The following is a 57,523-nucleotide window of genomic DNA, read 5'->3' on the forward strand; positions in this document are numbered from 1 at the left end:
CTTCGACTCGAAGAGCGCGATCGCCTGCTTCATCAGCTCGGCCCGGTCGGCATTGCCCCACCAGGAGTACCGGAGGGTGGCTGTCCCGGACTCGGAGTCGCCGCCGCCGCAGCCGGCGAGCAGTGCGCCGAGGCAGACGAGCGCGGCTCCAGCCGCTACGACGCTTCTGAAACGTTTCATCATCGGCGTGAAACCTCCCGGGACCAGCGCGCCGGAGACGGCATCGGACGGGGCGAGGGTGCGAGTGCGAGAGCTTGTCAGGAAGGTTAGGAGATTGATCTACGCCCGTCAATGCAGACGTAAAACGTTCCAAATATCGGTCCGCCGTGCAGGGTGAACGCCTCTGGTGGGCTCGCCTCCCGGACGCCGACGCCGACGAGCCGGAGCAAGACGCATTTTTCCGGTTTACCGGGTGTTACGGTCAAAACCGGCAGTATTTTCGGGGCCACGCCGAAACCTGGGAGAGGCCGGACATGCCCAGCCAAGAGGTCGCCGGGGAGATCGGATCACCGATCCGGCCGAGCGGGCGGCAGCAGTCGCGTCTGACCGCCGGCCGTACCCTGCGCCAGGCCAGCGAGGCGTCCCTCTCCGAACTGGTCGGATACCGGGCCGCGGTGGCGGAGCTGCTCGCCGAGGTGGCCGGGCACACCAGCCGCGACGACCTGCCCAGACTGGAGCGGACCCTGACGGACCGGATCACCGGTCCCGACTTCACCGCCGTCCTCGGGACACTGCCCGGGGGCACCGCCGAGGCCGCGAACCGGCTGGTCCGGGAGATCCGGGACTACCGGCCGAACAACCGCAGCGCCGCCCGCGACCTCGCCGGGCTGATCCGGATCTACCTGCTCTCCCGGATCGACGCCATGTGGTGGGGACACCTGCCCGGCTTCTCGACCGACGCCGACCTGCACCGCTGCGCGGAACTGGTCGACCTCGACGCGCTGCGCCGCACCGACCTGCTCCGGTTCCGCTACCGGCGGCCCGCCGGGCACCTGCTCAGCCGGGCGGCCAGGGCCGTCCGGCGCCAGGTCCGGCCACCCGGGACACCGCCGGCCGGCCGCGCCGGCGCACCGGCGGCCGGCACCGGACCACGGACCACCCGGACCCGGCCCGAGGTGGTGGCGCTGCTGAACCAGCTCGCCGTGGACCTCCGCCGGCGCCGTCCCGGCCCGACCCCGCCGCTGCGGGTGACCAGCCTCGCCCGCAGCCTGGAACACCAACACCGGCTCCGGGCCCTCGGGTACGCGGCCATGCTGCCCAGCGGGCACTGCCTCGGGTACGCGATGGATCTTGAAATGTCCTGGCTGCGCCGCCTCGACGCGCCCGGGATGGTCGCCGCCCTGCTGCGCGAGCGGCAGGGTTGGGGCGACGTCAACGTGATCGACGAGGGTCAGACCTGGCACGTCTGTGTCAGCCCGCGCGCGGCCAGCCGGCTGCGCCGGGACTTCCTGACCGCCCTGGGAGGTTGAGCGGCATGTCCGGCATCGTCCTTCTGCTCGGTCCCGGCGCCGACCGCCGCACCTTCCACCGGATGATGGCCGAACTCACCCCACGCGGCGACCTGGCCGAGACCAGGCTCGGCCCCGACCTGCTGGCCGGCGTCCAACGGCTGCGGATCGTCGACCGGGAGCGCGCGGCACAACCCTGGAGTTCCGCCGACGGCCGGTGGCTGCTCTGCTACAACGGCGAGGTCTACAACCACCGGGAACTCGCCGCCGAACTGCGCCGGCTCGGCCGGCCGCCGCGCACCGAGAGCGACACCGAAGTCGTACTGGAGGCGTTCCTGGCCTGGGGACCGGAGGCGGTCACCCGGCTGCGCGGCGAGTTCGCCTTCGCCCTCGCCGACACCGCCACCGGACGGCTCTACCTGGCCCGCGACCCGCTCGGAGTGCGACCACTCTACTGGTCCCGGCACCTGCGCCGGTTGCACGTCGCCTCCGAGGTCAAGGCGCTGGTGCCGATCGGCGCACCGATCTCGGAGCTGCCGCCCGGACAGCACGGCTGGGCCGACGCCGTCAGCGGGCCCGAGCTGGTGCCCTACCTGGACCTGGCCCGGTCCGGCGTCGGGCAGCCACCGGTCCGCGACACCGGGGAGGCGGCGGCACTGCTCCGCGAGGCGGTCCGGGACAGCGTCCGGGTCCGGGTCGACACCGACCTCACCGTCGGGGTACTGCTCTCCGGCGGGCTGGCCAGCACCCTCACCCTGCTGCACGTCCGGGAGTTCCACCACGACTGCGTGGCGTTCACCGTCGGCACACCGGAGAGCCCGGACGTGCGATATGCCCGGCGGCTCGCCGCCGACCTCGGCGTGCACCACGAGGTGATCGAGATACAGCCCCGGGACGTCCGGCTCGACGACATCCGGGCCGCCATCCGGATCTCCGAACTCACCGAGTACGCCGACCTGATCGACGCGGTCGTCTCGGTGCCGCTCTTCCGGCGGGTCCGGGACCTCGGCGTCCGGGTGGTACTCAGCGGAGACGGCGCCGACGACCTCTTCGGCGGGCATCCGGGCTCCGGCCGGGTCGGCCCGGAGGCGGCCGGCCGGCTCTTCCGACACCGGCTGCGCAACCTCTGCCGGACGGGGTTGCAGCGGGCGGACCGGACCAGCCTCGGGCACGGGGTGGAGGCCCGGCTGCCGTTCCTCGACCTGTCGCTGGTCGAGTTGGCGATGCGGCTGCCGGCCGAGCTGAAACTGCGGGACGGCCGGCGGCAGTGGCTGCTCCGGCACGCCTATGCGGACCTGTTGCCGCAGTACGTCCGGGACCGGCCGAGGGAGCCGATGGCGTACGGGTCGGGGCTGCACGAGGGGGTACGGCCGTACCGGGCGCTCTTCGCCCGCCAGTACCGGGGGTTCGGCTACGAGCTGCTGGAACCGGTACGCCGGGACTTCGACACCGTACTGGTGCGCTGCGGTCACGACCTCGACCGCGCGGTCGAGCGGGGCGCCGCCCGGCCGGACGTCTTCGAGCACGCCCGCGACCTGGCCGGGATGGCGAGATGGAAGGTCGGCCCGGCGTGGCGCCGGCTGACCGGATCCGGCCGGCAGAACTGAGCCGCCCCGGGAGGCTGCCGCCCCCGGTTCAGCCCGGCAGTGGGGTGGGCCGGCTCGACAGTCCGGCGTCCCGGTAGGCCACGGCGAGCCGGCGTACCCCCTCGACCAGTGTCTCCGGATCACACATCGAGTACGACAGCCGCAGGTGGCGGTGCCCGGTGTCGGTCACGAAGAACTGCCGGCCGGGCAGGTACGAGACTCCGGCGGCCTCCGCGTACGGCAGTAGTTCGGTGCCGCCGTACGGGTGCGGCAGCCGCAGCCAGAGGAACCAGCCACCGTCGGGTACGGTGAACTCCGCCTGCGGCAGCTCGTCGCGTACGGCGGCCACCAGCGCGTCGCGTTGCCGGCGGTACCGGATCCGGATCGCCGCCACGTGCCGCCGGTACGCGCCGGACGCCGCGAACTCGGCCAGGGCCAGCGCGCTGGTGTGGTTGACCCCGCCGCCACTGTCCACGTAGCCCCGGGCGGTCACCGCCGCGACCAGGGACGGGGCCCCGGTGAGCCAGCCGAGCCGCAGTCCGGGTGCGACGCTCTTGGCGAACGATCCGATCCGGACCACCGTCCCCGGCTCGGCACCGCTGAACAGCGAGGCGGGTGCCGGCGGCGGGTAGGCGAGTTCCCGATAGGTGTCGTCCTCCACCACCGGTACGCCGGTGCGGGCGGCCGCCGCCAGCAGGGCGGTACGGCGCTGTGCCGGCAGCGACCGACCGGTCGGGTTGTTGAAGGTCGGCACCAGGTAGAGCATCGCCACCCGCCGGCCCTGCCGGGTGATCGCCCGGATCAGGTCGGCGGTGGCGGCGGGATCGATCCCCTCCCGGTCGGCGGGGGCGGGCACGATGTCGACCCGGTGGTCGGCGACGACCCGCAGCGCCAGGTGGTAGGTGGGGGAGTCGACCAGTACGACGTCGCCGGGCCGGCAGAGCACGGAGGCGACCAGATCGAGCGCGTGGGACGCGCCAGCGGTGACGAAGACCTGCTCGGGCTCGGGCGGCACCGAGTCCACCTCGGCCAGCCGCTCGCAGAGCCACTCGATCAGCGGCCCCGGGCCGGCCGAGTGGCCGTAGGTGAGCGCGGCTGCACCGTGGCGGCGCAACGCGGAGCGGGTCGCCTCGGCCCAGGCCTCCACCGGCAGCGCCGCCGGGTGCGGATGCCCCCAACCGAGGTCGACGCTTCCGGCCCGGCTCCGGAACTGCACGATGGGCAGTGCGGGCGGGCGCGGTGCCGTCATCCACTCACCATAGCCAGCCCCGCCCCGCCGGTCGGTCGGCCGGCGGACCGGAGCGCGGCCGAAGGTGCTTTTCTGGCGGTACCCGGTGAACCGTCCCGACCGGCCCTGTGCGCCGTCGCGGCCCGCACGGCGGGGTACGGCGTGAGTGAACGGGTACTCCTCGCCGCACCCGCGAGCCGGCGTGGTTCACCGGGTGCATCGTGATAGACACTGCGTTACGCTTTCGTTCCTGTCCGCCTAATCGAGGAGCGCTTTCGCGACATGGCCCTGGTCTCAGCAGTCCGGCGCGCGCCGGGTCCGGACAGGCCGGGCCCCGGTAGGCGTGCTGTCCGACTTCTGACCCGGGCCGCCCTGCTCGGTGGCGGTGCGCTGGCCGGATACGTCCTTCTCAGCATGCTCGACGGGCCGGCGCTAGCCGGTGACCGGGACGCGTCGGCGACCACCTCGCGACCACTCGGCTCGCTCGTCGAGACGGTCGCGCCGGGCCTGCCGGGACTGCTCGACGATCACGTTCAGTTGCCTCGAAAAGCGACACCCGAGACCGATCGCCCCACTTCCGGCTCGGCCCGGACCCGTCCGGAGTCCGCCCGTCCCGAGCGGACCCGCCCCGAACGATCTCGTCCTGAGCGGTCCCGTCCTGAGCGGTCCGGTCCTGAGCGGACCCGCAACGAGCGGTTCCGCCCGCCGACCGACGCGGAGCGTGGTGGGTCCGCGTCGCGGCCGCAGCGGGAGCACGCCCCCGGCCGGTCGGCGCGCGAAGGTTCCGCGCGCGCCCCGGAGCGCGGCGAAGCGGCGTCCCGGGCCCCAGGACCGGCCCCCACGTCCCGACCGCAGGACGGGAGCCCTGCCGATCGCGGAGACGTCGGAGAGGCCCCGATCCGGCCCGACCGGGTCACGGCGGAGACCGATGGGTCGGCCCCCGTCCTCGGCACTCCGCTTCGGACGGTGCTCTCCGAGACACCGACCGCCCTGCCCGTGGTGACCGCCGTGCTCCCGGAGTTGGCGGCCGGGGTGCCTGCGCTCACCGCGGTGGTTCCTGAACTGGCGGCCGGGGTGCCCGTGCTGGCCGGAGCGGTTCCGGACGTGGTGGCCGGGGTGCCGCTGGTGCTGGAGGTGCTGCCGGAGGCGGTGGCGGGCGTCCCGGCAGCGGCCGAACGGTGGCCGGAACTGTTCGGCGCGGTACCGGAGATCGTGCACAGCGTGCCCGAGGTCGTCGGTGACGTGCCGCACGGCGGCCGTCTCGGCGCACCGTCACCCCGGCTCCTGGCAGCCCAGCCGGTCGAGCCGGCTCCGGCGCCCGCCGTGGCGTGGCCGCCGATCTCCCCGCCGGCCCTGGCCCAGCCGGCCGCTCCGGTTCCGGCTCCCCTCGAACCGTCCACGTTCTCCGCTCCGCTGCGGCAGCCGCTCGATCCGGGTGCCGGCAGCGCGGCGGGCGCGACCCGTCCGTCGGTTCCGCGTGCCGTCGTCCGGGACACCAATCCCGGGTTGCCGTCCACGCCCCGTTCACCCGTCGACACCGGTGCCGGCACCCAACAGGCCGGGCCCACGCAGTCCAGTGGCGGACAGGCCGCCGCCCTGCCGGCCACGCCCGGCTGGCAGCCCACCACACGATCTCCGTCGGTCCTGCCGGGCGGAGGCGCCAGTCCCACCGGCCGGTCGCCCGGCGTACCAGCGTTGCCTGGCTGATCCGTTCCGGCGGCCGTACTCCCGGTCGCTTTCCTCCGTCTCCGCCGTGGCCGGCCCGTTCCTGCGGGCACCCGGTGGAAGCCTCCGTCGGTGCTCCGGGCACCGCCGTACCCGTCGAGGTGGCGGGCCCGACCGACGGCGCCGTACTCAATCGTGCTCGTGATCGGCTCCGGTCGGGTGCTGACCCGCTCGGATGTCGACGTTGTCGCTGAGTCGTGTACCGAGATCGGAGTGACCTCGTGATCCGGATTGTGATCGTTGAGGAGATGGGTTTGTTGCGGGGTGCGTTGCGGGCGGTGTTGTCGAGTGAGGAGGACCTGGACGTGGTGGCGGACCTCCACGAGCCGGGTGAGTTGGTGGCGCTCGTCCGCCGGCGCCGGCCGGACGTCGTCGTGGTCGACATGGAGCTGCCGGGTGCCGACATGCTCGACGTGGTGGCGCAGCTCGGTACGGAGGCGCCGGGCAGTGCGGTACTGGCGTTGAGCACGCAGTTGACCCCGGAGGCGCTGCAACGGGCGATCCGGGCCGGTGCCCGGGGCTTCGTCGACAAGAACCTGCCCCCGGCGGAGCTGGCTCGGCTGGTCCGGGCGGTGGCGTTCGGCGAGCGGGTCTTCGACCCGGTCGCCGCGGTGGCCGCGCTGAACCCGCCGGAGAGCCCGCTCACCAACCGGGAGCTGGAGGTGCTGCGGGTGGTCGCCGAGGGTCTGCCGCTGAAGGAGATCGCCCGTCGGCTCTACCTGGCGCACGGCACGGTGCGTAACCACCTCTCGGTGATCCTGCGCAAGACCGGGACACGCAACCGGCTGGAGGCGGTTCGGCAGGCCCAGCGGGCGGGTTGGATCTGACCGGCCCGGTCACCGGCACATCGTGGGGTCGGGGCCGGCGGCGGCGAACGCGTCGGCGGCCCCGGTCGCTCCAACGGGCGCACTCGGCGTGGTCGTGTTTGAATGTTCACGCGGGGTGATCTAGCGATGACAAGTAGCAGGGGGGAACGTGATACGAACGCTGCTCGCGCTGAACGGCGCTCTCGTCCGTGGCGCCCTGGCCTTCGTGCTGACCACTCAGGACGACATCGAGGTCGTCGCGGAGGTCGACCGAGCCGAGGACATCGGCACGGCGCTGCGGATGCAGCGTCCCGACGTGGCCATCGCGGACGTCAAGCTCTTCGGGGCGGGGGCCCTCTCCAACGGGGTCGCGCCGTCCGAACCGCCACCGGTACTGGTTCTGGTGGACCCGCGTCGACCGAGGGTGCTCGGGGACGCGTTACGTGCCCAGTGCCAGCGCCTCGGGTTCCTCGGCAGCGACGTCGGCCCGGAGCGGGTGATCGATGCGGTACGGCGGCTCGCCTGCGGGGGGTCTGTGGTGGACGCCGATCTGGTGGTCGCGGCGCTGTCCCGGGACAATCCGCTCACCGAACGGGAGGTGGAGGTGCTGGAGATCGCCGCCGAGGGGTGGCCGGTGGTGGAGATCGCCAGCAAGCTGTCCCTCTCCGCCGGTACGGTGCGGAACCATCTGTCGCGGATCGCCGGCAAGACCGGTGCGCGTACCCGGATCGAGGCGATCCGGATCGCCCGGGAGAGGGGCTGGATCTGAACCTTCCGACCCGGTAGGGGACCGGGGAACGAAGACCGCTGGCGGGCGGGACGGTCGCCGTCCCGCCCGCCAGCGTGTCCCGGGGCTCCCGGTCGGCCCTACCGGGGTGTGCGGGCGCCGGCGAAGGCCTGCTGGATCCAGTTCGGATAGGCCGGAGGCAGGCTGCTCACCTCGTCGAGTTCGGCGAGGTCCTGCGGGCTGAGGACCAGCTCGGTCGCGGCGATGTTGTCGGTCAGTTGGTCGAGCCGGCGGGCGCCGACGATGACGCTGGTGACCGCCGTGCGGCCCAGCAGCCAGGCGAGCGCGACCCGGGCCGGGCTGACCTGGTGCCGGGCGGCCACCGCCCGCAGTACGTCGAGTACCTCGTGCCCGCGGACCGGGTCGATCAGCGGGAACTGGGAGTACTCCGGATGCGCCTGCCGGGAGCCGTCCTCGGCGACCGTGCCGGTCCGGTCGGTCTTGCCGGCGAGGAAGCCGCCGGCCAGCGGGCTCCACACCGTCAGTCCGACGCCCTCCGCCTCGGCCATCGGCAGCAGGTCCCGTTCGGCGTCCCGGCCGACCAGCGAGTAGTGCGCCTGAACGGAGACGAAACCGGCCCAGTCGTGCCGGGCGGAGATGCCCAGTGCCCGGCTGACCTGCCAGGCGGCCAGGTTGGCGCAGCCGACGTAGCGCACCTTGCCCTGGCGTACGGCGTCGTCGAGGGCGCGCAGCGTCTCCTCGAACGGGGTCAGGTGGTCGAAGTTGTGGATCTGGTAGAGGTCGATGTGGTCGGTCCGCAGCCGGCGCAGACTGTCCTCCAGCGCCCGCATGACGTGTAGCCGGGACTGGCCGTTGTCGTTGGGGCCGGGCCCCATCGGCGCGTGCACCTTGGTGGCGAGTACGACGTCCCGGCGCCGCTGCCCGAGTACCTGGCCGAGCAGCTCCTCGGACTCCCCGTCGCTGTAGACGTCGGCGGTGTCGATGAAGTTGATCCCGGCGTCGAGGGCGGTGCCGACGATCCGGTCGACGTCCTCCCGGCCCAGTGCCCCCAACTGGCGGTAGATCGGATGGTCCTCCCCACCGAAGGTCATCGCGCCCAGCGAGATCTCCGAGACCCATACCCCGGTACGCCCAAGTAGGCGGTATTTCACTTTCTGCCCCTTTATCTCGTGCTCGATCGCGGCCGCCGATCCAGTCTCGCCGGGCCGCCGAAGCCTATCGGACACTACGTCGGACACACTGTCCGACGCAATGCTAGCTCGCCTCCCGGGGACATGCCCCGACGCTGCGTACCCGGCTCTGACCAGCTCTGGCCACCTCCTCGACCACGCACCGCCGACTCGACGCCGAGCCGGCGGGCCGACCTAAGATTTCCCACATGCCATCGATCACCCGGCGCCGCGCGCCCGACCCCGACCGGCGGGCCGCGGTCGAGGCACAGGTCCTCGCCGCGACCGAGCGGCTGCTAGCGGAGGGGACGAGCTTCACCGAACTCGGGGTGCAGCGGATCGCCGAGGCGGCCGGGGTGGCCCGCTCGACCTTCTACACCCACTTCCGCGACAAGTCGGAACTGCTCATGCGACTGGCCGGCACGATGCAGACCGCCAACTTCGACATCGCCAGCGCCTGGCGGCCGGAGGACGGCGTCGAGGCCCTGATCGACGCCTTCCGGCAACTGCTCGGAATACACCGCAGGTACGCCGCCGTGATCAACGCCGTCAACGAGGTCGCCGCCTACGACCCGGCGGTACGCCAGTTCTGGCGTACCGGTGTGGCGCGGTTCTCCGACAACACGGTCCGGCTCCTCGCCGAGGACCAGCGGGCGGGGCGCGCCCCGGCCGACCTCGACGTGGACGCCGCCAGCCGAATCGTCGTGGTGGGCGGCGAGAGCGCCATCATCGACCACATCGCCAGCTCCGGCGGGGACAGCGGCGGCGATGACGCGTTCGCCCGCGAACTCGCACTGATCTGGTGGCACGGCGTCTACCGGCGACCGGCGGCACCGGACTGATCCGCGACACGTCGACCCGCCGGCGTGGCTCAGAGCACGGGCACACCCGTCCGGCTGCCGAACCGGCGGGCGTCCGCCAGGTCGTTGACCAGCGGTTCACCCTTGAGGTTCAGGCTGGTGTTGAGCAGGATCGGGCAGCCGGTCCGCCGCTCGTACTCGCCGAGCAGCTCGTACAGGCCCGGATGCTGGTGCCGGGTCACGGTCTGCACCCGGGACGTCCCGTCCACGTGCACGATGCCGGGGAACGCCCGGGGATCGCGACAGCGGGCGGTGAACTGCATGTACGGCGACGCGCCGACCGGCATGTCGAAGTACCTCTCCGCCACCTCCTGCCGGACCACCGGGGCGAACGGGCGGAACGGTTCCCGCCCCTTCACCCGGTTGACCCGGTCCCGACTGTCCGGCCCGCGCGGGTCGGCCAGCAGGGAGCGGTTGCCCAGCGCCCGGGGACCGAACTCGGCGCGGCCGCGTGCCACCCCGACCACTCCGCCGCTGGCCAGCGCCCCGGCCAGGGCGGCGACCGGGTAGTCACCCCCGATCCGGGTGCCCAGGTACGGCCCGGTCCAGTCGAGCTGGTGGCCGAGGACCGCCGCCGCCGCGCCGAGACTCGAACCGGCGTCACCGGGGTTCGGCAGCAGGGTCACCCGGTCGAACCCGCTGCGCCGGGCGAGCAGCTCGTTGGCGACACAGTTGAGCCCCAGCCCGCCCATCACGGTCAGCGTCGCCGCGTCGACCCGGGTACGCAGCCAGCGCGCCGCTCCGAGCAGCACCTCCTCGGTCACCGCCTGGATGCTCGCCGCCAGGTCCGCCGGATCGGCCCGGGGCTGCCAGTCGCCGATGCCCCGGTGCACGTTGCGGCGCAGCCGGAAGGTGGGCGGGGTGAGTTCGATCAGGTCCGTCTTGAGCTGCGCGACGTACCGGGGGCGACCGAGCGCGGCCAGCCCCATCACGATGAACTCCTCCTCGTTCGGCTTGAACCCGCAGCGCCGGGTGAAGGCGCTGTAGAGCAGCCCGAGGCTGTGCGGATAGCGGCAGCGGGCGAAGACCCGGTAGACGCCGTCGCGGAACTCGCCGAGGGTCAGCGTCTCGAACTCGCCGATCGCGTCGGCGGTGAGCACCGCGGTGTGCCGCTCGCCGCTGGTGAAGTGCCCGGCCGCGGCGTGCGAGCGGTGGTGCCCGACGTACCGGATCGGCACCCCGCGCAGTTCGGGCAGGTCGAGCCGGGCCAGGTAGCGGCGGGGCAGGTCCTCGACGTCCACGGCGTGCCGGAACTGCCCGGCCCGTACGTGCCGCAGCTTCTTCCGCAGCGGGTGCTCGTACCAGGCGATCAGGTCGGGGCGGCCCCAGGAGAGCGCCTCGGCGAGCAGCCCCGGGGCGAGGTCGGGATCGTTCTTCCGGCGCGAGTACCGTTCGGCGTGGCCGGCGAAGAGGATCTCGGCTCCCCGCACCACACAGGCCGACGCGTCGTGCGACAGCGCGCTGAGGCCGAGTACCTGCACGGGCCGGAGTGCCTGGATGGCTGCCATCGAGACCACTCTATATAGCGGGTACCTCGGTGGATACGGGACCGCTCTGCCAGTGCCCGACCAGTTCCCGATAGGTCGCCGAACGGGCCAGCAGTTCGTCGTGCCGGCCGCGCAACGGACGACCGCCGTCCAGGATCAGCACCTGCCGGGCCCGCAGCGCCGAACTGATCCGGTGCGCCACCACCACCAACGCGCCCGGGCGGGTGCCGAAGACGTCTTCGACCGTCGCCTCCGCCACCGGGTCGAGATGACAGGTCGCCTCGTCCAGGATCGCCAGCGGCGCGGGGGAGAGGTAGGCGCGTACCGCCGCGACGAGTTGCCGTTCACCGGCGGAGAGCACCGTGGGATCCACCGTCGCGGTCAGCCCGCCGAGCCGGCGTACCAGCGGCAGCAGGCCCAGCCGGTGCACCGCCGCGTCGACCCGGTCGGCTGGCGCGTCGGGGCAGAGGTAGCGCAGGTTATCCAGCAGCGTGCCGGCGAAGACGTACGCCTCCTGCGGGATCAGCACCCGGTGCCGGGCCAGCGTCGCCGGATCGGCGGCACCGGTCGGGGTACCGCCGAGCAGCACCGTACCGGCCTGCGGCCGGAGCAGCCCGGCGAGCAGCCCGGCCAGGGTGGACTTGCCGGCCCCGCTCGGCCCCACCACCGCCAGGTACGCCCCCTCGCCGAGGGTGAGGTCGAAGCCGTCGAGGACCGGGCGGGCCCGTGGGCCGTACCGGAAGGTGACCCCGCGCAGCTCCGCCCAGGCCGACCCGGCGCGGGACACGCTGACGGCGGCGTCGGGGCGACCGGAATCGGCGGCGCCGTTCGGGGGTGTGTCGCCGCCGGACCCGATCGTGGTGGCGGCGAGGATCCGGTCCAGGGTCACCGCGAACCGGAGTCCGCCGCCGGCCACGCCCTGTACCAGCGAGTGCAGCGCCGGTTGGAGACCGGTGGCGACGTACACCAGGGCGCCCAGCACCGCGCCGGCGCTGAGCCCACGCCGGACCAACCAGGGGGCGGCCAACAGCAGTACCGCCAGCGGCAGCCAGCCGCCGACCGCGAGACTGAGGCTGCGCAGCGCCGCCATCCGGGCCAGTGCGTGCTCGGCCCGGGCCTGCCGGTCCACCTGCCGGCCGACCCGGTCGGCGACGATCTCCTGCGCGCCGCAGGCCACCACGTCCCGGTGCCCGGTGAAGGCCGCGCCGGCCGCCTCGCCGAGCCGCTCGTCGGCGCGGACGTAGTCGCGCTGCCGGGCGACCATCGCCGGCAGCGCGGCGGCGAAGAGCCCCAGACCGGCGACCAGCGGCACCGCGACCACCCCCGCCACCACCGGAGTCAGCGAGAAGAGCCCGAGCAGGGCCGCCCCGGCGGTGAAGAGGAAGCCCCGGACCACCATCACCAGCCCGGCGAAGGTGTCCCGGACGATCTCCACCTGATGGGTCAGCCGGGCCACCGCCGAGGTCTCCGGCCGGGCTCCGGCGGCGGTCGACCGGTGCAGCGCCCCGGTGACCACCCGGCCGGCCAGCTCGTCCCGGAACGGCTCGACGACGTCGCCGAGGCAGCCGTACGCCCGGTTGGTGCCGACCGCGCCGATCACCACCGCGACGGCCAGTACGCCCAGCCAGGCCAGCCCGGTGCCCGGTCGGCCGGCCAGGAACCCGTCGTCGACGGCCCGGGCGGTCAGGTAACCGGCGAGCAGGGTCGGCAGCGCCTCGGCGGCCGACCAGCCGGCGAGCCGGCCGAGTGGGCGGGACCGGCGGCGCAGCGCGGCGGCGGTGAACCGGGCGACGCCGCTCATCGGACCGCCTCGACCGGTGGTTCCGCTGTCCCGACCGGTGGCTCCGCCGCGTCGGCCCCGGGCGACGCCGGCTCGGTCCGGGGCGGCGCCGAGGCGGCGAAGACCCCCCGGTAGGCCGGATCCCGCCACAGTCGACGGTGCGGGCCGACGCCGCGCAGCCGGCCGCCGTCAAGCCAGGCGACCAGCTCCGCCGCGGCGGCGGTGGCCACCCGGTGGGTCACGACCAGCCGGGTACGCCGATCCGGGTGCGCGGCGACCGCCGCCGCGATCCGGTGCTCGGTGGCGGTGTCCAGGCTGGACGTGGCGTCGTCCAGGATCAGCAGCCGCTGCGCGTGCAGGGCCCGGGCCAGCCCGAGTCGCTGCGCCTCGCCCCCGGACATCGGGGTGGCGTCGAGCCGGCTGTGGTAGCCGTCCGGCAGCCGCTCGACGAACTCGTCGATCGCGGCCGCCCGGGCCACCGCGCCGAGTCGCGCCTCGGCGTCGGCGGCGTCGCCGAGCATGACCGCCTCCGCGATCGTCTCGCCGACCAGCACCGGCCGCTCGAAGCCGTAGCCGACCGCCTGCCGCAGGGCGGAGCGGCTCAACCGGCGCAGCGGTACCCCGTCCAGCAGCACCTCGCCGGCGTCGGGGTCCCGCAGCCGGCCGGCGACCGCGGCCAGGGTCGACTTGCCCGCTCCGGAGGGACCGACGACGGCGATCGTGGCGCCGGGCGGTACCCGCAGGTCGATCCCGTCCAGCACCGGCCGGCCGTCGTCGGCGTACACGGTCACCCCGGCCAGGACCAGCCGGCCGGTGCCGTCGGGCAGCGGTGCCGTCCCGTACCTCCGGGGCGGTTCGGCCAGTACGGCGGCGACCCGCTGCGCCCCGGCCCGGGTCCGGACCAGCCGGTTGAGGGTGGCGACGACGCTGCCGAGCCCGGCGCCGAGCGCGGCGTACTGCACGGCGGCGAAGAGCTGGCCCGGGGTGAGTCGCCCCTGCGCCACCGACCAGCCGCCGACCGCGACGATCGTCAGTTGCAGCAGCGGGGCCAGCGCTGCCGTCCGGCCCGAGGCCCGGGCCAGCGTGGTCCAGGTGCGGGTACCGTGCGCGCGCAGCAGCGGCAGCGGCTCCAGTACCCGGTCGATCTCGGCCCGGACGGTGCCGGCGGCGGCGATGGTGCGGGAGCCGTGCAGCGCCTCGGCGAGCCGCCCGGCGATCCGCCCCTGTACCCCGAGATAGCCGGCGGCGGCGGCGGAGGCGTCGGTGACGAAGGCGCGCAGGCCGGCGGCGAGCAGCAGCAGCCCGGCGCCGAACGTGGCGGCGAGGCGCCAGTCGAGCAGCAGCAGCGCGACGACGCTGCCCAGCGGGGGGAGCGCGGCGGCCACTCCGAACACCACGGTGCTCCCGGCCTGGCCGGAGTCGGCGGCCTGTCCGACCAGCCGGCCGACGAGGTCGCCCACCGGATAGCGGGTGGCGCGGCGCGGATCGAGGGCGAGCAGGTGCCCGAGCAGCCGGTGCCGCAGCCGGGCGGTGGTGCGGGCGGTGCCGGCACCGGCGGCCAGGTTGCTGAGTGTGTCGGTGGCGACGATCAGCAGCACCAGACCGCAGGCGGCGAGTGGCCACCACCGGTCCGCCCCGCCGAGCGCCGCGTCCACGGCCAGCCCGAGAGCGGCCGGTAACAGCAGTTCGGCCACCGCGCCGAACAGCGCGGCGGCCCCGAGGGCGACGGTCCAGCCGCCGCCGTACGCGATCGCCTGCCGGAGGAGCCGGTTCCCGTCGGCCTGGACCGGTCGGTTCCCGTCGGCGGCCACGCATACCACCCTTCCGTCGACACGGGGTTGCCCTGGGCGGGGACGTCTGCCCACCCAGGGCCCCGATGCTGACCTGATCAGTTGCAGGTCGTCACGGACAGCGAGCTGTCGCCGCAAAGCAGCAGGCTCGCGCGGCTACCGCCGCCGCCACCGCCGCCCCCACCGGTGCGGTCGGCCAGCTCCATCCCCTGAAGGTCCAGAAGCGCCATGTGTGTTCACCTCCTCCTAGATGTCGGTTCGATGTGCCCCTCGCGGCAGCGAGGGGAGTCTGGTCGCGCCGGTCAGCGGCGCGAGGAAGGGCAGCGTCACCGGCTCGTCGTGCCGGGCCATCCCGGTGGCGAGCAGTACGCCCGCGCTCCCGGTGGCCAGGTCCATCGACAGCCGCAGCAGTTGCTCGCCGGGGAAGGCGAGGAAGCCCTGGTAGGGCAGTGCGTGCCAGGCCAGCCGGCCGACCTGCCGGTCCAGTTCGGTCCGGTCGTCGTCCCGGTCCGCGCCGGCACCGCTGCGCTGCTCCCCGGTCGGGTGGCTGCCGTCGGGCGTCCGCGCGGCCAGGTAGGCGATGATGCCGGCCCGCCCGGCGAAGAGCCCGGACTGGGCGTAGAACGGTGCCCGGGCCGCCCGCCGTACCGCGTCGGCGGACTCGGCGAGTTCCGGGTCCGGCCGGTGCCGGAGGTACTGGTCGAGCACCAGCCCGATGCCGACGCTGCCGTGTGCCAGGTACGGCATGGTGCGCCAGCCCTCGTTGACCTCCAGCGCCCCGTCCGGGCGTACCACGCACCGGCGCAGGTCGTGCCGGAGCGCGTCACCGGCCCGGTCCAGCAGTTCGGTGTCACCGCTGCACTCGTAGAGCCGGAGGAACATCAGGGCCGGGCCGCTTCGCCCCCGGGTCAGTCCCGCGTACGGGTGCTGCCCGCCGCTGATCTGCGCTCCGGCGCCGGTGCTGCCGGCGGTGTCGCCTCCGGCCGGCGCACCGGCGCCGTCGGCCGACCGGTCGGCGACCAACTCGGCGGCGCGCCAGGCAGCCTGCCGTAACGTCGGTTCACCGGTCCGGTCCGCCATCTCGGCGAGGTTGAGCGCTATGCCGGAGAGCCCACTCACCAGGTCCTCGCCGAGTTCTTCCCAGGGCTCTCCGAGGCAGATGTCGAGTACGTCGAGCGCCTCCTGCCGACGGCCGAGGTGCTCCAGGGCGTACGCCACGCCGTGCAGTCCGTCGTAGAAGCCGCAGCGGGTGCCGGAGGCCGGTCGCAGGGCCCGCTTCACCAGCCAGTCCTCGTACTCCGGGTACCGGCCGGCGCCGGTGGCGTGCAGCGCGTGCAGGACGCCGGCGGCGCCGTACCCGAGGTTCAGGCCGCCGGTGCGGAACTGGTCGATGTCGCCGGGGAAGAGCCGGTCGTCGCGGTCCGGGGTGGCGCTGGCGAGGATGGCGCCGGCGATCCGGTCCCGCAGCTTCGGCCAGGCCGACCGGCCGGCGGCGAAGTCGTCGGCCCCGGGCACCGGGCCGCTGGCCCGGCTCCGCGCCGGGGCTGCGGAGTGCACGGCCGGCAGCGGGTCCCCGGCGCGGACGAGCGTCGCCTGCTCCTCGGGGCGGGGCGTCCGCGCCGCGTCGGCCCGGGTGGCGTCGCCGGTGATCTCGGCGACGGCCGCGTCCAGGAAGTCGCGCGGCACCGGGAAGTGCGCGGCGACGACGTCGGCGAGGTGCGCGGCCTTGGCCGGGGCCAGCCGGACCATCTGGGTCAGCGGAAGGAAGAGGGCGAGCCGGAGGCAGGCCAGGGCGTAGCGGTCCACGGCCAGACCGGTCCGGTCGCGCGGGGCGGCGAACGCCTGGTTGCGCAGCGCGGGGCGGGTCGCCTCGGCCACCGGTGCGGCGACCTCGAAGTCGACCAGGGTGACCCGGTCGTCCGGCCCGACCATGATGTTGAACAGGTGCAGGTCGCCGTAGACGATGCCGCGTGCCGCGATCGCCTCGACGGTCCGCTCGACCTGCTGGTGGATCCGCAGTGCCCAGTCGGTGTAGTCGGCCAGCTCGGCCGGGGTGGCGTCGGCGTCGACCAGCGGGTACCGCTCGACGATCAGTTTGTTCAGCGCCCGGCCCTCGACGAACTCCAGGGCGAGGAAGTGGTGGTCGCCGAGGACGAACTCGTCGTGCACCCGGGCGATCCCCGGCACGTCGGCGAGCCGGCGGAGCATCTCGGCCTCGCGGTGCAGTCGGGTGATCGCGTCCGTGCCGGTGGCGTCCAGCCCGGCGTGCGGGCGGGCCTCCTTCAGTACCACCTGGGCGTCGGTGCGGGTGTCCCGGCCGACGTACAGGCCGCCGCCGTTGGAGAAGTGGATCACCCGTTCGATCCGGTACGGCAGGTCCGTGGTGGTGGTCGCGTTCCGGGCCGCCAGGTGCGGGCCGAGGAACTCGGGCAGGGTCACCCAGTCCGGTACGTGGAAGACCGGGTCGCGCCGGTCCGGTACCAGGGTGCCGGTGCCGTCCTCGACCGCCGGTACCACCTGGCCGTCGTCGCCGACGCAGTACCGGGCGGCGAAGCCGCCGTACCGGACGTAGACCGGGCCGGCACCGTAGCGCAGGTCACTGAGGATGTACGGGCCGGGCTCACCGTCCAGCCGCTCGGCGAGTTCCTTGCAGGCGAGTTCGAGTTCGGCCTCGTCCCGGGGGTAGATGGTGACGAACTTGCCGCTGGAGCCGCGCCGGGCGTACTTCGAGTTGCGCATCAGCAGCATCCGCGGGCCACGGAGGAACTTGAACGAGATCCCCCGGGGTACGCAGTAGTCGAAGACGCTGTCCAGGATCCGGTCGGCGTTGTCGAGACAGGCCGACACGTGGATCTTCCAGCCCTGCTGGGGAAGCTTGCCGTCCTGCGGGCCGTAGATCAGCCAGTCGTCGCTCGGCTCGCGCTGCCATCCGGCCGGCACCGGCCGGTCGGCGGCGGCGAACCCGGCGGCGGCGGTCGCGGAGGTGGTGCTGAGCGAGTCGTAGAACAGTGGATCGACCGCACAGTAGGCGTCGTATCTCTCGTCCATCTCGCGGCTCCTCGGGTGTTCCCTGGGCGACCGTGCTCCATCGATGCATCCGAGTCTCCTGGTCCGGTCCGAGGTGTTACTAGTGTGTTAAGTCATCCCCCAAGGTGCGTCATGCACGGGTACCTATGACAAATGTCAGGGGCGCCAGATGAATGAGAACCATCAATATTGCTAAATCCGGATATACGAATCACTGCTGGTTGGAGGATGTCTGTTCCGATACGTCCGCCATCGAGCGGTGCCGTCGGTGGTCCGGGCCGGAGTCGTCGGAGCGTCCGGGGCGGTGCCGTCGCGGAGGGCGTACGACGCCTGCGGCGAACCCTCCGGCCCGACGTGACCAACCCGCAGAGGTCGCCGGCACGCCCGGCGGGGGCGGCGTCGCGGAGCGCCGACGGCGAGGTCAGGAGTGTCCCTCGCGGTTGCCGGTGGATTTCGAGTAGATCTATTTACGTCGTCAGGCTGTCATGACATTCTGCCAAAGGTGAGGTCGTTCGAGATCGATCGTTGGCGAGGGGAGGCGGACATGTCAGATCGGCGCAGCCGCCGATGGGGCCGTACGACCGGACCGGCGGGCAGCCGCACGGCGGGCGCGGTCGCCACGGTGCTGGCGGTGGTGCTGGCGGCCACCGCCTGCGGGGACTCCTCGGAGCCCGCCGGCAGGGACGCGAAGAACATCACGCTGACCATCACCGACAACGCGATCGCCGGAGGCAAGAACTCCCGCAGTGCCGAGTGGATCCAGAACTGGGTGATCCCGAGGTTCGTCGAGGCGCAGAAGGCCAAGGGCGTGACCGCGAAGGTGACCTTCCTGCCGAGCGGCGTCGACGACGAGCAGTACAAGACCAAGCTCGCCCTCGACCTGCGGGCCCGGTCCGGCGGCGACGTGATCTCGATCGACGGCATCTGGGTCGGCGAGTTCGCCCAGGCCGGATACCTCAAACCACTGTCCGAGGTGGCCGGGGCGGAGACCGACTCCTGGGAGGGCTGGGCACAGATCCCGGAGGCGGTGCAGGGGCTCGGCCGCTTCGAGGAGGAGCGGTACGCCATCCCGATCGGCACCGACGGCCGGGTGCTCTACTACAACAAGAAGCTCTTCGGCCAGGCCGGCCTCCCCGCCGACTGGCAACCGCGCGGCTGGCAGGAGATCCTCGACGCGGGCACCAGGCTGAAGACGCTGCCCGGGGTGACCCCGATCCAGATCAACGCCGGCACCGCGATGGGCGAGGCGACCAGCATGCAGGGCGCGCTGCCGCTGCTGGCCGGCGCCGGCGGCGAGGTCTACGCGGACGGCAAGTGGAGCGGCGCCACCGCACCGGTCCGGGACATGCTCGACTTCTACGCCAAGGTCTACGCCGGCGGGCTCGGCGACCCGCTGCTGCAACAGGAGGCGAAGGGGCGGGACAAGGCGTTCCAGCGGTTCGCCGAGGGCAAGATCGGCATCCTCGCCGAGGGGGACTACTTCTGGCGCAGCGTGGTCGAGCCCAAGGCCGGCATCGCCAAGATGGCCGACCGAAACGCCTCCGTCGGCTACGCGCTGATCCCGGCGAAGAACCCCGGGGCCGGCATCCGGGGGCAGGACTTCGTGAGCATGTCCGGCGGCAGCGTCCGGGTGCTCAACCCGCACTCGAAGTACCCGACCCAGGCCTTCGAGCTGCTCACCTTCATGCACTCGGCGGAGGCGGTCAAGGCGGAGCTGGGTGACGTACCCCGGATCACCGCCCGGACCGACGTCAACAACGAGGTGCTGGCCGGCGACCCGATGCTCAAGTTCGTGGCCGAGAAGGTCCTGCCGATCACCGCCGCCCGGCCGCCGCTGGCGGTCTACCCACAGGTGTCGGTGGCGATCCAGGAGGCCACCGCGGCGGTGGTCGGCGGCAAGGCGCCGGACGCCGCGGCGGCGGACTACCAGAAGAAGCTGGCGGGGCTGGTCGGTGGCGCGGACAACGTCACCTCCTGACCCGACCACGGTCGACACCGGCGGGTCCGCGACGCTCCGGGCCGACCCGGGTACGCCGCTGGCCCGCCGCGCCGACGCCGCCGGGCTGGGCCGGACCCTGGCGGGCGGGTTCGTACTGCCCGGCCTGGTGCTGATCGTGCTCTTCCTGGTGGTCCCGGCGCTCTGGACCATCTACCTCGGCGTCACGAACTACCGGCTCACCGGACTGGCCGCCGCCGACCCGCAGGTGGTCGGGCTGGACAACTACACCGCGGCGCTCGGTGACGAGCGGTTCCGTACCTCGCTCTGGCTCACCCTCCAGTTCGTCTTCGGTTCGGCGGTGCTCGGCCAGGCCGGGCTGGGTTTCGCGATCGCCTGGTCGCTGCGCGACCGGCACGGCCCGGTACGCCGGGTGGTGGAGGCGCTGGTCCTGCTCGCCTGGATCCTGCCGAGTTCGGTGGTGGCGTTCCTCTGGATCGCCCTGCTGGACCGGGACGCCGGCACCCTGAACGCGCTGCTCGGCACGCCCGGGATGGCCTGGCTGCTCGACCACCCGATGCTGTCGGTGATCCTCTTCAACACCTGGCGTGGCACCGCCTTCTCGATGATGCTCTACGGCGCCGCCCTGCAGAACGTGCCGCCGTCGCACCTGGAGACCGCCCGGCTGGCCGGGGCCTCGGGCTGGCAGCAACTGCGCGACGTGGTCTTTCCGCGCATCCGTGGGCACGTGCTGACCAACCTGCTGCTGATCAGCCTCTGGACCTTCAACGACTTCACCCCGTTCCTGATCACGGCGGGCGGTCCCGAGCAGCGGTCCGAGATCCTTCCGGTCTACGTATTCAAGATCGCCCTCTCCGGTGGTGAACTCGGGTTCGGCGCGGCGATCTCCTTCCTGATGCTGCTGATCAACCTCGTCATCGCGCTGGTCTACCTGCGCACCCTCGGCCAGCGGCGGGAGGTCCGGCGATGACGGCGGGCCCGGAGACGACGACCCGTACCGCGACGACCCGCCCGGCGGCGACCGGCCCCGCGGCGACCCTCGGCTGGCGGGGCGCGCTGGCCCAGATCGGCCGCTACACCTTCGTCTCCCTGGTACTCGGCTTCTTCGCGCTGCCACTGCTCTGGCTCGCCACCGCACCCTTCGACCGGACCCCGACGATCACCACATCGCTGCCCGAGTTCACTCTGGACAACTTCCGGGCCCTGCTGGACAACCCGTACGCGCTCCGGTCGCTGTGGAACTCGATCCTGCTCTCCGGCGGTACGGCGGTCCTGGTGGTGACGTTCGCGGCCCTCGCCGCGTACGCGCTGAGCCGGGTCCGGGTGCCGGGCCGGGACGCTCTCCTCTACGGACTCCTGCTGCTCTCCTCCATCGTCACCGGCACCGCCACCATGGTGCCCCTCTACGAGCTGGCCTTCCGGCTCAACCTGATCGACTCCCGGCTCGGCGTGATCCTGATCCTCAGTGGTGGGCTGCTGCCGGCGGCGATCTTCATCCTGAAGGACTTCATGGACAGCACGCCGACCTCGTACGAGGAGTCGGCCCGGGTCTTCGGGGCCAGCCCGGTGCAGATCGTCTGGCAGATCGTGCTGCCGATGGTCCGACCCGGGCTGGCCACCGTGGCGGTCTGGGCGGTGGCGAACGTCTGGGGCAACTTCCTGGTGCCGTTCCTGCTGCTGCGCAACCCGGACAAGGCACCGGCAGCGGTGATCATGTACACCCTCTACACCGAGGGCGGCCAGGCGAACCTGGCGCTGCTCTCCACCTTCTCGCTGCTCTACTCGCTGCCGGTGGTGCTGATGTTCGTCTTCGTCAGCAGCCGGTACGGCTTCCGGTTCCACGGAGGGATCAAGCGCTGATGGCCGCCATCACCCTGCGCCGGCTCGGCAAGGTCTATCCCGGCGGCGTCCGGGCCCTGGACAGGCTCGACCTGACCATCGCCGACGGCGAGTTCTTCGCACTGCTCGGCCCCTCCGGCTGCGGCAAGACGACGCTGCTGCGTACGATCGCCGGGCTGGAGGTGGCCACCGAGGGCGCCGTCGAGATCGGCGACCGCGACGTCACGAACCTCCAGCCGGGCCGCCGGGACGTGGCGATGGTCTTCCAGGACTACGCGCTCTTCCCGCACATGACCGTCGAGGAGAACATCGGCTATCCGCTGCGGGTCAAGAAGGTGCCCCGGTCGACCCGGCGCGAAAAGGCCGCCGGGACCGCCGCCGAACTGGGCCTGACCGGGCTGCTCGACCGGCGCCCCGGCCAGCTCTCCGGCGGCCAGCAGCAGCGGGTCGCGCTGGCTCGGGCGATGGCCTGCCATCCGCAGGTCTTCCTGCTCGACGAACCGCTCTCCAACCTGGACGCCCGGCTCCGGCTGGAGGCCCGGACCTTCCTCAAGCGGTTGCAGCGGGAACTCGGGGTCACCTGCGTCTTCGTCACCCACGACCAGGCCGAGGCGCTGGCCCTGGCGGACCGGATCGCGGTGCTGGAGGGCGGCCGGATCCGTCAGGTGGGCACCCCGGTCGAGGTGTTCCGGCGCCCGGCGAACACCTTCGTGGCCGGGTTCATCGGCTCCACCCCGATGAACCTGCTCGACGCCGAGGTGGCCGGCGACGCCGTGCTGGTCGCCGGGACCCGGCTGCCGCTGCCCGAGGCGGCCCGCACCCTGGTCGCCGACGGCGACCGGGTGGTCTACGGGGTACGCCCGGAGTACCTCGACCTGCACCCCGCCCCGGTGCGGGACGCGCTCTCCGGCCGGGTGGTCGTGGTGGAGAACCTCGGCAGCAGTTCACTGGTCTCGCTGGACCTGCCCGACCCGGACGGGGTCTCCGGGGTCGGTCTCCAGGTGGTGGTGCCGGAGGGGCACGAGCCGGAACTCGGCGACACCGGTTGGGTGGTGCCGCGCGAGGGCCGCTCGCTGCTCTACCGGGACGGCGAACTGCTCGCCGCCACCACACCGTCCGTGCTGGCGGTCGGCGGTGCGGTGGACGGATCGGGCTGACCGGACGGACGAGAGCGGATCGGGGGTGCGGCAGTGCGGGACCGGGTGACGACGCACCGGGGGCGATGGACCCTCGACGACCGCGCGGCGGAGATGATCCGGCCGCTGCCGGTGGAGGTGCCGCCCGGTACCGCCGCGTTGCACGTGCGGCTCGACTATCCGCACGAGGCCGGGGTGCTGGACCTCGGCTGCCAGGGTACGGCCGGCTTCCGGGGCTGGTCCGGCGGTGCCCGAGACCGGTTCACCGTCGCCGTCGACTGGGCCACCCCCGGCTACCTCCCCGGCGAGCTGGAACCGGGGCGGTGGCAGGTGCTCCTCCGGCTGCACCGGATCCCGCCGGACGGGCTGGACTTCACCGTCACCGCCACCACCAGCGGCACCCGGCCGGCACCGCCGGAGCCGGCCCCGGCCCCGGCCCGGCCCGAGCGCCGCCCCCGTCGACCCGTACCGGCCGTCGACGGGCTCCGCTGGCTCGCCGGTGACCTGCACGCGCACACCGTGCACAGCGACGGCTCCAGCACGGTGCCGGAACTCGCCGCCCTCGCCGTCGACCAGGGCCTGGACTTCCTCGCGGTCACCGACCACAACACGGTGAGCCACCACGCCGAGCTGCCCGCCGCGAGCGCCCGGTACGGCGTCGCCCTGCTGCCCGGTCAGGAGGTGACCACCGACCACGGCCACGCCAACGTCTTCGGCCCGACCGGCTGGATCGACTTCCGGCGACCGGCCGACGAGTGGGTGGCGGCGGCGGAGCTGGCCGGCGGGCTTCTCTCGATCAACCACCCGCTCGCCGTCGACTGCGCCTGGCGGCAGCCGCTGCGCACCCGGCCCCGGCTGGCCGAGATCTGGCACTCCGGCTGGTGGGACCGGACCTGGGGAGCACCACTGGCCTGGGCGCAGGCCTGGCGGCCGGACGTCGTACCGGTCGGGGGCAGCGACTTCCACCGGCCCGGTGACCCGGCGCCGGGTACCCCCACCACCTGGGTACTGGCCGAGTCGGTGCAGGACCCGACCGATGCCCCGGACGCCGGGGCGCTGCTGGCCGGGCTGGCGGCGGGGCGTACCGCCGTGTCGGCCGGGCCGGACGCGCCGCTGCTGCTCCGACTCGGTGCCGAACTGCTCGCCCTGGACGCCGACGGGACCGTGCTGGTCCGGCCGGACGGGGCACGGCAGGTGATCCGGGGCGACCGGGTACTGCTGCCGGCGGCGGACGGGCTGCACCTGCTGGAGTCGTACCGGACGGAGGTGATCGCGCTGTGCGCGTGACGACGGACGAGCCCGCGCACCCGGCCGCAGCGGTACGGGTGGCGAACGCGCCGGTCAGCTTCGGCATCTACGCCCCGGAGGCGGCGCCGCTGCGCCCGGACGAGCTGCTCGACGGGCTGGCCGAGGCCGGCTACCGGGGCATCGACAGCGGCCCGCTCGGCTATCTCGGCACCGGGGACGGGCTCGGGCGCCGGCTGGACCGGGTCGGGTTCGGCCTGGCCGGCGGCTGGGTGGATCTGCGGTTCGCCGATCCCGACGGGTTCGCCGCCGACCTGCCCGGCCTGGACGCCGCGCTGGACGTCTTCGGCGCGGCCCCGGTCGACGACCCCCGGTTCGCGCCCCGGCCCACGCTGGCCTGTTCGGCCGACCCGGCCCGGATGGCCCGGCCGGGTGTGCCGCACGAACCCGGCCTGGCGCTGCCGGCGCACGCCTGGCCGGGCTTCGCCGGCCGGGTGCAGCGGGCGGCGGACCGGTGCCGGGAGCGCGGCCTCGAGCCGGTCTTCCACTACCACCTCGGCACCGACGTGGAGACGGCGGAGGAGGCGGACCGGCTGCTGGAGCTGACCGACGTCTCGGTCTGCCTGGACACCGGACACCTCTGGCTGGCCGGCGGAGACCCGGTCGCGGCGGTCCGCCGCTGGGGTTCCCGGATCCGCCAGGTGCACGTCAAGGACGCCGACCTGGCCGCGCACCGCCGGGTCCGGTCGGCCGGCGGCGGACTGACCGAGGTGGTCGCGGCCGGCGGGTTCTGCCGGCTGGGTGCCGGCGGGGTGGACCTCCCCGGTGTACTGGCGGCGCTGCGCGAGATCGGCTACGCGGGCTGGCTGGTGGTGGAGCAGGATGCCCCGGCCGGCCGCTCCGACGTCGCCGAGATGCTGGCCGCACAGCGGGCCAACCGGGAGTACCTGCGCGGGTTGGGCGTGCGGTGACGGGGCGGGGTGCGGGCGTGAGCCCGGGCAAGCGGCTCCGGGTGGCGGTCGCCGGGCTGGGCGTGATCGCCCAGACGGTGCACCTGCCGCTGCTGGAACGCCGTCGCGACCTCTTCGAGCTGGTCGCCGTCGCCGACCTGTCGCCGAGCCGGGCCCACGAGGTGGGCGGGCGGTACGGCGTACCCGAGCGGTGCCGGCTGGTCGACGGTGCCGAGCTGCTCGACGTCGCCGGCCTGGACGCGGTGCTGCTGCTCACCTCCGGCTCGCACGGCGACCTCGCGGCGGCGGCGCTGCGCCGGGGCGTACCGGTGTTCTGCGAGAAGCCGCTCGCGCACACCCGGGCCGAGGCCGCCGAGCTGGCCCCGCTGCTGGCCGGGGCGGACCGGCTGATGGTCGGCTACATGAAGCAGTACGACCCGGTGGTGGTCGAACTCGCCCGCCAACTCGACCGGATCGGTGGCGGCGGGGCGGTGCACGCGGTCGAGGTGACGGTGCTGCATCCGAGCGGCGAGTCACAGCTCGCCGCCCACCGGCTGGCACCGGCACCGACCGACGCGGATGCGGAACGGGTCCGGGAGCTGCGCGAGCGCGCCGACGAGCTGCTGACCCGGGCGGTCGGGCCGGACCCGGCGGTCCGGGCGCTCTACCAAATCATGATCAACAGCGTTTCGCACGACCTCTCCCTGCTCCGGCTGCTCACCGGCGCACCGGGCACGGTGCAGCACGTCGCGCTCTGGCCGGCCGAGCCGGCACCCGGACACGAACCCTCGGTCGAGGTCAGCGGCGAGCTGCCCACGGGCGGCCGGTACGGCATCCGCTGGCTGTACCTGCCGGACTACCCCGGTTACCGGGAGACCGTCACCCTGCACCACGCCCGGGGCTCGTTCGAGCTGCTCTTCCCGACGCCGTACCGGCCGGACCGACCGGCCACGCTGACCGTGCGGGACGGGGACGACGGCATCCAGCGCCGCTGCGTCCACCGGGGCGACCTCTCGGCCTTCGAGCGACAACTCGTCGCCTTCCACGCCATGGTCACCGCGGGTGTCCCGCCCCGGACCGGGCTGGCCGGCGGCGCGGCCGACATCGTGACCAGTCAACAGGTGGTCCGCCGGTTCGGGGAGCTGACCGGTACGGCGGTGGGTGGAGAGGCGGCGACCGGATGACGACGGACGAGGGTGGACGTGCCGCAGTGGGCGTACCGGCGAGCATCATGGTGGTGCCGCACACCCACTGGGACCGCGAGTGGTACGAGCCGTTCCAGCGCTTCCGGCTCCGCCTGGTGGCACTCCTCGACGAGGTGTTCGAACGGATGGAGCGCGATCCGCGCCAGCGGTTCACCCTGGACGGCCAGCTCGCCGCCGTCGACGACTACCTGGAGGTACGCCCCGAGTGGCGGGACCGGGTCGCCGCCCTGGTCGCGACCGGCCGGCTGGCCGTCGGCCCGTGGCAGATCCTGCTCGACGAGTTCCTCTGCTCGGGCGAGAACATCGTCCGCAACCTGGAGCTGGGGCTGCGCCGCGCCGCCGGGTTCGGCGCGGCCATGCCGGTCGGCTACCTGCCCGACATGTTCGGGCACGTCGCCCAGATGCCGCAGATCCTGGCCGGTGCCGGACTGGCGCACGCCTGCGTCTGGCGGGGTGTGCCGGAACGGGTACGCAGCTCCGCCTTCGCCTGGACCGCCCCGGACGGCACCGCGATCCGGACCGAATACCTGCACGGCGGGTACGGCAACGCCGCCGGCCTGGTGGACAACCCTGCCCTGGTGACCCGCCGCGCCACCGAGCTGGCCGAGCGGCTCGGCGCCTGGCGCCCGGACGACGCCGAACCGACGGCCCCGATGCTGGCGATGTACGGCGCCGACCACGGGGCCCCGGCCGCCGCCACCCCCGACCTGCTGGCCGAGGCGGCGGAGCGGACCGGCCTGCGGCTGCGGCTCGGCACCCTGACCGACTACTTCGCCGAGCAGCCGGCCGGGGTCGCCGGCCTGCCGGAGGTACACGGCGAACTCCGCTCACACGCCCGGGCGAACATCCTGCCCGGGGTCTACTCGGTGCGGGCGCACCTGAAGCAGGCGATGGGCCGGGCCGAACGCTGCGTCGAGCGGTACGCCGAACCGCTGCGCACCCTCTGGTACGACGGGTCGGCTCAGCGCTTCCTCGACATGGCCTGGATCCGGCTGATCGAGGCGAGCTGCCACGACTCGGTGACCGGCTGCGGCTGTGACGAGACGGCGGAGCAGGTGGCGACCCGGATCGCCGAGGCGGAACAGCTCGGCCGGGCGGTGCACGACCTGGTCGGCGGGGGGTACGCCGCCGGCACGCCCCGGGACGGCTACGTGGTCTTCAACCCGACGCCCCGACCCCGGACCGGGCTGGTCCGGCTGGACGTGGCCCTGCCGGCCGCCGGGGCACCGGTCGCCCTGCACACGGGTGCCGGCCAGGTGGTGCCCACCCAGCGGCTGGCGGCCGCACCGACGCTGCTCGCCGACGACTGGTACGACGAGACCGACCTGCCCGTCGTGCTGGCCCGGCTGCACGGCGTCGAGCTGTACGGACAGGAGGTCACCCGATGGTCGGTCTCGCCGCCCCGGCCGGCCGGTCCCGACGGCCGTCCCGGCCGGCCCGGCGCTCTCACCTTCCAGGTCGCCCGCCACGGTGACCAGACATTCGACGTCGCCGAGGTGCGGGCGGCGCTGGCCGAGGCGACAGCCCGCCCGGACGGCGCCGACACCGCCGATCCTCGCCCGGCCGTCGGTGCCGAGCCGCACCAGCCCGCCGCGGACGGTGACCCGGGTCGCGGCTGGTCGGGCAGGCCGGGCGGTACCGGTCGGCGGTGGCGGGTGCGGATCCTCGCCGAACCCCGGGCGACGGTCGCCGCGCTGGTCGAGGTGCCCGCACTCGGCTGGACCAGCGTCCGGCCGGTACCGGCGGACGGCGCCACGCGGGACGACCCGGAGAACGCCGGCAGGCTCGCCGAGCCGGAAGACGGCGGCAGGCTCGCCGTTCCGGCCGGTGGTGCGACCCGGTCCGGCCCCACCGGAGGGCCGGCGCGGCCACCGGAGGCCCGGGCCCGGGGCCGGACACTGGACAACGGGCTGCTCCGGGTGGAGGTGGCCGACGACGGGACGCTGGGGCTGTACACCCCCGACGGGCTGCGGGTCGAGGGACTCGGCCGGATCGTCGACGGCGGGGACGTCGGGGACAGCTACAACTACGCGCCGCCGGCAACGGACTCGCTGGTCGACAAGGCGCAGTCGGTGCGGACCGCGATCCTGCACGAGGGTCCGGTCACGGCGGTACTGGACGTGCTGCGTACCTACCGGTGGCCGGTGGCGGCGGAGGTGGTGGCGGGGACCCGGTCGGTGCGTACCGAGTCGGTGACCGTGACGACCCGGCTGGAGCTGCGGGCGGCCGAGCCGTTCGTCCGGGTGACGGTGAGCTTCGACAACCGGTCGGCAGACCATCGGGTACGGGCACACCTGCCGCTGCCGTCCCGGGCCGACGTGTCGTACGCCCAGGGCCAGTTCGCGGTCGTCGCACGCGGGTTGACCAGCGAGGGCGGCTCAGGCGAGGTACCGCTGCCGACCTATCCGGCGGCCGGGTTCGTGGCGGCCGGCGGTGCCGGCGGCTCGCTGGCGGTGCTGCTCACCCAGCCGAGCGAGTACGAGCTGGTCGACGGCGGTCGGGAACTGGCCCTGACCCTGCTGCGGTCGGTCGGGATGCTCTCCCGGAACCGGAACCCGATGCGGGACGAGCCGGCCGGGCCGCAGGTGCCGACGCCGTCGGCACAGTGCCGGGGGGAGCGGACGGCCGAGTTCGCGCTGTTGCCGTTCCGGGGCCGGTGGCATGCCGCCGGGGTTTCGGCGGCGGCGGAGGCGTACCGGCACGGGTTCCTGAGCTTCGCCGGCACCGGTCCGGGCGGCGGTGCGGTCCCGCCGGGCCGGACGGGTCTCTCCGTCGCCGGGGCCGGGGTGGTGCTGAGCAGTGTGCGGGACCGGGACGGCCTGGTCGAGGTGCGGGTGGTGGCGGAGCATCCCGCCGACACGGTGGCCACCCTCGGGGCGGGCCGGCCGATCCGAGCGGGGGGGGGGGGGGGGGGGGGGGGGGGCGGCGCCGCCCCCCGGGGGGGGGGGGCCCCCCCCCCCCCCCGCCGCTGTCGGTTGGCGTGGACGGGGCGGTCCGGCTGCCGCTGCGAGCCTGGGAGATCGCCACCGTGCAGCTCGAACTCGCGACCGGGAAACCGGACGCGGACGGGGAAACCGTCGGTCGGTAGTGAACGGCCCAGGTCAGCGCGAGGGCTCGGGCACGTCACACTCGATCTCGGGGTTCAACCCGACGTAGTTGAGCGGTCCGGCGATCACCGTCACGATGGTGGTGCCGACCTCGGCACAGTTGTCGTTGCTCCGGTCGAAGTAGCCGCGCTGCCCGGCCGCGATCGCGCCGATGATCAGCCACAGCAGTACGATGACGCCGCCTATCGATCCGTAACGCATGAGAGCCTCCTCGGGGGTGGAATGCGGATCGACCCGGCGCGGTGACCGGCGTGCGAACCCCCTGCCGGCCCCGGTCCCGCCGGGAGTGTTGTGGGTCCTGATACCCATCGCCCGATCCCGTGCAAACGCCGCCGTTGCCCGAGGCGCGGCCTGAGTCGTCCGGCGGGCGGCGGCCGGACCGGTCACTGCAACCGGCGCGGTCCCGAGCCCTGTTCGCCGAGTACGTCTCGCGGGTTGACCAGCCCGCACTGCTCGAAGGAGAGGCAGCCGCAGCCGACACACTCGGTGAAGAGGTCGCGCATCCGTTCCAGCCGGGCTATCCGGTCGTTCAGTTCGGCGCTCCAGCACTCCGACGCGCGGAGCCAGAACTCCCGGGTGGGCGCGACGTCCTCCGGCAGGAAGCCGAGCACCTCTCCGATGAGCGACAGCGGTATGCCTACGCTCTGCGACGCCCGGATGAAGGCGACCTTCCGCAGCGTGCTGCGGTGGTAGCGCCGCTGGTTTCCCGAGGTACGACGGCTGCCGATCAGCCCCTGCCGCTCGTAGAACCGCAGCGCCGACGCGGGTACGCCGCTGCGCTCGGCGAGTTCGCCGATCGTGAGTTCCTCCGCCTGCCAGGAAATTGCCGTCACCCCGCCGAGGCTAGCTTGACTTGAACCTTTGTTTAAGTCCGAGCCTGGTTTCGGCGGTCCCGCACCGGGGCCCCGGGCCGGCCGCATCCGGTCGGCCCCGGCGGGTACGAGGGGGAACTGAGATGGGCGACAACCGAACAGTCCTGGTCATCGGCGCGACCGGGAACGTGGGACGGCACGTGGTCACCGGGCTGCTGGCAGCCGGTGCCGGCGTCCGGGCGCTGGTCCGGGATCCCGACCGGGCCGACCTGCCCGACGGCGCGACCCCGGTCCGCGGCGACCTCGCCGACCCGGCCACGCTGGCCGGGGCCGCCGCCGGGGTCGACGGGGTCTTCCTGCTCTGGCCGTTCTTCAGCGCCGAGCTGGCCCCGGCGGTCGTGGACGCTGTCACCGCACCCGGGGTGCACGTCGTCTACCTCTCCGCGATGAACGTCCGGGACGACCAGGACCCGGCCCGGAACGGATTCTGGGGCGAGGTCGAGCGGCTGATCGAGACCTCCGGGTCGAGCTGGACCTTCCTGCGCGCCGGCGGGTTCGCCACCAACACGCTGGAGTGGGCGGATCAGATCCGCGCCACCGGAACGGTCCGCTGGGTCTACGGCGAGGCCGCCCGGTCACTGGTCCACGAGCGTGACATCGCGGCGGTGGCGGTCCGGGCGCTGACCGAGCGGGGGCACGCCGGCCGGAAGTACGTGCTCACCGGGCCGGAGCCGGTGACCCAGGCCGAGCAGGCGCGGCTGATCGGCGAGGCGGTCGGCCGGCCGGTGCGCTGGGTGGAGATTCCGGTCGAGCAGGCACGCCAGGAACTCCTCGCGGCGTGGGGCGACGGCGAACAGGTCGACGGGGCGCTGGCGTACTGGGCGGGGCTGGTCAGCGAAGCGGAGCCGGTGACCCGGACCGTGCAGGAGGTGACCGGGGTACCGGCGCGTACCTTCCGGGAGTGGGCGGCCGACCACGCGGACGACTTCCGCCCGCTCTCGGTGCGGGGCCTCGCGCAGCGGTACGTCTCGCTGGTCCAGAGGGGACGGTTCGACCTGGTCGCACCGCTGCTGGCGCCGGACGTTGCCCGGGTCGCGCCGATCGAGACCGGGGGAGAGCCGGTCGAGGTACGTGGTGTGGCGGCCATCATGGCGAACAGCCGGCGGCTCAACGCCGATCTCGACATCCACGGCGTACGGGTCGACGGGCCGTTCCTGGCCGGCGACCGGTTCGCCGTCCGGTTCAGCTTCGACGAGACGCACCGGCCGACCGGGGTGCGCTCCACCAGCCGGAAGATGTCCCTCTACACCGTGACCGACGGGCTGATCAGCCGCGAGGAGGTGCACTACTTCGACCGGCCGAGGTCGGCCGCGTGAGAAGCTGGGCCGGTACCGGTCGACGCCGGTCGGCCGAGCCGGCGCAGGACCGGGGTGCCCGGATGGCACCGTGGACGGCCGGGGGAGACGGATGACCGGGACGCACGACGAACGGGACGGGGCGCCGGGGGCGGTACGGGACAGCCCCACGGGTTGGGTGTCGGCGCACATCCGGCGCTATCTGGAGACCGACGGGGCGGATGGACACGACTACCAGGGCTTTCCGACCCTGCTGATCACCACCCGGGGCCGGCGGACCGGCGCCCTGCGCAGGACCGCGTTGATCTACGGGCGGGACGACGACCGGTACGTCGTGGTGGCCTCGAACGGTGCCGCCGCCCGGCACCCGAGCTGGTTTCTCAACCTGCTGGCAGACCCGTCGGTGCGGGTGCAGGTCCGGGCCGACCGGTTCGCCGCCCGGGCCCGGGTCGCCGACCCTGCCGAGCGGGCCCGGCTCTGGGAGTTGATGGCGGGAATCTTCCCGATGTACCGGACGTACGCCGAACAGACGCCCCGGCAGATCCCCGTGGTGCTGCTGGAACGCCGCTGAGCCACCGTCCCGGTCCAGTTCGGTCCGATTCCGTCCAGTCCGGACCGGTTCGGACCGCCGGTCGGGGCGGTGCCTGGCTGCCGACTATCCGGCGGCTGCCCGGACGAGTCGTCCCCGCAGCAGCACCGCGCTGGGGTGATCCAGCCGGTCGAGGTCGTCGCGGGGATCGTCGGGGTAGACGACGGCGTCGGCGGGGGCGCCCGGAACGAGGCCCGGCAGGCCGAGGTAGTCCCGGGCGGTCCAGGACGCGGCACCGAGCGCGACGTGCGGGGGTACCCCGGCGGCCACCAGCGCGCGGACCTCGTCGGCGATCCGTCCGTGTGGCCGGGAGTCGGTACCGGCCAACAGCGTGACCCCGGCCTCGGCGGCGGCGGCGACCAGTGGTCCGTGGGCGAGGGCACCGCTCCACCCCCAGCGCCGACGTGGGGTGTCGGCGGCGTCGCGCAGCCGGTCGAGTGCGCCGTTGATGATCGAGAGTGTGGGTGTCAGGGCCGTGCCCTGCTCCGCCATCCGGTGCAGCAGGGCCGGGTCCAGGTGCATGCCGTGCTCGACCGAGTCGACTCCGGCCGCCACCGCTGCCGCGCCGCCCGCCGCGTGCTGGGTGTGTACGGCGACCCGCCCCCCAACGCCGTGCACCGCGGCCACCACGTCCCGGAGTACGTCCACCGGCAGCGGGTCGTCCCCCGGCAGCCAGTCGGCGATCACCTTCGCCCAACCGGTCCGGGCGGCCTGGGCAGCGGCGACCTCCGGTAGGTCGGCGTGGCTGGCCCGGCGGCCCCAGTCGGCGAAGAACTGGCCGTGCTGGGCGATCCACGGTCCGGCGTGGACCGCGCGGGGCAGGTCGGGGTCGGTGCCGAACCAGGACGGTGGCTCACCGGCCAGGCCCGGTGCGCGGATCAGGGTCACCCCGTGTTCGGCGTGCCGGCCCAGGTCGACGCGGAGCAACTTCTCGTCCAGCGGTCGACCGGGCGCCTCGGCCCCGGGGTGGGTGTGCGCGTCGACCAGGCCGGGTAGCAGCCACCCCTCGGCGACCAGTACGGCGTTCCGGACCGGATCGGTGGTCCAGCGGTCGCCGTCGGCGTAGAGGTCGACCCATTCCCCGTCGGGCAGGGCACGCCCGCGTACCCGGAGGACGCTCACCGGATCCGGCCGGCGCTCGCCCGGCGTGCTGTCATGGACGACCACCTTACCGGCAGGCCGGGCCCGCCGGCCTGCGTCGACATCGGCCGATCCGGCCGTCGGCCACTGTCGACCCTCCAAATTTGCCAGATCATCGGCCTATCTCCACGGATAAGGCGTATAACGGGATCAAAGGCTGATTTCGGCGCGACCGATCACCGGATCGGTCGCGCCGCGACGCGCGAAAGGTCTGGTCATGCGACCGCTCCGGGTGCTGCGGATCATCTCCCGAATGGCTGTGGACGAAGCCGCGCCGCAGGTTGGCGCGTTGATGCGAGGGCTGGACCCGGACCGCTTCGAGCAGCGGCTCTACGCGGGCCCGGTCGAGCCGGGTGCCGGCGACTACCGCCGGCTGCGTGCCTCCGACGTACCGGTCAGGGTGCTGCCCGCACTCCGCCGTCCGGTCCGGCCGGTCGACAACATCCGGGCCACGGCAGCGCTGATCGCGGAGATCCGCCACTTCCAACCGGACCTGGTGCACACCCACGACCTGCGGGCCGGCCTGCTGGGCCGGGTCGCGGCGGTCACCTGCCGGGTCCCGATCCGGGTGCACACCTTCCACACCCATCCACTCCCCGGGTCACCGCCGGTCGCCGGCCAGTTCGTCGCGGGTGCCGAGTCGATGCTGGCCCGGGCCAGCCACGCCCTGGTCGCGGTCGGTGCCCGGGTCCGCGACGACCTGCTGGCCGCCTCGATCGGCCGCCCCGACCAGTACATCGTGATGCCGCCCGGGGCGAGCCTGTCTCCGCTGCCCGAGCGGGCCCGGGCACGGCGTACCCTCGGCCTGCCCGAGACCGGGCCGGTGGTGGCGTACCTCGGTCCGCTGAGTACGCACAAGCGGCCGGACCGGTTCCTCGCGGTGGCCCGGGCGGTCCGGCGTACCCGGTCCGATGTCCGGTTCGTGGTCTGCGGCGAGGGTGACCGGTTGACCGAGGTGGTCAGGGCGGCCGCCGCCAGCCGGATCGAGGTGACCTTCCTGCCCTGGCGGTCGGATCCGGAGACGGTCTACGCCGCCGCCGACCTGGTGTTGCAGACCTCGGACCACGAGGCGACGCCGTTGACGCTGGTCGAGGCCGGTCACGCCGGCCGGCCGGTGGTGGCGACCGACGTGGGCGGCACCGCCGAGGTGGTCCGGCACGGCCGGACCGGACTGCTCTGCGATCGTCGGGACGTCAACGGGCTGAGCCGGGCGGTGCTGCGGCTGCTGGGCGACGACGAGTTGCGGGGGAGGATGGGCCGGACGGCGCTGACCGAGATTAGGGAGGCGTTCGGCACGCCCCGGCTGGTGGCGGCCACCCGGGACCTCTACCACCGGCTCGCGATGTCCCGGGGCTGCTGGCCGACCGAGCACGTCGAGCCGGTCGGCATGCTGGCCCGGGCCCGCTGACCCGCCGTCGTCCGGTCCCGGCGACGGCCCGCCGCTGCCGGCGGAGGCCCGTCGGCCGCTGCCGGCCCGGCCGGCGTGACCGGACCCGGCCGGTGGCGTTACAGGCGTTCGACCACCGGGCCGCGGCAGCGGTCGCGGCTGTCGAAGACGTACCGGGCGGTTCTGATGATCATGTCGTAGTCGAGCCCGTCGTGGTCGGTGACCACCACCACCGCGTCGGCGTGCCGGACCTCCTCCTCGGTCAGCTCGACCATCGCCAGCTCGGTCGGCACGTGCCGGGGATCGGCGTACGGCTCCACCGCCCTGATCCGGGCCCCGAGCGCGTGCAGCCGGCCGGCGAGGTCGATCGCGGGGGAGTCCCGCAGGTCACCGGTGTTCTTCTTGTACGCCAGACCGATCATCAGCAGCCGGGCACCCCGCAGCGGCCGGCCCCGGCTGCTCAGCCCGGCCATCACCCGCTGCGCCACGTACTCCGGCATGGTGTGGTTGATGTCGCTGGCCAGCTCGATGAACCGGAACTGCCGACCGAGCCGGCGCTTCACCTGCCAGGAGAGATAGCAGGGGTCGATCGGCAGGCAGTGGCCGCCGGTTCCGGGGCCCGGCCGGAAGGACATGAACCCGAACGGCTTGGTCGCCGCGGCGTCGATGGCCTGCCAGATGTCGATGCCGAGCTGGTGGCTGAAGGTGGCCAGTTCGTTGACGAGCGCGATGTTGACCTGGCGGAACGTGTTCTCGATCAGTTTGGTGAGTTCGGCGACCCGGGTCGAGTCGACCGGTACGGTCCGCTCCACGATCCGGCGGTAGAACGAGTCGACCCGGTCCAGCGCCGCCGGCCCCATCCCGGAGACCACCTTCGGGGTGTTCTCCAGCCGCCAGACCGGGTTGCCCGGGTCGATCCGCTCCGGACTGTAGCCGAGGTGGAAGTCGTCGGGGCTGCGCAGCCCGCTGCCCTCCTCGAGCAGCGGCCGGAGCAGTTCCTCGGTCGTACCGGGGTAGGTCGTCGACTCCAGGATGACGGTGCAGCCGCGGCGGAGGTACGGGGCGAGTGCCGCGCCGGCCTGCTCCACGTAGCTGAGGTCCGGTACGCCGTCCCGCAGCGGGGTCGGGACGCTGATCACGCAGACGTCGAAGTCCCGGGCGTCGGCGTAGTCACTGGTCGGCAGGTAGCGGCCGGTGGCCAGCGCCGCACCGAGCCGCTGGTCGGAGATGTCCTCGACAAACGATTCCCCGCTGCCGAGCCGCTTGATCCGGTCGGTGTCGAGGTCGAGTCCGACCACGTCCAGTCCCGACTCCACGGCGGCCACCGCGAGGGGCAGGCCGACGTATCCCTGACCAACGACAACCAGCTTTTCCCTGCTCATGCGGGCTCCCACCGGGCTTCGACAACGTCGAGGACACCTTAGGGGGATTTATCGATGATCACCCCGGAAACGGGGATAAAGGGAAGTATTTCGTGGTCTGTCGAGAACGCGGCCCATCGTACCGTCCGTAGTGCGGAGACTACCAACAGTGCGTGGGCGTACGACTCAGCCGTTGCCCGGTTCGACCGGCCCGCCACTGCCCGGCGGGTTCTCCGGACCGGTCGGCGGGTTGCTCGGCGGCGGATTCGTCGGCGGCGACGACTCGGTCGGCTCCTCGGTCGGTTCGCTGTCCGGAGTCGGGCTCGGCTTCGGCGAGGTGGTGGGACGCGGTCGGGGACTGTCCCGAGGGCGGTCCGGGTTGGTCTCCTGCCCGTTGGGCACCGTCGCCGACGGCTGATCCGGGATGTGCGCCTCCACCGTCGCGCTGCTGCTGGGCGGCGGGGACGGCGGCGCCTTCGTCGCCGGGGCGTCGTCGGCCATCTTGAGGGCGATCACCGCGGTCACCACCGCCGCGCCCACCCCCACCACGGCGGCGATCCCGGCCAGGGTGAGGATGCCGAGGCCTGGTTCCCGGTCCCGACCGCCCGAGCCGACCACCGGATTGTCGGTCAGGGTGCTCGGCCCGCTCCCCGCGCCGGCACCGCCGGCCCGGCCCGTGCCGCCCGCCGCCGCGCGGAGCCCGAGCCCGGTGACCGCGGTCGGCGACGGTGCCGGGGCGATGCCCCCGCCGTCGACGCCGCCCGCCGCGTCCGCCGCCACCACCTCCGGGTGGATCGCGGCGGCCCGGGCCGCCGTCGCCATCGCCGCCGCGTCCGGATAGCGGTCGACCGGGTCCTTGGCCAGAGCCCGCCCGATCAGCTCGGCCACCGGAGCGGGTACGTCCGCCGGCAGCGGATCCGGCTCCTCGTGCAGGTGCTTCACCGCGACCTGCAACGGGTTCTCCCCGCTGAACGGCGGCTGCCCGGCCACGCACTGGTACGCCACCGCGCCGAGCGCGTAGATGTCGGTGGCGGCCGAGACGGGCTTGCCGGCGGCCTGCTCCGGCGCCATGTAGAGCGCGGTACCGGGTACCGCGTTCGAGCTGGTGATGCTGGTGATGTTGACCGAGCGGGCCACCCCGAAGTCGAGCAGCCGGACGGTGCCGTCGGCCTGCACCAGCAGGTTGCTCGGCTTGACGTCGCGGTGCACGATCCCGCCCTGGTGCGCGGCGTGCAGCGCCTGGGCGACCTGCGCCACCACGTGCATCGCGTCGACCACGCCGAGTCGTCCGGTGTCCCGGATCCGCGCGGAGAGCGGCTCGCCGTCGACGTACTCCATCACCAGGTAGTCGGTACGGCCGGTGGGCAGTTCGTCCTCGCCGTAGTCGAAGACCTGCACGATGCCGGGGTGGTGCAGGGTGGCCAGCATCCGGGCCTCGGCCCGGAACCGGGCGATGAAGTCGGGGTCGGCCAGCAGCGAGGGAAGCAACACCTTGACCGCGACCCGACGCCCGAGCACCACGTCGGTACCGCGCCACACGTCGCCCATCCCACCGGTGGCAACACGCTCGTCCAGGCGGTAACGCCCGCTGAGCAGGACTCCCGATTCCAGCACGTGCACACCGTACCCAGCGGGGCGGGCGGGTACCCAATCGCAGCGGCGGCAGCGGGGCATCGACCGGGTGGAGCCGTGGATCACCGTACCCGGAGGGCACCTCGACCGCTCCGCCGCCCCGGCCCGGCCGGTCGCGGAATCAGCCGGGAACCCCGATCGCGGTCGAGTCGGCGGGGTGGTAGCAGCGCAGCCGGTCCGGGTCGACGGCGAGCCAGACCGGGCTGCCGGGACCGATCCGGAACGTCGACGGCGCCTGCACCTTGAGCTGCCGGCCGGCCAGCTCCACGGTGAGCAGGATGGCCGCCCCGGTCGGCTCGACCACCTCCACCCGGGCCGCCAGCCGGTCCGGCCCGTCGGCGTCGTGGACCTCGATGTTCTCGGCCCGGATCCCCACCGTGACCTCGTCACCGGAATAGTCGCCGAGCAGCGGCGGTGCGGGGGTGGACTGGTCGCCGATCCCCAACCGTGCCCGGCCGTCGGCCCGGTCGACCCGGGCCGGCAGGAAGTTCATCGGCGGGGCGCCGAGGAAACCGCCGACGAACTCGTCCGCCGGGCGGTCGTAGACCTCCAGCGGCGGGCCGAGCTGGGCGACCCGGCCCTCGCGCAGCACCGCGATCCGGTCGCCGAGGGAGAGCGCCTCGGCCTGGTCGTGCGTGACGTAGACCGTGGTGGTGCCGAGCTTGCCGACGATCCGCTTCAGCTCGGTGCGGAACTCCATCCGGAGCAGCGCGTCCAGATTGGACAGTGGCTCGTCCATCAGCAGCACGTCGGCGTCGGTGACGATCGCCCGGGCCACCGCCACCCGCTGCCGCTGCCCGCCGGAGAGCTGCGCCGGATAGCGGTCCAGGTATTCCGACAGGTGCAGCAGCTCGGCCGCCTCGCCGACCCGCCGGTCGATCTCCGCCTTCGGCGTCTTGCGCATCGTCAACCCGAACGCGATGTTCTGGCGTACCCGCATGTGCGGCCAGATGGCGTACGACTGGAAGACCATCGACAGGCCGCGCTGCCGGGCCGGCAGCGCCGTCACGTCCCGGCCGCCGATCTGCACGCTGCCGGAGTCCGGGGTCTCCAGCCCGGCGATCATCCGCAGCAGGGTGGTCTTGCCGCAGCCGCTCGGCCCGACGAGGACCAGGAACTCGCCGTCGCGCACCTCCAGGCTGATGTCGTCGGTGGCGGGGGAGCGGGTCCCCGGGTACGTCTTCACCAGGTTCCGCAGCACGATCTCGGCCAACGTTCGTCCCTCTCAGCGGATCGTGGTTCCCCACATGTTCAACAGGTAGCGGCGCATGAACGCGATGAAGACCAGGGCGGGTACGACCAGCGCGAAGCCCCCGGCGAACCGGAACGCCAGCGGCGAGTCGGCCAGCGTCGAGAGCACCTGGGCCGGCAGGGTACGCCGGTTGAGGGTGAGCACCGCCGCCCCGAGCACCTCGTTCCAGGAGGTGACGAAGGTGAAGATGGCGGCGGCGGCGATCCCGGGCAGCGCCTGCGGGAGTACCACCCGGGCGAACGCCCTCGGCGCGCTGGCACCGAAGACCATCGCCGCCTCCTCGTGCTCGACCGGCACCGCCACGAAGATCGCCGACGTGATCAGTACGGTGGTCGGCAGCGCCAGCGCGGTGTGCAGCAGCGCCACGGCATAGGTGGTGTCGTAGAGCCCGGTGGCCAGGAAGACCCGGGCCAGCGGGACCGAGAGCACCACGATCGGCAGCGCCCGGGTGAGCAGCAGGAAGAGCTGGTACGGCTCCCGGCCCCGGAAGGCGTACCGGGCCACGGCGTAGCCGGCCGGCACCCCGAGGAGCAGCGAGAGGGCCAGGCTGAGCAGCCCCACCTCGACCGAGTTCTGGAACCCGCCGACCACCCCGGTGCTGTCCAGGAAGACCCGCATCGTCTCGGTGGAGACGTCGGTGGGGAGCAGCGAGAGCGGGAAGCGGTTCAGCGACTCCCGGCTGGAGAGCGCGGCCAGCGCGATCAGATAGATCGGCAGTCCCATGAAGAGGGTGACCGCGACACAGGCGAGGTGGATCGCGATGGTGCGGCGCCGGGCCGCCCGCAGCCGGCTCACCGGCCACCGCCGGTGGTCGCCGGGTCGCGCAGCACCCGCAGGTAGACCACCGCGGTGCCGAGCGACATCAGCAGGATCACCAGGGCGATCGCCGCCGAGACCCGCTCGTTCTGCAACGTCACGTACCACTGGTAGGTCTCGCCGACCAGCAGCGGAAAGCTCCGGCCGGTGAGTGCCTGGGCGACCGCGAAGGTCTGCAACCCGAGGATCGTACGCAGGATCAGCGCCACCTGGAGGCTCGGGCGCAACTGCGGCAGGATGATGTACCGCAGCCGCTGCCAGTAGGTCGCGCCGAAGACCGCCGCCGCCTCGTCGTAGTCGCGCGGGATGTTCTGTAGTCCGGCGACCACGATCACGAGCACCAGTGAGGTGGCCCGCCACAGCTCGGCGAGGAGCACCGCGACGAACATCGTGGCGTCGTTGTCGTAGGAGAGCCAGGCGTAGCCGTCGCCGAGCCCGAGGTGGGCCAGGACCGAGTTGAGGTAACCCCGGTCGGCGAAGATCGACAGCCAGACCAGCCCGGCGGCCAGGTCGCTGATCGCCAGCGGTACGCACCAGACGTAGAAGTAGAACGACGACAGCCTCGGCCGCTCCCGCAGCAGCAGCGCCATGGTCAGCGCGAACGCGAACTGCAACGGGATCAGTACGACGATCAGCAGTGCGGTGTTCCGGGTCGCCGTCCAGAAGTAGGGGTCGTCGAGCATCCGGCGCAGGTGGGCCAGGGTTGGCCCGTCGCCGCCGGTGAACGCCTGCCCGACCCCGACCACGATCGGCCAGAGGAAGAGCGCGGCCAGGAAGATCACCGAGGGGGCGACCAGCAGCGCCGCCGTCGGCACCCGGGGACGTCCCCGCCGCCGGTCCGGCCGGGCCGGCGCCGTGCGGGACGGTTCGGTGGGCGCCGGATCCGGCGCGGTGGTCACTGCACCCGGCACGTCTGCCCCGCCGCGACCGGGTCCGGGCGCCAGCACGGCACCTTCACCTCGTCCAGGATGGCGTTGAGCTGCTGGGCCTGCCGGTCGAGGACCTGCTGCACCGGCCGGCGGTCCAGGCAGATCTCCTTGAAGCAGTTCTTGAAGATCTGCGACACCTCGCCGTCCTTGGCGCCCAACCCCACCGGGGGCAGGGCGAGCACCGCACCCTCGGCCTCCTGCTGCCGGCGTACCGCCTCGGCCTCGAGCGCCACGGCCGGTGGCAGGTCGGTCGGGAGCGCGGTGGAGACCACCGGGAAGAAGGCGTTGCGGCGCAGCACCTCCAACTGCACGTCCGGGGTGGTCAGCGCCTCGATCACCTGACGTGCCCGGTCGGCCTCCGGGGCGCCCTTCGGGATCGCCAGGCCGGCGACCACCAGCATGTAGCCGAGCCCCTTCGGGCCGCGCGGCGCGGGCGCCATCACCCAGTCGTCCGGCTTGTCGCCCGGGGCGTTGACCAGCCGGGCGACGTGGTCCCAGGCGATCAGCACCTCACCGCGCTGCAACGGCTCCTGCATGTTGTCGTAGTTGGTCGACGCGGGTGCGGTCTGCGCCCACAGCTCCACCATGTACTGCCAGGCCCGCACCGCCTCCGGGCTGCGGAACGTGGTCATCTGGCCGCCGGTGAAGCTCGGCAGCAGGTAGCCCTGGAAGAACCGGTGGTAGAGACCCTTCGGGCCGCAGGGCAGGCCGAGGACCGGCTTGTTGCCGTTGGCCCGCCGGGCGTTGCCGACCCAGGTCAACAACTGGTCGTACGTCAGGTTCTGCACGTCGGCGCCGCTGGGCAGCCACTGCAACGCCCGCTTGTTGACGGCCAGCACGTACGACGCCTGCATCCACGGCAGGTAGGTGGTGGCGCCGCCGGCCAGCTTGCCGAGCTGGGCGAGGTCGGTCGGGAACTGCCGGTCGGCGAGCTTGCCGGCGAGGTCGTCGAGGTTTTCGAACTTGTCGGCGTGCGGGGCGAAGTCGCCGTGCAGCCCGCCGGCGAGGCTGACCTGGACCCGCCCGGCACCGACCTGCGAGGTGATGGTCGAGGAGAAGACGTTCGGCTCGACGGTGTTGTACGCGACCGCGCCGCCGGGGACCCGGTCCCGGAGGATCTGCTCGAACCGCTGCCGCTCCTCCACCGGGGTGAACTGGGTGGAGAGGAAGGTGATCGCACCTTCCTCGTCGGAGCCGCTGGTCGACGCGCCGCCGCAGGCGCCGAGGAGCGGAGCGGCCCCGGCGGCGATGCCGAGCCCGAGCAGCCGGCGCCGGTCGAGCCGGAGGTCGGTGCCGGGCGTGCCTGCGTGTCGTGCCATCGTGCCTCCCCGTGACGGTGGTGCCGGCCCGGTCGGCTGCTGAGCGGGCACCGGTGCCGGCTGGAGCGGAGTGTCACAAGTGCACATATTCGCAAGCTTGGTGTCAAGCCGGGGGCGCCGTTCCGGTCCGTCCCGTTATCGAACCGGCGCCCCGCCGAGTCCGGGTCCGGGCCGGGGGCCTGCTCCGGTGGGTCAGCCGGCGGGCCGGTCGGCCTCCTCGGCGAGCTGCCGGGCGAGCGGTTCGATCCGGGCGCGCCAGGCGGCCAGCGCGGTCTCCCGGTCACCGGCCGCGTCGGCCGGGCCGGTCTGCTCCAGTACCAGCCGGGCGCCGTGCCCGGTGCCCTGGGCGAGTTCCCAGCGGACCCGCCCGGCCGGGACCCCGGCGGCTTCCCAGGAGTACTCGAGCAGCGTCGGTGCGGCCAACGCGGTGACCGGTCCGGCCGGGAACTCGTCGGTGGTGAAGCCGGGCGGTGGCGGCGCGCCGAGCGTGGCGGGCCGGTCGGGTGCGGTCCGGGTCAGCGCCGCCCAGACCGCTTCGGCGGGCCGGGTCAGTTGCCGCTCGAAGCGCACCCGCCAGCCGTCCACGTCGGTGTCGGCGACGCCGTCGGCCAGCCCGAACCGCTCGACGTACGACTCGTGCAGCCGTCCCGAGGGTCGCGCCGACTGGTCGACGGGTCGGCCGTCCAGCACCTGTTCGAGCGCGTCGAGGCAGAGCCGCCAGCCGGAGGCGAAGCTCGCCGCGCCGGCCCGGTCGTCGAAGACGTGGCTGAACACCAGCAGGCAGCCCGGACCGTCCGGGTGCAGTTCGATCCGGAAGAGATCGTCGGCCCAGCTGAAGGCGAACAGCCGGGGCGGGTCGTACGCCTCGACCCGGCCGACCGACTCTGGCGGCGCGTCCGGACCGGACCCGAAACTGAAGGTCATCCGCCCGCCGGGGCGCGGGTCCAGGCGTACCTGGGCGGGAAACCACTCGCGGAGGTGCTCGGGCTCGGTGACGGTGGGCCAGACCTTCTCCGCCGGATGGGCCAGCCGGCGCTCGATGCGCAGCACCTGGCGCCCGTGCGTGGTGTCCAGGCTCTCGTTCACGACAACTCCTCGGTGCTCGGTTCGGTGCGCCGCCGCGCGTCGGGGCCGGTGCGCGGCGACGGCGGCGGTTCGGTGGCCGGCGAAGGGTCGGGGAAAGTGTCGGACCCGGATGGCATGGTGTTCAGATGCCGTTCAAGCGCATCGATCCGGCTGGACCACATCCAGCGGTACGGTGCGAGCCAGGCGTCGAGTTCGGCGAGCGGCTCGGGGCAGAGTTCGTACCAGCGACGTTGCGCCTCCGGGCGGACCCGCACCAGCCCGGCGTCGCGCAGCACCCGGAGGTGTTTGGAGGTGCCCGGCTGGGTCAGCCCCAACTGCTCGGTCAGTTCGCCGACCGAGCGCGGGCGCTCCCGGAGCAGGTCCAGGATCTGTCGCCGGACCGGTTCGGCGAGGACTTCGAAGGGCGTGGCCACGACGCGAACATACCAACTGAGTAATATGCCGAGCAAGTTATATATCTTCGCCTGCTCGGCACCAGTCCGGAGCGTGTGCTCCGGGAAACCGGGTAAGGGGAGTCGGTTCCCCGGGAGGGAGGACCCGCCGATGCCATCCGACCTGGACAGCGGCACGGTCCTGCGGGCGTTGGAGGACGCCGAGGGTTACGTCGCCAAGATCTGTTTCAAGACCGGGCCGCCCCGGCTCAGCGGCGTAGAACTGGAATGGACCGTGCACGACGCGGCCGTTCCGAGCGGACCGGTCGACCCGGTCCGGCTCCGCACCGCACTCGGCCCGTACGCCCCGACCACCCTCGATCCCGACAGTCCCGCCCAACCGTTGCCCCGCTCGGGCACGGTCAGCGTGGAGCCCGGCGGCCAGGTGGAAATCTCCACCGCCCCGCGTAGCTCCCTCGGCGAGTTGCACGAGAGCACCACCTCGGACCTCGCCCACCTCACCGATCTGCTCGGCGCCGCAGGTCTCGTCCTCGGCGACACCGGCATCGATCCGCACCGGCCGCCGACGCCGGTGGTCGACACCCCCCGATACCGCGCGATGCGCTGCGCCTTCGACCGGCTCGGCGCGGCCGGCCGGACCATGATGTACAGCACCGCCGGGCTCCAGGTCTGCCTGGACGCCGGTACCGCCGACCGGTTCGCCGACCGGTGGGCCGCCGCGCACGCGTTCGGGCCGCCCCTGCTCGCGGTCTTCGCCACCGCCCGCCGGCACGCCGGCCGGGACACCGGCTGGGCCTCGGCTCGGATGGCCGCCTGGCAGTTCATCGACCCGGCCCGGACCCGTCCGGCCTGGTCACCGCCGTCGGGGACCGCCGACCCGGTCGGCGCCTGGGTCCGGTACGCGCTGGCGGCCCCGCTGCTCTGCGTACGCCGGGACGGCGGGGACTGGACCGTCCCGCCCGGGATCACCTTCCGGGACTGGCTCGGCGGCGCGCTGCCCCGGCCGCCCACCACCGACGACCTCGACTACCACCTGAGCACCCTCTTCCCGCCGGTACGCCCCCGGGGCTACCTGGAGATCCGTTACCTCGACGCCCAGCCCGGCGCGGAGTGGATCGCACCGGTCGGCGTGCTCGCGGCGCTCTTCGAGGACGACCGCGCCCGGGACGCCGCCCGGGCGGCCTGCGAACCCGTCGCCGGCCGGTGGGCCGACGCGGCCCGGCACGGGCTGCGGGACCCGCTGCTGGCCGGAGCGGCCGACACCCTGCTCGACCTCGCGCTGCGGTCGCTGGACCGCACCGGTCTGCCCACGACGACCCGCGAGGAGATCACCCGGATCGTGGCGCGACGGCTCGCCGCCGCGCGGAAGGGACCGACATGACCGACGTCCGATCCGACAACCGGCCGACCGGGTCGCTGCGCGACCGGATCGCCACCGAACTGACCCGGGCCCGGGACCGCAGCATCCGGCTCACCGAGGCGGTCGACGACGAGGACCTGGTCCGGCAACACTCACCGATCATGTCCCCGCTGGTCTGGGACCTCGCCCACGTCGGCAACCAGGAGGAACTCTGGCTGGTCCGGGACGTCGGCGGCCGCCCCCCGGTGCGCCAGGACATCGACGAGCTGTACGACGCCTTCAAGCACCCCCGCCGGGACCGCCCGGCCCTGCCGCTGCTCGGTCCGGCCGAGGCCCGGCGCTACGTGGCGACCGTCCGGGACAAGGTCTTCGACCTGCTCGACGGCGTCCGGTTCGACCACGGCCGGCTGGTCGCCGACGGGTTCGCGTTCGGCATGATCGCCCAGCACGAGCAGCAGCACGACGAGACCATGCTCGCCACCCACCAGCTCCGGAGCGGCCCGCCGGTACTCTCCGCACCCGAGCCGCCGGCTGCGGCCGTACCGGTCGCCGGTGAGGTGCTGATTCCGGCCGGCCGGTTCACCATGGGCACCTCGACCGACCCGTGGGCGCTGGACAACGAGCGCCCCGGCCACCCGGTGGAGCTGCCGGCGTACGTCATCGACGCGGCGCCGGTGACCAACGCGGAGTACCTCGCCTTCGTCGCCGACGGTGGCTACTCCGACCCGCGCTGGTGGAGCGATCCGGGCTGGCGGCACCGGTCGTCGGCCGGACTGACCGCGCCGATGCACTGGCGGTGGGACGGCACCGACTGGGGCTGCACCCGGTTCGGCCGGTTCGCCCCGCTGGTCCCGGACGAGCCGGTGGTGCACGTCGGCTTCCACGAGGCGGAGGCGTACGCCGCCTGGGCCGGCAAGCGGCTGCCGACCGAGGCCGAGTGGGAGAAGGCGGCCCGCTGGGACCCGGTCAGCGGCCGGTCGCGCCGGCATCCGTGGGGCGACGAGGACCCGACGCCGGAGCGCGCCAACCTCGGGCAGCGGCACCTCGCACCGGCACCGGTCGGGGCGTACCCGGCGGGCGCCTCGCCGCTCGGCGTACACCAGTTGATCGGGGACGTCTGGGAGTGGACCTCCAGTCCGTTCCTCGGCTATCCCGGGTTCGCCGCGTTCCCGTACCGGGAGTACTCGGAGGTCTTTTTCGGTTCCGACTACCGGGTGCTCCGGGGCGGCTCATTCGGCACCGACCCGGTGGCCTGCCGGGGCACCTTCCGCAACTGGGACCTGCCGATCCGCCGGCAGATCTTCAGCGGCTTCCGGTGCGCCCGGGACGCCCGGCCGGAAGAGACGGCGTGACCGGTCGCCGCCGTTCGCCCGGCCGGCGGGGCCGGGCCCGCTGATGTGCCGTCACCTGGCCTATCTGGGCCCTCCGCTCCCGCTGGCCGCGCTGCTGTTCGACCCGCCGCACTCGCTGGCCCGGCAGTCCTGGGTGCCCCGGGATATGCGCGGCGGCGGCACGGTCAACGCCGACGGCTTCGGCGTCGGCTGGTACCCGGTGGACGGCCCGCCGGTGCGCTACCGGCGGGCCACCCCGATCTGGGCCGACGACACCCTGCCGGTGCTGGCCGCGGCGACCTCGGCCGGCGCGGTACTGGCGGCGGTGCGCTCGGCCACCGTCGGCATGCCGGTGGTCGAGACCGCCGCCGCCCCGTTCGCCGAGGGACCCTGGCTGTTCAGCCTGAACGGTGCGGTACCCGGCTGGCCGGACTCGATCGCGGCCCTGGCCGGCCGGCTGCCGACCCGGGACCTGATGACCCTGGCCGCCCCGACCGACGCGGCTCTGCTCTGGGCCCTGGTACGCCACCGGCTGCGGGTCGGGGCCGCGCCGGCCGAGGCGGTGGCCGAGACCGTCCGGGAGGTGTCCGCCGCCGCTCCCGGTTCCCGGCTGAACCTGCTGCTCACCGACGGGCACCTGGTGGTGGCGAACACCTGCGGGCACGCGCTGTCGGTCCGGGCCGGCGGCGGGTCGGTGCTGGTCAGTTCCGAGCCGCTGACCGAGGAACCGGGCTGGCGGCCGATCCCGGACGGGCACCTGGTGGTGGCCGCCGCCGGCCGGGTCGACGTCACGCCGCTCGGCCCGGGGCCGGCGCCGACCCGGCCGAGCGGAGGTTGGTGAGCGACCGGAGTGCCGGCGCGGCCGACCGCGGTGTCCGGGGCGGGCGGTCGGAGCGGCCGGCGTAGCGAGAGGACCTGCCGCAGGGGGCGGCGGTGTCGAATCGAGGGGAGTGTGCGGGTGACCGCGGATCCGTTGGAGATACACCTGGAGGAACGGGACCTGGAGCGGGCGCTGCGCAGCGACGTCCGGACCGGGCTCACCGCGACGCCCCGGTGGCTGCCGCCGAAGTGGTTCTACGACGCCCGGGGCAGCGAACTGTTCGAGGAGATCACCCGGCTGCCGGAGTACTACCCGACCCGGGCCGAGCGGGCCGTCCTGGCGGCTCGGGCCGGGGAGATCGCCCGGCTCACCGACGCGAAGACCCTGATCGAGCTGGGTTCGGGGTCGTCGGAGAAGACCCGCCTGCTGCTCGACGCGCTGACCGCGCGGGGCAGCCTCGGCACCTTCGTACCGCTGGACGTCTCGGTGAGCGCGCTGGAGCGGTCGACCGCCGAGATCGCCGCCGCCTACCCGGGACTGCGGGTGCGCGGCATCGTCGGCGACTTCACCCGACATCTGGACCGGCTGCCCACCGGCGGCCGGCGGCTGGTGGCCTTCCTCGGCGGCACCATCGGCAACCTGCTGCCGGCGGAGCGGGCCGAGTTCCTGGCCGCGCTCCGCTCGGCACTGGAGCCGGGTGACTGGCTGCTGCTCGGTACCGACCTGGTCAAGGACCCCGGGGTGCTCGTGCCGGCGTACGACGACGCGGCCGGGGTCACCGCCGAGTTCAACCGCAACGTGTTGCGGGTGCTCAACCGTGAACTGGGCGCGGATTTCGAGGTGGACGCCTTCGACCACGTCGCGCTCTGGGACCCGGACCGGCGCTGGATAGAGATGCGGCTGCGGGCGCGGCGACCGATGCGGGTCCGGGTGCTCGACCTCGACCTGGCGTTCGCCGAGGGGGAGGAGTTGCGCACCGAGATCTCGGCGAAGTTCCGTCCGGAGGACGTCGACGCCGAACTGGCCGCCGCCGGTTTCACCGTGCGGGCCCGGTGGACCGACGACGGCGGCCTCTTCGCGGTGACTCTCGGCCAGGCGAGCTGAGCCGGGCCGGGAGTCGACGGCATCGTCCGGTCAGCTCTCGACGTACTGCTCCGCATAGGTGGCGGTGGGCGGGATCGGGGTGATGACGTCGATCAGTACCCCGTTCGGGTCGGCCACGATGAAGTGACGCTGTCCGAAGTCCTCGCTGCGCAGTTCCAGTTCGGCGGGGAGTCCCGAGTCGAGGACGAGTCGCCGCCACTCGGCGTCGACGTCGGTCACCTCGAAGTTGAGCAGCAGTCCCCGCACCGGCCTGCGGTACGCCTCGGGCAGCGTCGGGTGGTCGTGGTCGAGCAGTGCGAGTTCGTAGCCGGCCGGGCCCGGGCGCCGGAGGCTGACGTACCAGTCGGCCTCGAAGGTCGGCTCGAAGCCGAGCAGCCTGGTGTAGAAGTCCCGCGACTCCGCCAAGCGGGAGGTGCAGATCACCGGATAGAAACTGGTCAGCATGGAGGCTACCCCTTTCACATACCGTCGGTATGTGAAGGTAAGCTAGTTCGCGTACCGTCGGTATGTCAACGGAGGGCGCGATGCCGGATCTCAGTCGGCGGCAACAGCGGGAGCAGACCCGGCAGACCCTGCTACGCGAGGGCCGGCGGCTCTTCGCGGCCCGGGGCTACGCCGGGGTGGGACTGGCGGAGATCGTCCAGGCTGCCGGGGTCACCAAGGGCGCGCTCTACCACCACTTCGACGGCAAGGCGGCACTGTTCCACGCGGTCCTGGCCCAGGTGCAGCAGGAGGTCGCCCGGCGGGTGGTCGCGGCGGCCGAGGCCCGGGACGATCCGTGGACCCGGTTCACCGCCGGCTGCGAGGCGTTCCTGGCCGCGAGCACCGACCCGGAGGTACAGCGGATCATGCTGGTCGACGGGCCGGCGGTGCTCGGCTGGGCGCAGTGGCGGGCGCTGGACGAGGCCAACTCGGCACGCCACCTGACCGAGGCGCTCGGCGCGCTGATCGAGACCGGGGTGCTCGCCCCGCAGCCGGTCACACCCCTGACCCGGCTGCTCTCCGGCGCGATGAACGAGGCGGCCCTCTGGCTCGCGACCTCGGAACGGCCCGAGGACGTCACGGACACCGTCGCCGCCCTGACCCGGATGCTGACCGCGCTGCGCGCCACCTGACGGCGTGCGCGCCATCCGACCGCACTGCGCGCCACCCGACCCGCCGGGAGCACGGTGGGCGCCGGGCCCGGCGCCCGCCGTCGGCCCCGGCCGTGATCATCGGACGACCGAGGGTGCGTGGGCGCCGCCCGGCGTACTCGGGTAGGGTCGTCGGCAGCGAAGGGGAGTAGCTCCCAACGTCGTGGTCGACATACTGGTGTGCGCGCGTCGCGCACCCGGCCACGCGGCCTCACCCCGGTGGGGCGGGCGAGACCTTCGGCTCAGGCAGCAATGCCGGGTCGAGGTCGCCCATGCCCCCGCCCGGCATCGACCGGGAAGGGTGACATGGAGGACTTCAACACCGCCTTGGCGATCAGCTTCGGCGTCATCTTCGTGGCCGAGTTGGGCGACAAGTCGCAGTTGATGGCGTTGACCTTCGCCACCCGGTTCAAGGCGTTACCGGTGATCATCGGCATCACCGTGGCGACCTCGGTCGTGCACCTGGCCTCGGTCGCTCTCGGCGTCGGGCTCGGCGCCGCGCTCCCCACCGGCTGGATCGCCCTGGTCGCCGGGATCGCCTTCCTCGGTTTCGGGATCTGGACGCTCCGCGGCGACTCGCTCACCGAGGAGGAGCGGCGCAAGGCGGAACGGACCCGCCGCTCCGCGATCATCGCGGTCTCGATCGCCTTCTTCCTGGCCGAACTCGGCGACAAGACCATGCTGGCGACGATCACCCTGGCCACCCAGCACGGCTGGTTCGGCACCTGGCTCGGCTCCACCGTCGGCATGGTCGCCGCCGACGCCCTGGCCATCGGTGTCGGCCGGCTGCTCGGCCGCCGCCTGCCGGAGAAGACCATCCGGTACGGGGCCAGCGCGCTCTTCGGGATCTGCGGCATCTGGCTGCTGGTGGACGCGGTCCACCAACTGACCTGACCGATCCCGGTGTGGGACGGTCGGGATCCGGGTAGCCGTTTCGACGGCCAGCGGGCTGTCCGGCGGAGCGTGGCCTGAACGGAGGATCACTGCATGACCAGGCACGATGAGCCGAACGAGTACGGGTTCGCCGGCGACGTGGCGCTGCCCGAGCCGGAACGGCCGCACAAGCGGGACGCGGTCGCGGAGGAGGCCGAGGACGTCGCCGTCCCGGGCTCCGACCTGTCACGCGAGTTCCGAGAGGCGCTCGCCGACTCGGACCAGGTGGACGAGGCGGACGAGGGCGGGGAGCGGCCCTCGTCGCGCTGAGTCCCGGGCACCACCGACGGCGCCGGCCAGGTGTGGCCGGCGCCGTCGCCTGTCCCGTCGCCCTGTCCCGTCGCCCTGTCCCGTCGACCTGTCCGGTCGGGCTGTCCCGTCGCCGTCCCGGCCGCCCGTCCCTACCGGCGCCCCGGCTGGCGGGCCCCGGGTCCTGCCATTTCCGCCCGCCCTGCACGGGCGCTCCGGAGACACGCCGCTGGTACTTATCGGCCATATTGGGCCGACTGCGACTACTGAGGGCGCTCAATCATCTACATTCGGTAGGAACTGTCATGCGACAAGTCGGAACTTTTTCATACTGTCGCATTTTTCGTGATCATTAGATGTCTTTGGCACCCCGACCGGTTGGTGCTGAGACGGAAGGCCGGGGCTGATGGATCTGCACACTTACCTGCGCGCGCTGCGCCAACGCTGGTGGGTGGTACTCGCGACCGTCATGGTCGCGCTGGGCCTCGCCGGGTTCGTCACGGTACGGGCGACCCCGCAGTACGCCTCCTCGGTGACTTTCTTCGTCACCTCCTCGGGGCAGGGCATGACCGACGCGTACCAGGGCAGTCTCTTCCTCCAGCAGCGGGTCAAGTCGTACGTCGACCTGCTCAGCAGCGATCGGTTGGCGCAGACCGTCGCGGCGGAGGAACGGGTCGGGCTCACCGCGGACGAGGTACGGTCCCGGGTCACCGCCCGGGTCGAGGCGGACACCGTCCTGCTCTCCGCGACGGTCACCGACACCGACCAGGCCCGGGCGCTGCGCCTCACCGAGGCACTGGCGGCGCACTTCGTGAAACTCGTGCACAGCATCGAGACCCCGCCCGGGGCCAAGGAACCACCGATCAAGATCGAGGTGGTCGGCGGCCCCCGGGTGAACGCCGAACCGGTCTCGCCCCGGCCGGTCCGCAACCTCGTCCTGGCCGGAGTCTTCGGGCTGGTGCTCGGCGCCGCGCTCTCCGTGTTGCGCGGACTGACCGACACCACCTTCCGAGACGGCGAGACCCTCCAGGAGGCGACCTCGGCGCCGCTGCTCGGCAGCATCCCGTACGACGGGCACGCCCGGTCGAACCCCCTGATCGTCGGTACGGCGGCGCAGACGGCCCGGGCCGAGGCGATGCGCAAACTCCGTACCAACCTGCGCTTCGTGGACGCCCAGGAGCCGGCCCGGGTCATCGCGGTGACCAGCGCGGTGCAGGCGGAGGGGAAGTCCACGCTCGCCTGCAACCTGGCGATCACGCTCGCCGAGGCGGGCTGGCAGGTGCTGCTGGTCGACGCGGACCTGCGCCGGCCCCGGGTCGCCGGCTATCTCGGGCTCGGCTCCGGCGCCGGCCTGACCGACGTGCTGATCGGCGAGGTGGCGGTCGAGGACGTGCTGCAACCGTGGGGCGACAAGTCCCTGCTGGTGCTGCCGGGGGGCTCGGTGCCGCCGAACCCCAGCGAGCTGCTCGGCTCGAAGGCCATGGCCGAGCTGCTGTTGTCGCTGCGCGAGCTGACCGACATCGTCATCATCGACACCCCGCCGCTGCTGGCCTTCACCGACGGCGTGGTGGTCGCGGTGCAGGCCGACGGCGCGCTGCTGGTGGCCCGGCAGGGCAAGACCCCGAGCGCGCAGACCGCCGCCGCCGCGCAGGCGCTGCACTCGGTCTCCGCCCGGGTGCTCGGCTGCGTGCTGAACATGTCGAAGGAAAACAAGATCGACGTCGAGCAGTACCGGGCGTACCGGAAGGGCGCGCCGGTGGAGACGGTCCTCGCCACCCGCGGCGAGGGGCCACCCGTCGCCGACCCGGTGCGCGTCCCCCCGACCGACGACGCCGTGGCGACCACGTCCGCGGACAGCACGGAGGAGCTCGACCGGGTACCGCGATGACGCGGGCTCGCCCGGTCGCGGGGTGATCGGGGGATGAGAAATGAAGATCGGCATTATCTCGTACTGGTTTCCGCCCGAACCTGCCTTCATACCGGGCTGCCTGGCCGAGGAGCTGGCCGCACGCGGTCACGAGGTGCGGGTGCTCACCGGGTTCCCGAACCATCCGACCGGCCAGGTCTACCCGGGTTACCGGCAGCGGTGGCGACACCAGACCGACGAGGGCGGGGTGCTCGTCCGGCGGGTGCCGGCGTATGCCAGTCACGACGGTACGGCGGCCCGGCGGGCGGCGCGGCAGCTCACGTACGCGATGAGCAGTGCGCTGGCCGCCCCCGGGTTCCTGGCCGGGGTGGACGCGCTCTACGTCCACTTCCCGCCGGCCGGCGCGTACGCGGCGGCGGCCCTGCTCCGGCTGTTGCGCCGGGTGCCGGCGGTGGTGCACGTGCAGGACATCTGGCCGGAGGGGGTGACGCCGCCGCCCGGCGAGGCGGGGCGGGATGCCTCGGCCGGCTTCACCCACGGGCTGCTCACCCGGACGATGCGGGCGATCTACCGTTCGGCGGCCGGGATCGCGGTGATCTCGCCCTCGATGCGGGACCTGGTGATCGAGCGGGGCGCCGATCCGGACCGGGTACGGGTGGTGCTGAACTGGACCGACGAGCGGCTGTTCCGGCCGATGGGTACCACCCCGGCGGCCCGGCGGGCGATCGGGCACCGGGGGATCACCACGGTGATGCACGCCGGCACGATGGGTCCGTTCCAGCGCGTCGACACGGCGGTCCGGGCCGCCGCCGCGGTCAACGGCAAGGTCGACCTCGACCTCGTACTGGTCGGGTCCGGGCCGGAGGAGCGGCAGTCCCGACAGCTCGCCGAGGAACTCGGCGCGACCAACGTCCGGTTCCTCGGCTGGCGCCCACCGGCCGAGATGGCCGACCTGTACGCCGCCGCCGAATACCAGCTCGTCCTCCTGCGGGACCTTCCGGCGCTGCGTGGGGCGGTGCCGGCGAAGTTGCAGGCGGCGCTCTCCGCCGGGGCGCCGGTGGTCGCCTCCGCCGGTGGGGACACCGCCGACCTGGTGGAGCGGGCCCGGGCGGGACTCTCCTGCCCGCCCGAGGACTGGCAGGCGCTGGCGGACCGGTTCGCCCTGGCCTCGGTGATTCCGAGTAATGCCCGGGCGGAGATGGCACAGCGGGCGCGGGACAGCTACCTGTCCCGGATGTCGCTGCGTACCGGTGTCGATCAGATGGAACAGATGCTGGCCGAGGCGGCGGTCAGCCGCCAGCGGCGTTGACCCGGCTCCTCGCCCGGTACAGCGATATCTTCTGCCCGATTCGTGAGGCTTTCTCACTATAAAAGTACAAAAGCATCATAAGACCCCGGAAATGCCAACCGCGAACTCTCCACCGTGCTATAGAGATATAGGCGCTAACTGCGTTGTGTCTACTTCATCCGAGTAAGTCGAAAGCGGTGGTGGCGGTGGGGGACATGTCCCCGGGACGGCGGAAGGCACGCCGTCGAGTGGTCCGGCGGCAACTCCGTCGGATCCTGCTCACCGCACTCGTGGTCGGCTGCCTGCTGGCCGTCGCCGGCGGCTGGGTCGGACTGCGGGGCTGGCAGGCCGGTGGCCACCTGGAGAACGCCGCCAGCCTGGCCCGCGAGCTGAGCCAGCAGGTGCTGGACGGCCAGACCGCACAGGCCCGCCGGACCCTGGAGGCGCTGCAACAGCAGACCGCCGCCGCCCGGTCGCGTACCGGTGACGTCGGCTGGCGCGCCGCCGGCTCCGCACCGTACGGCGGCCGGAACATGGTGGCGGTCCGGGAGCTGGCGGTCGGCGTCGACGAACTCGCCCGGCGGGCCTTCCCGGCCCTGGTCGAACTGAACCCCCAGACGCTGCTGCCCAGCTCCGGACGGCTCGACCTGGCCGCCCTGCGCGGCGCGATGCCCACGCTGGTCGAGGCGGACAGCACCGTCCACGAGGTCCGGGACCGGATCCTGACGGTGCCGACCTCCGGGCTCGTGCCCACGGTCCGGGACGCGGTGTCGCAGTTGCGCGCCGAGCTGGACCGGCTGGCCGAGGTGACCTCCGCCGTCCGGCGCAGCGGCGCGCTGCTGCCCACCCTGCTCGGCGGCAACGGCACCCGGACCTACCTGGCGGTCTTCCAGAACCTCGCCGAGCCCCGGGCCACCGGCGGGATCTTCGGCGCCTACGCGGTCATCCGGGCCAGCAAGGGCGAGGTGAAGCTGGTCAAGCAGGGTCCGGCCACCGACCTGAACACCTATGGAAAGCCGCCGCTGCCGCTGAGCCGGGAGCTGCGCGCGCTCTACACCGACCTGCCCGGGATCTATCCGGCGGACGTGAACCTCACCCCGCACTTCCCGACCGCGGCCACCCTGATCCGCGAGATGTACCGGCGGGCCGGTGGCGGCACCGTCGACGGCGTACTCGCCACCGATCCGGTCGCGCTCTCCTACCTGCTCAAGGCCATCGGACCGGTGCCGGTACCCGGGCATCCGACCCTCACCGCCCCCACGGTGGTGCGAACCCTGCTGTCGGACACGTACCGCCGGCTCGACAAGCCGGCCCAGCAGGACAACTTCTTCGCCGCCTCGGCCCGGGCGGTCTTCGACGCCCTGCTCAAGCGTCCGGTGAACCCGCGCGCCGTGGCGCAGGCGGTCAGCACCGCCGTCGCCGAGCGCCGGATCCTGTTCTGGAGCGCGCACGCCGGCGAACAGCGCGAACTCGTCGACAGCCGGCTCGCCGGGGTGCTGCCCGAGCAGGAGTCGGTGCAGAACGTCGGCGTCTTCCTCAACGACGGCAGCGGGGCGAAGCTCGGCTACTACCTGCACCGCTCGGCGGAACTCACCGTCGGGGACTGCCGGGCGGACGGCAGCCGGGAACTCCACCTCCGGCTCACGCTGCGCTCGTCCGCGCCCTCCTCCGGGCTCAGCAAATCGGTGCGCGGTCTCGCGATGTCCGGCGACCCGTACACCGCCCGGGTGCTGGTCTCGGTCTTCAGCCCGGTGCGCGGCTCACCGCTGCGGGCCCGGCTGGACGGAAAGGCGACGCCGATGGGCGGCGGCGTCGAACGGGGGCGCCGGGTCGGCGTACTGGCCGTCGACGTCGGACCCGGACGTACCCGCGTACTGGAGGTGGGTCTGCTGACCCCGCCGAAGGCCAGTGGTGAGGCCGAGTTGTGGCTCACCCCCGGCCCGACCCCATGGACCACCCGTGTCAGTTCCGCACCCGCGTGTGGCCAGTAGGCCGGCACGTCAGGACAAGTCATGCGATCCGTTGTGAACGTCATGCGATCAGTAGAGAGAGGATCCATCATGCGGCTATCCCGCATCATCGGCTCGGCCGTGGCGACGCTCGCCACGGTGGGCGCGTTCGCCATCGCGGGGTCGCCCGCACAGGCACAGCCACTACCACAACCGCCGTACCCACCACAGCCGCCGTCGTTGACGGTCAGCGACCCGACGGTCGAGGTGGGCGAGACCTTCACCATCTTCGGCTCCGGGTTCGGCGGTAACGAACTCGTCCGGCTCGTCTTCACGCGTACCCCGCTCGCGCTCGGTGCCGAGGCGGCGGCGGTGGACTCCGGCGGGGTCGGCGCGATGCTGCCGGTCGCCCAGGCGCCGACGGTGTACCGGGATCCGACCACGATCACCGTCCGGGCCAACGTGACCGGGGAGTTCTCGGTCCGGGTCCGGTTCACCCGGACCGGCACCGTGACCATCACCGCGACCGGGCTCACCACCGGTCGGGTGGCGAGCACCACGGTCAGCATCGTGCAGGCGCAACCACCGCTGCCGGTCACCGGTAGCAGCACCGGGCCGCAGATCGCGCTCGGCACCATGCTGCTGATCGCCGGCGCGCTGCTGGTGCTGGTGGCGGTCGCCTGGCGGACCAAGGGCCGCCGCCGGGGCCGGTCGCGGGAGCTGACCTCGGTCGGCTGACCATCGGGCGGGCGGTGAACGCCGACCCGCAGGTCGCAGCGGCGCCTGCCGGACGAGACACCTCGTCCGGCAGGCGCCCTCGTTCTCGGGTCAGGCGCCCTCGTTCTCGGGTCAGGTGCCTCGTCTCGGTCAGGTGTCGAGACGGCAGCCGGGGCCCTGCACCAGCCGTTGGAAGTCGGGGCACTGGAGGAAGTCCTCCACCGGGCAGTCGAGCGCGTGGTCGAGCAGGTCCCGGGAGGCGGTCGCGACGGCGATCCGGCGGTCCAGTTCGTCGCGGTGCCGCTGGAGCACGGCCCGGCGGGCGGCGGCGTCGTCCGCGCCGAGCATCATCCGGAGCTGGTCGAGGCCGATGCCCACCTCGCGGCCGCGGATGATGATCGCCACCCGGGTGAGCTGGGCCCGGGTGTAGCGGCGGCGGCCGTTGACCCGGCGGGCCGGCTTGATCAGGCCGACCGACTCCCAGTGCCGCAGGACGTGGGTGGCCAGCCCGAACTGGGCGGCCAGCTCGCCGATGGTCAGCTCGGCGTCTTCGACCGGTACGGGGCTTGACTTCATGTTGACATTAACATGCAGAGTGAGCCCCATGGTCAAGCGAGAGAGCGCCCGCCAGGCCTGGGACAGGCGCGCGGCGGGCTACGACAGGGCGGGCGACCGGATGGAACGGCTGACGATCGGCGACAGCCGCGAATGGATCTGCGCGCGGGCCAGCGGCCGGACCCTGGAGGTCGCGGTCGGCACCGGCCGCAACCTCTCCGGGTACGACGAGGACGTCGAACTGGTCGGCGTCGACCTCAGCCCGAAGATGCTGGCGGCGGCGCGTCGCCGCGCAGGGTTGCTGGGCCGGCGGGTCGAGTTGCGTGAGGGCGAGGCGGAGCGGCTCCCCTTTCCCGACGCCTCCTTCGACACCGTGGTCTGCACCCTGGCGGTCTGTGTCGTCCCGGACCGGGACGCGGCTCTCGCCGAGATGCGTCGGGTACTCCGTCCGGGCGGCCGGCTGCTGCTGCTCGACCACGCGGAGCGGCGTTGGCTGCGTGGACGCCCCGCCGACCTCGCCGCGCGGCTCGGCTTCGTCGCCGAGGCCCGGGACCGGCTCCGGCTCGGCCTGATCGAACGACTGGCCGCCCGGAAGCCGGCCTGACGGGCAGGCGCGACGGTCAGCCGACCTCCGGCGGCGTCCTGCCCGGAGCGCGGCGGTTCGCCCCCGTAGCCGTCCCGGTGCGACAGGCAGCGACCGGACGACGGTCGCCCCCCGATCCTTCGCGACCTCGTCCGACACCCTGCCCGCGTCGCAGCCCTCCCGGCCCGCCGGTGCCTACGCCGGCCAGTCAACAACCTCGACCGCGGTCGAGGTCAACCCGGCGTACCCGCACCGCCGGTGACCCGGTGCCAGGCAGTTCAGGCGGGTCGGGTGTGGCGCCGGAACGTCGACCGGTGCCGCTCAGGCCAGTGCCGCGCGGACCGCCGGTACCACCGGCTGGTCCATACCGCCAGTCTGGCATCGGGGCAGCGCCCACGCTCGGCCACTCGGGCCTGGCGTCCCGCCCGGCGGCGTAGGCTCGACCGGTGAGCATCACCGAACCGATGCCGG

50 protein-coding genes and 1 pseudogene (2 of these 51 only partly in view) are annotated in these 57,523 nt (G+C 73.3%); 31 read left to right on the forward strand and 20 right to left on the reverse strand.

The window, feature by feature from the left end; all coding sequences use genetic code 11:
- Nucleotides 1–180 carry the start of an ABC transporter substrate-binding protein gene (locus V1634_RS16250; protein WP_331208664.1) on the reverse strand. The gene continues 1,083 nt to the left of window position 1, outside the view, so only the first 180 of its 1,263 coding nucleotides appear in the window; it begins with the start codon at nt 178–180; the stop codon falls past the left edge of the window.
- A 293-nt stretch (nt 181–473) separates the two neighbouring features.
- Here V1634_RS16250 and V1634_RS16255 point away from each other — a divergent pair, with 293 nt between their 5' ends.
- Complete coding sequence (locus V1634_RS16255; RefSeq protein ID WP_331208665.1) at nt 474–1,469, forward strand: hypothetical protein; 996 nt, start codon at nt 474–476, stop codon at nt 1,467–1,469.
- 5 nt (nt 1,470–1,474) lie between these two features.
- A complete protein-coding gene (locus V1634_RS16260) occupies nt 1,475–3,055 on the forward strand; it encodes an asparagine synthetase B family protein (protein ID WP_331208666.1) in 1,581 nt (526 codons plus the stop codon).
- A gap of 28 nt (nt 3,056–3,083) precedes the next feature.
- Here V1634_RS16260 and V1634_RS16265 read toward each other — a convergent pair whose 3' ends face one another.
- Nucleotides 3,084–4,283 carry an aminotransferase-like domain-containing protein gene (locus V1634_RS16265; protein ID WP_331208667.1) on the reverse strand — a complete coding sequence of 400 codons (1,200 nt, stop codon included), beginning with the start codon at nt 4,281–4,283 and terminating at the stop codon, nt 3,084–3,086.
- 945 nt (nt 4,284–5,228) lie between these two features.
- Here V1634_RS16265 and V1634_RS16270 point away from each other — a divergent pair.
- The 3 genes from V1634_RS16270 to V1634_RS16280 all read left to right on the forward strand — a co-directional run bounded on the left by V1634_RS16270 (nt 5,229) and on the right by V1634_RS16280 (nt 7,562).
- Nucleotides 5,229–5,969 (forward strand): hypothetical protein, encoded by a 741-nt coding sequence (locus V1634_RS16270; RefSeq protein WP_331208668.1) that lies wholly within the window; start codon nt 5,229–5,231, stop codon nt 5,967–5,969.
- A gap of 251 nt (nt 5,970–6,220) precedes the next feature.
- Nucleotides 6,221–6,814, forward strand: a complete 594-nt coding sequence (locus V1634_RS16275) for a response regulator transcription factor (RefSeq protein WP_331208757.1) — start codon at nt 6,221–6,223, stop codon at nt 6,812–6,814.
- Between the two features lie 148 nt (nt 6,815–6,962).
- On the forward strand, nt 6,963–7,562 hold the full coding sequence (locus tag V1634_RS16280; protein ID WP_331208669.1) for a response regulator transcription factor: 600 nt from the start codon (nt 6,963–6,965) through the stop codon (nt 7,560–7,562).
- Between the two features lie 98 nt (nt 7,563–7,660).
- Here V1634_RS16280 and V1634_RS16285 read toward each other — a convergent pair whose 3' ends face one another.
- Nucleotides 7,661–8,692, reverse strand: coding sequence for an aldo/keto reductase (locus tag V1634_RS16285; RefSeq protein WP_331208670.1), 1,032 nt, complete (start codon nt 8,690–8,692; stop codon nt 7,661–7,663).
- Nucleotides 8,693–8,919: 227 nt separating this feature from the next.
- Here V1634_RS16285 and V1634_RS16290 point away from each other — a divergent pair, with 227 nt between their 5' ends.
- Nucleotides 8,920–9,552 carry a TetR/AcrR family transcriptional regulator gene (locus V1634_RS16290; RefSeq protein ID WP_331208671.1) on the forward strand — a complete coding sequence of 211 codons (633 nt, stop codon included), beginning with the start codon at nt 8,920–8,922 and terminating at the stop codon, nt 9,550–9,552.
- A 29-nt stretch (nt 9,553–9,581) separates the two neighbouring features.
- Here the strand turns inward: V1634_RS16290 and V1634_RS16295 are convergent, their stop codons facing one another.
- The 5 genes from V1634_RS16295 to lanKC form a co-directional block, all read right to left on the reverse strand.
- Nucleotides 9,582–11,078, reverse strand: coding sequence for a carbamoyltransferase C-terminal domain-containing protein (locus tag V1634_RS16295; RefSeq protein ID WP_331208672.1), 1,497 nt, complete (start codon nt 11,076–11,078; stop codon nt 9,582–9,584).
- A gap of 10 nt (nt 11,079–11,088) precedes the next feature.
- Nucleotides 11,089–12,858 (reverse strand): ABC transporter ATP-binding protein, encoded by a 1,770-nt coding sequence (locus tag V1634_RS16300; RefSeq protein ID WP_331208673.1) that lies wholly within the window; start codon nt 12,856–12,858, stop codon nt 11,089–11,091.
- Nucleotides 12,855–14,648 carry an ABC transporter ATP-binding protein gene (locus V1634_RS16305; RefSeq protein ID WP_331208674.1) on the reverse strand — a complete coding sequence of 598 codons (1,794 nt, stop codon included), beginning with the start codon at nt 14,646–14,648 and terminating at the stop codon, nt 12,855–12,857. Before V1634_RS16305 ends, V1634_RS16300 begins: the two co-directional genes overlap by 4 nt.
- A gap of 77 nt (nt 14,649–14,725) precedes the next feature.
- On the reverse strand, nt 14,726–14,857 hold the full coding sequence (locus V1634_RS16310) for a SapB/AmfS family lanthipeptide (protein WP_331208675.1): 132 nt from the start codon (nt 14,855–14,857) through the stop codon (nt 14,726–14,728).
- Between the two features lie 16 nt (nt 14,858–14,873).
- Nucleotides 14,874–17,675 (reverse strand): class III lanthionine synthetase LanKC, encoded by a 2,802-nt coding sequence (gene lanKC / locus V1634_RS16315; RefSeq protein WP_331208676.1) that lies wholly within the window; start codon nt 17,673–17,675, stop codon nt 14,874–14,876.
- Between the two features lie 523 nt (nt 17,676–18,198).
- Here lanKC and V1634_RS16320 point away from each other — a divergent pair.
- The 8 genes from V1634_RS16320 to V1634_RS35475 are packed head-to-tail and all read left to right on the forward strand — an operon-like array spanning nt 18,199 to nt 29,339.
- Entirely contained in the window at nt 18,199–19,632 is a 1,434-nt protein-coding gene (locus V1634_RS16320) for an extracellular solute-binding protein (RefSeq protein ID WP_331208677.1), read from the forward strand.
- Complete coding sequence (locus V1634_RS16325) at nt 19,607–20,581, forward strand: carbohydrate ABC transporter permease (protein ID WP_331208678.1); 975 nt, start codon at nt 19,607–19,609, stop codon at nt 20,579–20,581. Before V1634_RS16320 ends, V1634_RS16325 begins: the two co-directional genes overlap by 26 nt.
- On the forward strand, nt 20,578–21,471 hold the full coding sequence (locus tag V1634_RS16330) for a carbohydrate ABC transporter permease (protein WP_331208679.1): 894 nt from the start codon (nt 20,578–20,580) through the stop codon (nt 21,469–21,471). The genes V1634_RS16325 and V1634_RS16330 overlap by 4 nt, the downstream gene beginning before the upstream one ends.
- Nucleotides 21,471–22,607 (forward strand): ABC transporter ATP-binding protein, encoded by a 1,137-nt coding sequence (locus V1634_RS16335; protein ID WP_331208680.1) that lies wholly within the window; start codon nt 21,471–21,473, stop codon nt 22,605–22,607. Before V1634_RS16330 ends, V1634_RS16335 begins: the two co-directional genes overlap by 1 nt.
- Nucleotides 22,608–22,640: 33 nt before the next feature.
- Complete coding sequence (locus V1634_RS16340) at nt 22,641–23,873, forward strand: PHP domain-containing protein (protein WP_331208681.1); 1,233 nt, start codon at nt 22,641–22,643, stop codon at nt 23,871–23,873.
- Nucleotides 23,864–24,802, forward strand: coding sequence for a sugar phosphate isomerase/epimerase family protein (locus tag V1634_RS16345; protein ID WP_331208682.1), 939 nt, complete (start codon nt 23,864–23,866; stop codon nt 24,800–24,802). The genes V1634_RS16340 and V1634_RS16345 overlap by 10 nt, the downstream gene beginning before the upstream one ends.
- Nucleotides 24,803–24,819: 17 nt before the next feature.
- Nucleotides 24,820–25,965 carry a Gfo/Idh/MocA family protein gene (locus V1634_RS16350; RefSeq protein ID WP_331208683.1) on the forward strand — a complete coding sequence of 382 codons (1,146 nt, stop codon included), beginning with the start codon at nt 24,820–24,822 and terminating at the stop codon, nt 25,963–25,965.
- Nucleotides 25,962–29,339, forward strand: coding sequence for a glycoside hydrolase family 38 N-terminal domain-containing protein (locus V1634_RS35475; RefSeq protein ID WP_407951801.1), 3,378 nt, complete (start codon nt 25,962–25,964; stop codon nt 29,337–29,339). Before V1634_RS16350 ends, V1634_RS35475 begins: the two co-directional genes overlap by 4 nt.
- A 137-nt stretch (nt 29,340–29,476) precedes the next feature.
- Here V1634_RS35475 and soxR read toward each other — a convergent pair whose 3' ends face one another.
- Complete coding sequence (gene soxR, locus V1634_RS16365; RefSeq protein ID WP_407951802.1) at nt 29,477–29,917, reverse strand: redox-sensitive transcriptional activator SoxR; 441 nt, start codon at nt 29,915–29,917, stop codon at nt 29,477–29,479.
- A 131-nt stretch (nt 29,918–30,048) separates the two neighbouring features.
- Between soxR and V1634_RS16370 the strand changes: the two are divergent.
- The 3 genes and pseudogenes from V1634_RS16370 to V1634_RS16380 form a co-directional block, all read left to right on the forward strand.
- Nucleotides 30,049–30,894, forward strand: a pseudogene (locus tag V1634_RS16370) (NmrA family NAD(P)-binding protein); the annotation flags it as partial.
- 12 nt (nt 30,895–30,906) lie between these two features.
- On the forward strand, nt 30,907–31,281 hold the full coding sequence (locus tag V1634_RS16375; RefSeq protein ID WP_331208758.1) for a nuclear transport factor 2 family protein: 375 nt from the start codon (nt 30,907–30,909) through the stop codon (nt 31,279–31,281).
- Between the two features lie 91 nt (nt 31,282–31,372).
- Complete coding sequence (locus tag V1634_RS16380; RefSeq protein WP_331208685.1) at nt 31,373–31,831, forward strand: nitroreductase family deazaflavin-dependent oxidoreductase; 459 nt, start codon at nt 31,373–31,375, stop codon at nt 31,829–31,831.
- Between the two features lie 84 nt (nt 31,832–31,915).
- Here the strand turns inward: V1634_RS16380 and V1634_RS16385 are convergent, their stop codons facing one another.
- A complete protein-coding gene (locus tag V1634_RS16385) occupies nt 31,916–32,971 on the reverse strand; it encodes an amidohydrolase family protein (protein ID WP_331208686.1) in 1,056 nt (351 codons plus the stop codon).
- 271 nt (nt 32,972–33,242) lie between these two features.
- Between V1634_RS16385 and V1634_RS16390 the strand changes: the two genes are divergently transcribed.
- Nucleotides 33,243–34,397: a glycosyltransferase gene (locus tag V1634_RS16390; RefSeq protein WP_331208687.1), complete on the forward strand. Its 1,155-nt coding sequence runs from the start codon at nt 33,243–33,245 to the stop codon at nt 34,395–34,397.
- 98 nt (nt 34,398–34,495) lie between these two features.
- On the opposite strand, the gene V1634_RS16395 is transcribed toward V1634_RS16390, so the two are convergent.
- The 8 genes from V1634_RS16395 to V1634_RS16430 all read right to left on the reverse strand — a co-directional run bounded on the left by V1634_RS16395 (nt 34,496) and on the right by V1634_RS16430 (nt 43,184).
- Nucleotides 34,496–35,758: a nucleotide sugar dehydrogenase gene (locus tag V1634_RS16395; RefSeq protein ID WP_331208688.1), complete on the reverse strand. Its 1,263-nt coding sequence runs from the start codon at nt 35,756–35,758 to the stop codon at nt 34,496–34,498.
- A gap of 165 nt (nt 35,759–35,923) precedes the next feature.
- Nucleotides 35,924–37,351 carry a serine/threonine-protein kinase gene (locus V1634_RS16400; RefSeq protein WP_331208689.1) on the reverse strand — a complete coding sequence of 476 codons (1,428 nt, stop codon included), beginning with the start codon at nt 37,349–37,351 and terminating at the stop codon, nt 35,924–35,926.
- Between the two features lie 139 nt (nt 37,352–37,490).
- Complete coding sequence (locus V1634_RS16405) at nt 37,491–38,582, reverse strand: ABC transporter ATP-binding protein (RefSeq protein ID WP_331208690.1); 1,092 nt, start codon at nt 38,580–38,582, stop codon at nt 37,491–37,493.
- Between the two features lie 12 nt (nt 38,583–38,594).
- Nucleotides 38,595–39,416, reverse strand: coding sequence for a carbohydrate ABC transporter permease (locus tag V1634_RS16410; protein WP_331208691.1), 822 nt, complete (start codon nt 39,414–39,416; stop codon nt 38,595–38,597).
- A complete protein-coding gene (locus tag V1634_RS16415; protein ID WP_331208692.1) occupies nt 39,413–40,336 on the reverse strand; it encodes a carbohydrate ABC transporter permease in 924 nt (307 codons plus the stop codon). Before V1634_RS16415 ends, V1634_RS16410 begins: the two co-directional genes overlap by 4 nt.
- On the reverse strand, nt 40,333–41,685 hold the full coding sequence (locus V1634_RS16420) for an ABC transporter substrate-binding protein (protein WP_331208693.1): 1,353 nt from the start codon (nt 41,683–41,685) through the stop codon (nt 40,333–40,335). Before V1634_RS16420 ends, V1634_RS16415 begins: the two co-directional genes overlap by 4 nt.
- Before the next feature lie 192 nt (nt 41,686–41,877).
- Nucleotides 41,878–42,771, reverse strand: coding sequence for an SRPBCC family protein (locus V1634_RS16425; RefSeq protein WP_331208694.1), 894 nt, complete (start codon nt 42,769–42,771; stop codon nt 41,878–41,880).
- Nucleotides 42,768–43,184, reverse strand: a complete 417-nt coding sequence (locus tag V1634_RS16430; RefSeq protein ID WP_331208695.1) for an ArsR/SmtB family transcription factor — start codon at nt 43,182–43,184, stop codon at nt 42,768–42,770. The genes V1634_RS16425 and V1634_RS16430 overlap by 4 nt, the downstream gene beginning before the upstream one ends.
- A 130-nt stretch (nt 43,185–43,314) precedes the next feature.
- Here V1634_RS16430 and egtA point away from each other — a divergent pair, with 130 nt between their 5' ends.
- The 4 genes from egtA (at nt 43,315) to egtD (ending at nt 47,778) form a co-directional block, all read left to right on the forward strand.
- Complete coding sequence (egtA, locus tag V1634_RS16435; RefSeq protein ID WP_331208696.1) at nt 43,315–44,544, forward strand: ergothioneine biosynthesis glutamate--cysteine ligase EgtA; 1,230 nt, start codon at nt 43,315–43,317, stop codon at nt 44,542–44,544.
- Nucleotides 44,541–45,875, forward strand: a complete 1,335-nt coding sequence (egtB, locus tag V1634_RS16440; RefSeq protein ID WP_331208697.1) for an ergothioneine biosynthesis protein EgtB — start codon at nt 44,541–44,543, stop codon at nt 45,873–45,875. The genes egtA and egtB overlap by 4 nt, the downstream gene beginning before the upstream one ends.
- Nucleotides 45,876–45,918: 43 nt before the next feature.
- Entirely contained in the window at nt 45,919–46,695 is a 777-nt protein-coding gene (gene egtC, locus V1634_RS16445) for an ergothioneine biosynthesis protein EgtC (RefSeq protein ID WP_331208698.1), read from the forward strand.
- 117 nt (nt 46,696–46,812) lie between these two features.
- Nucleotides 46,813–47,778 (forward strand): L-histidine N(alpha)-methyltransferase, encoded by a 966-nt coding sequence (egtD, locus tag V1634_RS16450; protein WP_331208699.1) that lies wholly within the window; start codon nt 46,813–46,815, stop codon nt 47,776–47,778.
- A 30-nt stretch (nt 47,779–47,808) separates the two neighbouring features.
- Here the strand turns inward: egtD and V1634_RS16455 are convergent, their stop codons facing one another.
- Complete coding sequence (locus V1634_RS16455) at nt 47,809–48,222, reverse strand: VOC family protein (protein WP_331208700.1); 414 nt, start codon at nt 48,220–48,222, stop codon at nt 47,809–47,811.
- 80 nt (nt 48,223–48,302) lie between these two features.
- On the opposite strand from V1634_RS16455, the gene V1634_RS16460 reads away from it, so the two are divergent.
- The 7 genes from V1634_RS16460 to V1634_RS16490 all read left to right on the forward strand — a co-directional run bounded on the left by V1634_RS16460 (nt 48,303) and on the right by V1634_RS16490 (nt 55,935).
- On the forward strand, nt 48,303–48,893 hold the full coding sequence (locus V1634_RS16460) for a TetR/AcrR family transcriptional regulator (protein WP_331208701.1): 591 nt from the start codon (nt 48,303–48,305) through the stop codon (nt 48,891–48,893).
- Nucleotides 48,894–49,217: 324 nt separating this feature from the next.
- Nucleotides 49,218–49,805, forward strand: coding sequence for a TMEM165/GDT1 family protein (locus V1634_RS16465; protein WP_331208702.1), 588 nt, complete (start codon nt 49,218–49,220; stop codon nt 49,803–49,805).
- A 93-nt stretch (nt 49,806–49,898) separates the two neighbouring features.
- Nucleotides 49,899–50,114 carry a hypothetical protein gene (locus V1634_RS16470; protein ID WP_331208703.1) on the forward strand — a complete coding sequence of 72 codons (216 nt, stop codon included), beginning with the start codon at nt 49,899–49,901 and terminating at the stop codon, nt 50,112–50,114.
- 385 nt (nt 50,115–50,499) lie between these two features.
- Nucleotides 50,500–51,981 (forward strand): polysaccharide biosynthesis tyrosine autokinase, encoded by a 1,482-nt coding sequence (locus V1634_RS16475; protein WP_331208704.1) that lies wholly within the window; start codon nt 50,500–50,502, stop codon nt 51,979–51,981.
- A gap of 40 nt (nt 51,982–52,021) precedes the next feature.
- Nucleotides 52,022–53,269 carry a glycosyltransferase family 4 protein gene (locus V1634_RS16480; RefSeq protein ID WP_331208705.1) on the forward strand — a complete coding sequence of 416 codons (1,248 nt, stop codon included), beginning with the start codon at nt 52,022–52,024 and terminating at the stop codon, nt 53,267–53,269.
- Between the two features lie 194 nt (nt 53,270–53,463).
- Nucleotides 53,464–55,239, forward strand: a complete 1,776-nt coding sequence (locus V1634_RS16485; protein ID WP_331208706.1) for a DUF4012 domain-containing protein — start codon at nt 53,464–53,466, stop codon at nt 55,237–55,239.
- A 69-nt stretch (nt 55,240–55,308) separates the two neighbouring features.
- Nucleotides 55,309–55,935, forward strand: coding sequence for a hypothetical protein (locus V1634_RS16490; RefSeq protein ID WP_331208707.1), 627 nt, complete (start codon nt 55,309–55,311; stop codon nt 55,933–55,935).
- Nucleotides 55,936–56,064: 129 nt separating this feature from the next.
- Here the strand turns inward: V1634_RS16490 and V1634_RS16495 are convergent, their stop codons facing one another.
- The gene (locus tag V1634_RS16495) at nt 56,065–56,490 is read right to left on the reverse strand and encodes a MerR family transcriptional regulator (RefSeq protein ID WP_331208708.1); all 426 of its coding nucleotides are present in this window, start codon (nt 56,488–56,490) and stop codon (nt 56,065–56,067) included.
- Nucleotides 56,491–56,518: 28 nt separating this feature from the next.
- On the opposite strand from V1634_RS16495, the gene V1634_RS16500 reads away from it, so the two are divergent.
- Nucleotides 56,519–57,073 carry a class I SAM-dependent methyltransferase gene (locus V1634_RS16500; RefSeq protein WP_331208709.1) on the forward strand — a complete coding sequence of 185 codons (555 nt, stop codon included), beginning with the start codon at nt 56,519–56,521 and terminating at the stop codon, nt 57,071–57,073.
- A gap of 425 nt (nt 57,074–57,498) precedes the next feature.
- On the forward strand, nt 57,499–57,523 hold the start of the coding sequence (locus tag V1634_RS16505; RefSeq protein WP_331208710.1) for a pirin family protein. The gene runs 959 nt beyond the window's last position; only the first 25 of its 984 coding nucleotides appear in the window; its start codon is at nt 57,499–57,501; its stop codon lies beyond the right edge, outside the window.

It is taken from the genome of Plantactinospora veratri (assembly GCF_036421995.1).
In the GTDB taxonomy this organism is placed as follows: domain Bacteria; phylum Actinomycetota; class Actinomycetes; order Mycobacteriales; family Micromonosporaceae; genus Plantactinospora; species Plantactinospora veratri.

Excerpts from the sequence above, each read along its gene's own strand:
- V1634_RS16255 (WP_331208665.1), top strand. The coding sequence starts at position 474 with ATGCCCAGCCAAGAGGTCGCCGGGGAGATCGGATCACCGATCCGGCCG.
- V1634_RS16260 (WP_331208666.1), top strand. The coding sequence starts at position 1,475 with ATGTCCGGCATCGTCCTTCTGCTCGGTCCCGGCGCCGACCGCCGCACC.
- V1634_RS16265 (WP_331208667.1), bottom strand. The coding sequence starts at position 4,283 with ATGACGGCACCGCGCCCGCCCGCACTGCCCATCGTGCAGTTCCGGAGC.
- V1634_RS16290 (WP_331208671.1), top strand. The coding sequence starts at position 8,920 with ATGCCATCGATCACCCGGCGCCGCGCGCCCGACCCCGACCGGCGGGCC.
- V1634_RS16295 (WP_331208672.1), bottom strand. The coding sequence starts at position 11,078 with ATGGCAGCCATCCAGGCACTCCGGCCCGTGCAGGTACTCGGCCTCAGC.
- V1634_RS16300 (WP_331208673.1), bottom strand. The coding sequence starts at position 12,858 with ATGAGCGGCGTCGCCCGGTTCACCGCCGCCGCGCTGCGCCGCCGGTCC.
- V1634_RS16310 (WP_331208675.1), bottom strand. The coding sequence starts at position 14,857 with ATGGCGCTTCTGGACCTTCAGGGGATGGAGCTGGCCGACCGCACCGGT.
- lanKC (WP_331208676.1), bottom strand. The coding sequence starts at position 17,675 with ATGGACGAGAGATACGACGCCTACTGTGCGGTCGATCCACTGTTCTAC.
- V1634_RS16320 (WP_331208677.1), top strand. The coding sequence starts at position 18,199 with ATGTCAGATCGGCGCAGCCGCCGATGGGGCCGTACGACCGGACCGGCG.
- V1634_RS16330 (WP_331208679.1), top strand. The coding sequence starts at position 20,578 with ATGACGGCGGGCCCGGAGACGACGACCCGTACCGCGACGACCCGCCCG.
- V1634_RS16335 (WP_331208680.1), top strand. The coding sequence starts at position 21,471 with ATGGCCGCCATCACCCTGCGCCGGCTCGGCAAGGTCTATCCCGGCGGC.
- V1634_RS35475 (WP_407951801.1), top strand. The coding sequence starts at position 25,962 with ATGACGACGGACGAGGGTGGACGTGCCGCAGTGGGCGTACCGGCGAGC.
- V1634_RS16380 (WP_331208685.1), top strand. The coding sequence starts at position 31,373 with ATGACCGGGACGCACGACGAACGGGACGGGGCGCCGGGGGCGGTACGG.
- V1634_RS16390 (WP_331208687.1), top strand. The coding sequence starts at position 33,243 with ATGGCTGTGGACGAAGCCGCGCCGCAGGTTGGCGCGTTGATGCGAGGG.
- V1634_RS16395 (WP_331208688.1), bottom strand. The coding sequence starts at position 35,758 with ATGAGCAGGGAAAAGCTGGTTGTCGTTGGTCAGGGATACGTCGGCCTG.
- V1634_RS16420 (WP_331208693.1), bottom strand. The coding sequence starts at position 41,685 with ATGGCACGACACGCAGGCACGCCCGGCACCGACCTCCGGCTCGACCGG.
- egtA (WP_331208696.1), top strand. The coding sequence starts at position 43,315 with ATGCCATCCGACCTGGACAGCGGCACGGTCCTGCGGGCGTTGGAGGAC.
- egtB (WP_331208697.1), top strand. The coding sequence starts at position 44,541 with ATGACCGACGTCCGATCCGACAACCGGCCGACCGGGTCGCTGCGCGAC.
- egtC (WP_331208698.1), top strand. The coding sequence starts at position 45,919 with ATGTGCCGTCACCTGGCCTATCTGGGCCCTCCGCTCCCGCTGGCCGCG.
- V1634_RS16455 (WP_331208700.1), bottom strand. The coding sequence starts at position 48,222 with ATGCTGACCAGTTTCTATCCGGTGATCTGCACCTCCCGCTTGGCGGAG.
- V1634_RS16460 (WP_331208701.1), top strand. The coding sequence starts at position 48,303 with ATGCCGGATCTCAGTCGGCGGCAACAGCGGGAGCAGACCCGGCAGACC.
- V1634_RS16465 (WP_331208702.1), top strand. The coding sequence starts at position 49,218 with ATGGAGGACTTCAACACCGCCTTGGCGATCAGCTTCGGCGTCATCTTC.
- V1634_RS16470 (WP_331208703.1), top strand. The coding sequence starts at position 49,899 with ATGACCAGGCACGATGAGCCGAACGAGTACGGGTTCGCCGGCGACGTG.
- V1634_RS16475 (WP_331208704.1), top strand. The coding sequence starts at position 50,500 with ATGGATCTGCACACTTACCTGCGCGCGCTGCGCCAACGCTGGTGGGTG.
- V1634_RS16480 (WP_331208705.1), top strand. The coding sequence starts at position 52,022 with ATGAAGATCGGCATTATCTCGTACTGGTTTCCGCCCGAACCTGCCTTC.
- V1634_RS16485 (WP_331208706.1), top strand. The coding sequence starts at position 53,464 with ATGTCCCCGGGACGGCGGAAGGCACGCCGTCGAGTGGTCCGGCGGCAA.
- V1634_RS16490 (WP_331208707.1), top strand. The coding sequence starts at position 55,309 with ATGCGGCTATCCCGCATCATCGGCTCGGCCGTGGCGACGCTCGCCACG.
- V1634_RS16495 (WP_331208708.1), bottom strand. The coding sequence starts at position 56,490 with ATGAAGTCAAGCCCCGTACCGGTCGAAGACGCCGAGCTGACCATCGGC.
- V1634_RS16500 (WP_331208709.1), top strand. The coding sequence starts at position 56,519 with ATGGTCAAGCGAGAGAGCGCCCGCCAGGCCTGGGACAGGCGCGCGGCG.